Raw genomic sequence first — 55,187 nt, 5'->3', positions numbered from 1 at the left:
GCATCTCGTCGAGACTCGGTGGCGGCGGGGCGTCGTCGGAGACATCCTGCAGCTCGGGCGGCGCGCGGTGGGCGCCCGGGTCGTAGAAGCGTTCGCGGAGGTGCGGGGCGTCGAGGGTTCCCGGCATGAGTTCGGCGGTGACCGTGGAGCGGGGCCCGGCGGTCTGCATCCAGGTCGCGAGTTCCTTGTTGATCTCGCGCAGCAGGCGTTCGAGTTCGCGGTCCTTGACCACGTCGTGGTTGACGATGTGCTCGCGCAGGGTGGTCGTCAGCCCGTTGCGCTGGGTGAGCACGTCGTCGATGCCCTTGCGGATCAGGCGCACGGTGCCCATGAAGCTGCGGCGGTCGGTGGCGCTGAGTTCGAGGGCGAACGGATGCAGCAGGATCGTCTCCAGGTCGTCCCCCAGCTCCCGCAGCAGGTCGTCGTTGCGCAGCAGGGTGAAGGCCCCCTCGAAGGCGCGACCTTCCGGGGTCGAGGTCATCAGGGCATCCGTTTTGGCGAGGTACTCGTCGAGTACCTCGCTGATCGGGCGTTCCTCACCGCGGAAATCGTTGACGATCTGCCGGTGCATGGCGGCGACGGATTCCTCGACGCGTTTGAAATCGCTGGGCAGCTGGCCGATCAGGTCGACCAGGTCGGCGTAGCCCTCACGCATCTGCTCGTTCGAGACGGGCGCGATCTCGCCGCCGGCTGCGAGGCGGTCGCGCTCGGCGGCGTTCTCGGCGATCGCCCGGTCGAGGCGACGGATGCGCTCCTCCCGATCAGGGTTGGCCTGCGTGGCGCGGTGACGCACCGTGTCGACGATCGTGGTGAGACGGGATTCGCTGATCAAAGCCCGATCGCGGGACAGACTCTCGACCAGGAGCAGCGCCTCGAGTGCGTGCGAGGTGAGCGAGTAGTGTTCTTCGTCGCCCTCCCCCGTTTCGCGGTAGAGCCACTGGTCGTTCATCCACTGCACGCAGAGGGCCCGACCGGTCTTGCCCGGCACATCGCTGCCGACCGAGCGCAGGTCGGCAAGGTAGGCGTCGACCTGAATGTGCAGCAGATCGGCCCGCACGCTGCGCCGGTCGCGGCTGAAGGAGGACTTGAACACGAAGAGCACGAACGGCGCCCACTTGCGGTCCAGCAGGCGCAGGGTGGGTTTGTCGAAGGCTTCGCGCACCCGCGCCAGTTCACCCGCAAGCTCGCTCATATAGAAGTTCCTTCCCGGGCCTCCTCAAGGGTAACGGTCCTCGCGTGCGGGCCGACACGCGGGCAGGCGCTCGTGGCGCGTGTGAGACTGTCAGGACAAGCTGAAGGAGCGACACGTGACCGACCCGCGCGCGAATATGGAGGGCAACAACCTGCTCAATCTCGGTGCGCCCCACCTGGACTGGTCGAAGACGCCCGGCCGGGTGCCGGGTTTCTGGATGTCGGTCGTCAGCGTCGTCCTCGCGGTGCTGCTGCCGTTTCCCGCGCTGTTCGTTGCCCTGATCGGGCTTTCCCTTTCATTGCGGGCTTTCAGTGTGATCCCGGCCGGCGCCCGAGGGCGAGGGCTGGTGCTCGCGTCGCTGGCCCTGTCGGGAGTCGCGATTCTGGCTGTCGTCGTGCGGCTGGTTCTGGTCTTCGTCTAGCCGTCGTGTTTCAGCCGTCGTGTTCCAGCCGTCGTGTTCCTCTCCGCGTCCTGAACGAATTCGACGGAGAATCTGGCCGAAATGTCTCAAAACCCGGCCGAAAAGCACTTGTGCTCCAAAATCTCCGTCGAATTGGTTCACCACGTCACGGCTTCAGCCGGCCCATCCCGGGGAGGAAGCGGCCGGCGCGGGCGCCGTAAGCGGCGTAGTCCGGGTGCTCGGCCACGAGCATCCGCTCTTCCCAGCGTGCCTTGCCCGCCAGCAGCAGAACGAGGGCGAGCCAGGCTACGAGATGCCAGACCGATGCACCGAGCAGCACGAGCCCAAGGCCGCAGATCATCAGACCGGTGTAGATGGGGCTGCGCACAAGACCGTAGACACCAGTGGTGACCAGAGGCGCGTGTTCCCGCGGAATCGGGCTCGCGGTGAGGGCCGGTCCGAGGCCGAGCATGCCGAGCACGGCGAAGACCGCGCCGGCGACAGCAAGCACGATCGCGCCAAAGACAACGGCGAGGTGCACCGGCCACAGTGTGCCGTGGGGCAGGAGGGACAGGACCAGGAGCAGCAGGAACTGGGCCGACACCAGGGCAATTGCGAGCGCACGCTTCATGGCTTGAGGCTACGCCCTGACCTGCCTCGGCTTGCACGTATTCGCGACCCCGGAGGAGATCGCGGATGTCACGAACACTGCGGCCGTTACGATCCCGGCCAGCTTCTTGTCCTCCTCGTAGCCGGCCAATGCCCAGCCGCCCTTGTCGGTCTGGGCTCCCGCGAGCACGAGAGGGAGCTTCAGCAGACATTGTGACCCTGGACGCCGGCCCTAGAAGGGCGGTGGGTCGTCGACGGCGCCCGGAGGCTCGAAGGGTATTGCCGGATCGGACCTGTAGTGGAGACCGCTGGGCGCGGTCCAGTGGAGCTCGCCGCGCGGCGACTGGGTCACCGTCCAGTTGGTTTGGGTCTTCAACCGGTGGTCGGGCGCGCAGAGGCTGGCGAGGTTGTCGTACCGAGTGATGCCGTCTTCTTGCCATTCGTGGCTGTGGTCCATCTCGGCGCGGGCCGCCGGTCGGTTGCAGCCGGCGAATCGACAGGTTTCGTCTCGAATCACAAGGAGCCGCCGGAGGTCCTTCGGCACCCGGTACTGATCTCGGCCGACCGACAGCATCACGCCGGTCTCGGGATGGACCAGGATGCGAGTAAAGCTCGGCGCTCCGGCCGCCAGTTCCCGGGCCGTCTCGGGGTCGATCGGCCCGCACCCCTCAAGGTGACCCGGCTCGTCGCTGCGGCCGAGGAGGGTGAGCACCGGCACCGTCACGTTCACGGTGGCGCGGATGCCCCGGCCGAGCCCCGCGGGGGTGACGCCGTCGACCACCAGTGCCGCGAAGGCATCCGCTCGGAGCTGGGCCAGGGTGCGGTGCTCGTCGGGGCCCTGCAGACTGGCCGCCATGTCGTTGACTCGGTGGAAAATCGCCTGGGCAACCGGCAGCTGCTGGTAGCTGTGCAGCCACCCCATGCCGTCTGCGGCCGGCTCGAACATGAGGGTGCGGTCGGCCTGGCTCTTGCTGCGGCGCACGGTAATCGACTCCGGATGCGACTTCTCCCGCAGGCGGCGGGCCGTGCGGTCGAACTGGGGCACGGTGAGCCGTTTCGCCTGGGGCAGCATCTCGGCCTCGAAGGCGGCGCGGGCCGCCGTCGGAAGAGAATTGGCGTGCTCGATCAGGACCCGCACGTGCGCGTAACTGATCTGGCCGGCCGCGAGGGCATTGCGGCTGGCGGTGAACGTGCCGGTGAGCGCCTCGCTCTGCGCCATCAGATTGGAGGCCGAAGCCTGGGAGATGTGCAACGCACAGGCGAGTTCGGAGATCGCGGTGCGGTAGGCGATCTCAAGGGCGTTCCACCGGGAACCGGCCACGCCGGCCGAAACCGAACCGCTGTCGACCGCGCTGTCGGCCGCGCTGTCGGCAGGCGGCGTGAGCCCCTGTTCGACGGCCTCGGCCCGAGCCGTCCGGCGGGCGCGATCACGTTCGACGGCAAGCTCATTGGACAGGCACCAGGCCCGCACCTCGTCGACCGCCTCGGCCCGCGCCGCCGACGCCGCGGCGAGCAGTCGGTCGGCGGCCGCGGCCGCGGAGACCAGCTCGGCCAGGACACTCATTCTGCGATCGAGGGAAGCCGCATCACCGGACGTTTCGGCCGTCACGACGCCGAGCGCGCCGCCGTCGTCAAGCTCTTCGATGTCGAAGTTCTCGATGTCGCTGAGATCGGCCAGGTTTTCCATACCCTGATTTTAGCACTGATGGAATCTCAGTTCTAGAAATACGCAGAAAATCTACATGACTTTTCGAAGATGTTGACCATCAGTACCAGCCCGAGGCCACCGACTTGTACCACGCTCCACAGGGATCGCCGTAGCGCTCCGCGATGTAGTTCAGACCCCAGGAGATCTGGGTGGCCGGGTTGGTCGCCCAGTCGGCGCCGGCCGAGGCCATCTTGCTGCCGGGCAGGGCCTGCGGGATGCCGGTGGCACCGCTCGAGGCGTTGTAGGCGTTGACGTTCCAGCCGGACTCCTTGTTCCAGAGACTGACCAGGCATCCGAGCTGGTCGGCGCCCCAGCCGTACTTGGACGCCATCATGTCCCGGGCGATCGCCTGGGCTCCGCTGGGGTTCGTGGGGGCGGCGGGGCGGGGCGGTGCCGGGGCGGGCGCGACCGGCTTGGGTGCTGCCGGCTTCGGAGCCGCCGCCTGGGCCGCGGCCTGCGCCTGGGCATCCGCGGCAGCCTGAGCAGCTGCGGCGGCCTGAGCAGCTGCGGCAGCCTGACCAGCAGCCGCGGCCTGCTCCGCGGCGATGCGATCGGCCTCGGCGGTCGAGGCCTTCACGACCTCGGCTTCGGCAGTGACCTGCTCCACAAGATCGAAAACTCGTTCGGGAGCCAGAAGCGAGTACTCGCTGAGCGAGGCGACGGTGCTCAGAGCGCCGAGACATCCGTCTTGCCCTGGGCCGCCGCGATCACGCCGGTGGCACCGGCAAGGGCGGTGCGGGCGCTCGCGGAGGCGTGGGCCGGGACGACTCCGTCGAGACTGCCTGCCTGCTCGGGATGAGGGCCGGTGGCGGCTGCCAGAGCTGCGGTGGCAATGATGCGTTTCTTTTGCTCGTCCGCGGCAGCCTGCGACGCAGACTTGGCGGAGAATCCACTGCCCACGATGGCGCCAACGGCGATGACGGCGCCGGCCACGAGTAGGCGGCTTCGTCCACGCCGGCGACGCGTTTCCTGATGGCGGGTGAGTCCGACGTCGGTGCCGATCGCAGCTGCCGCACGGACCGGAGTGGCGTCTGATTCAGGGTTTGAACTGGGGAAAAGGACGGACAAAGGGGAAGACGAGTCTGAGTTTGGCATAACTTTCACTGGGCGGATCGCGCGCGGCTGCGCTCACGCTTCTTTTTCGACGTTCCTCGGTCGGGGACCCGGCCGGGCGAACCTTCAAGACTGCCCGGGATTTCTGGACATATCCTCATTTTTAGCTGGCAAAGCACTGGCAAAGCAGGGTGGCGGGATTGCCCAAAAGTCGACCTGGTGGGCCGAAATCCGGATGGTCGTGATGCAATGGTCCGTGATGTCACAACGCACCGCCCCACCGCACCGCTTCGTCTATTCGGCCGATGGAGTCAACCTGGCCACCTACGAATTCGGAGATTCGAGCGCCCCCACCGTGCTCGCCGTGCACGGCTTCGCCTCCAGCGCCGTCGCCAATTGGCACGTCACCGGCTGGACGCGCGATCTCATCCGCGCCGGCTTCCACCTGATCGCGATCGACCAGCGCGGGCACGGCCTGAGCGACAAGCCCCGCTCCCCCGCCGACTACACGATGGAGGCGTTGGTCGACGACGTGTTGCAGGTACTCGACGCCTACCTGCTCGACGAGGTCGCCTACGCGGGATACTCCCTCGGCGCCCGCGTGGGCTGGCAGGCCGCCCGCGAACTGGAGGGACGCATCTCGCGGGCCGTGCTCGGCGGCATACCCGACGGCGACCCCCTCAGACGCTTCAAGGTCATGGATGCCCGCTCTCATATCGAGCACGGCACCGAGGTCGCCGACCGCCTTACCGGGGCATACCTGACCATGGCCCGCGCGCTGCCCGGCAACGACCTCAAAGCCCTCGTGGCCCTCGTCGAGGGAATGCGCGGCGGCCCCCAACCCGGCGCCGACAACGCGCCGACTCAGCCCGTGCTCTTCGCCACCGGGACCAAAGACAGCATCCTCGAGGCCTCCAAGGTACTTGCCGCGGCCACGCCGAGCGGAGGATTCTTCGAGATCCCCGGGCGCAATCACTTCAACGCCCCGACGTCACGCGCGTTCCGGGAGGCGGCGATCGAGTTCTTCCGGAGCGGGAGCAGCAGCGGGAGGGTCGAGGTCCCCCTGCTCTGCTGATCTGCGCTCATCGGGGCAAAGACTTTCGATCGCGGCGTCGGCGTCGTCATCGGGCTTGTGGCTGGAGGTGCAGCGGCCCTCCTCTGGTTTGTTGGTTTGTCGTCGCCGCAGGAATTGCGATCCTCGAACGAGGAACGTCGAGCAAGGCCCGTCGGTCTTTGAACCAGCGCACCACTCCCCTCTCGGCGGGAATCGCGATGGCAAGAACGCGCGGAGTCTTCGCCGGCGCCGTGACCGTGACCGTTCTGGTGCCCGCGCACAACGAAGAGACATCGATCTTCGCGACACTGTCATCGCTGCTCGCCCAGTCGCACCGCCCGGAACGCGTCGTGGTCGTGGCGGATAACTGCACCGACGGGACCGTCGACATTGCCCGATCGCTGGGGGTGGAGATCTTCGAATCTCGCCGGAACACATTCAAGAAAGCCGGGGCGCTCAATCAAATCCTGAAGGTGCTCTTACCGGGCCAGGGCGACAACGACCTCATCATGGTCCTGGATGCCGACACACGTCTCGACGACGGCTTTCTGGAAGCCGCCGTTGGTCGCTTCACCAGCGATCGTGCGCTGATGGCGGTCGGTGGGTTGTTCTCCGGAGAGGAAGGTTTGGGGCTTCTCGGTCAGTTCCAGCGCAACGAGTACATTCGGTACTCCCGTGACAGTCGCCGTCGCCGGGGCCAGCGGGGATGTCTATGACACCGCCGCGCTCACGGAAGACAACGAACTCACCATTGCCCTGAAGTCGCTGGGAGCGCTCATCATCTCTCCCTCAAAGTGCACGGTGGTCACCGAGGTAATGCCAACCGTTCGCACTCTGTGGGTACAACGCCTGCGCTGGCAACGGGGCGCGTTGGAGAACATCGGGGCATGCGGCGTCTCACCCTTCACCTTCCGGTACTGGGCCCAGCAGTTGGGCCTGGGCTACAGCTTCATCGCGCTCAGCGCGTTCCTGCTGCTCATGCTTGTGACGCTTCTGGCGATCGATTCGTGGGTCTGGTTTCCGTTCGGGCTGGCCTCGGTCTTGTTTTCATCGCCGAACGTGTCGTGTCGGTCTGGGCGGGCGGTCTACGGGCACGCCTGCAGGCGCTCACGCTTTTCCCCGAGCTGATCTTCGATGTGTTCCTAGACCTCGTCTTTGTCAAGGGGATCATCGACATCACCCTGGGCCGGCAGGCACAGTGGGGCCGGCAGGCACAGTGGGGCCATGTCACCCGCTCCGCACCCAACGACGAACTGCAAAGGGTGGCCTGATCCATCATGGTTGATGCTCTCCACGCCCTGGTTCCGGTCGGAATCCTCCTTCCGTCAACGGTGCTCCAATCGGACGAATTCGCCATCCTTGCGGCGTTCGTCGCCATCAATACGGTCATGTTCGCCGCACTCGCGGTCGCGAAGATCCTCCCGAAGCCACACCCCACGGATTGGTTTCGCGTACGCAACCGCCGGGCTTCAACCAGGAGCATCCATCCGGACGAATGCCTCTAGCGTCGAACGCCTGAGCCCTCAGGCGGCCGCGGCCGCCTGACTGGTGAACGCAGCACGACGGTCGAGGTGGATCCCGGCGAGCATGCACCGCACTGAGCCGCCGGCGAGTTCGATCGTGGGCACGTCAAGCGGCAGGATCGTGCAGCTCTGCTCGATGATCCGGCGCTGCTCGGCAGTCAGACTGCCGAGGGCGCGGCGGGAGAGCGCCAGCATTCGTCCGTTCCGTCCGTGCAGTTCGATCGCGTTGCCGGCGTAGTTGCGGATCTGATCGCGGTCGAGGGCGAGCACCTGCCGATCCTGCGCCGCCAGGCGCTCCACGACGTGGCTGCGCCGGGCCGGCGACTCGATCAGGTCGAGACCGACCAGGGCGAAGTCCGTGGCGATGCACATCATGACGTTGGTGTGGTAGATCGGCGTGCCGTTCTCGTCAGACGCGTCGAAGACGATGGGCTCGTAGCCGAAGTTGGTGCAGAACCGTTCGAGCGCGATCGGGTCGGCCCGCCGCGACCGGGCCACATAGGCGATGCGCGCCGCATGGTCGAGAACCATGGCGCCGGTTCCCTCGAGGAAGACGTCGTCGAGTTCGAGACCGGAGTAGTCGACGACATCCTGCACGCGGTAGCGCTGCTTGAGCATCTCGACGATGTCACCCCGGCGCTCGGTGCGCCGGTTCGGCGCGTGCATCGGATAGAGCGCCACGTGACCCCCGGCGTGGGTCGAGATCCAGTTGTTGGGGAACACGCTGTCGGGGCGGCCCGGCCCGTCGTCATCGAACAGGTGCACCGCGATGCCCTGCGCCTCCAGGGTGCCTGCTACCTGGGTCACCTCGGCGTAGGCGGCCTCGGCCACCAGGGCGGCGTCGTGCCCGGCGTCCCGTGACTGGAAAGCGTTGTCATGGGCCGTCTCGGGGTTCGGCGAGAAGAAATGTGGCCGGATGAGCACCACGGCCGATGGGGCCTGCACGGACACCGGGGTCAGACGAGGACGGGCGCGCCCGCGGTGACCAGACCGAAGAGGTCTTTCGGGTCATCGGGGTCGGCGACGAGGTCGATATCGGTGTAGAACGAGGTCTGGTCGACGGCATCCTGCAGGAAGCGGAGCGCCGAGAAGTCCTCGATGGCGAAGCCCACGGAGTCGAAGACCGTGATCTGCTCTGCCGAGGTGCGGCCGGCGGCCTCGCCGAGGAGCACCTGCCAGATCTCGGTGACCGGGAATTCGGGGTGCATCTGCTGGATTTCGCCCTCGATACGGGTCTGCGCGGTGAATTCCACGAAGACGTCGGCGCGGTGCAGGATGCCCGCGTCGAGCTCCGTTTTGCCCGGGCAGTCGCCGCCGATGGCGTTGATGTGCACGCCGGGGCCGACCATGGCGTCGGTGAGTACGGTGGCATTCGCCTTGTCCGCGGTGCAGGTCGTGATGATGTCGGCGCCGGTCACGGCATCCGTCGCCCCGGTGGCGACCATGATCTCGAAACCGAGCGGAGCCAGGTTGCGCACGAATTTGGCGATGGCATCGGGATCGGTGTCCCAGACGCGGAGCCGGTTGATGCCGAGGAGCCCACGGAAGGCGAGCGCCTGGAACTCCGACTGGGTGCCCGTGCCGATCATGGCCATGGTGTGGGCGTCGGGGCGGGCGAGCGCGCGCGCGACCATGGCCGAGGTCGCGGCGGTGCGGAAGGCCGTGAGCACGGTCATCTCGGACCAGAAGGTGGGGTAGCCGCTCTGCACGTCGGCGAGGACGCCGAACGCGGTGACGGTCTGCAGGCCCCGCGACGGGTTCGACGGATGACCGTTGACGTACTTGAAGCCGTAGGTGACGCCGTCGCTCGTGGGCATGAGTTCGATCACGCCGAGCGGTGAGTGGCTGGCCACGCGCGGCGCCTTGTCGAAGGTAGGCCAGCGGCGGAAGTCCCGTTCGAGGTACTCGACCATGTCCGTGAGGATGCGTTCCACACCCGTCGCGGCGGCCCAGCGGTTGATGTTTCCTACGTCTACAAAGCGCACCACGTGCGTCTCCCCTCGTTCAGGTTTACAACCATATGCATGGGCGATGTGCAGCCGCCATTTGATTATTGCCGCATTCTGTCCAGATGACTATGCATTGTGCGCTCAATATACATACACTATGTGCAATGTATCCCCTCGATGACCTCGACCGCCGCCTGCTCTCCGTCCTCCGCGTGAATGGCCGCGAGCCCGTGGCCAGCCTCGCCCGCGACCTCGGTGTCACCCGGTCCACGGTCAACAGCAGGCTCAAGAGGCTGACCGATTCGGGAACCGTCGTGGGTTTCGGCGTGCGGATCAGGGAGGACCGCGACCCGAACTCGATTCGGGCCATCACCCTGATCGAAGTGGAGGGGCGCGCAATCACGAAGGTGATCCACGCCCTTCGCGGCTTTCCGGAGGTGAAGGCCCTGCACTCGACCAACGGCGGTTGGGACCTCGTCGCCGAGCTGCGCACCGACACCCTGGCCGACTTCGACCGGCTGCTCGGGCAGGTGCGCTCGATCGAGGGCGTGCTCAACAGCGAGACCAGCCTGTTGCTCAGTTCGGTGTCGAGCGAGGAACTGCCGGGCACCCGCGGGTTGTCGCAGAACTGAGGCTGCCAGCACCTCCGCGCCTCACCCGCGCTACATTCATGCCGGCTTCTTGACGACGCGGCACTTCGATACTTCCCTGATGGTGCGTGGGCGCACGTTCGTTGACCGGATGCGGGAGGTGGAGGCAGGCTACCGGAAGGTGAGCCGGGAGCTGACGCTGTCGGACTGGAACAACGAGCCCCACAGCAAGACCGTGCTCGACGGCCTCGCGCAGCTGACCTCGGCGCTGCAGTAGCCTGCCTCCGGGGTGAGGCTAGTCGCGCGTGATCTTCCAGATGCCGTCGGCGAGGTCCTTGTCGGGGTGCTGCACCGTAGCGAACAGCTCCTTCGGGTTCTTGCCGAAGTAGATCCCGGTGGTCTCGGCGCCTTCATCCGTCAGCGAGGCGAAGAGCTCGACGCTGTCGGACGCTCCGTCGTGGTCTCGGTCCTTTTCGGCCCGGAAGATGTCGCTGAAGCTGTTGTCTTCCGTGATCCAGAGGGCGCCGTCGGGGCCCTCGGCAAGGTTGTCCGGGTTGTTGAACCCGGTGACCCCGGCGGCCTTGTCCTCGACCGGCACGTTCACGCCGGCCTCGACGAAGCTGCTGACGGTGAGCTTCGACAGGTCGATCGCGACCACACGCTCCTCGGAAGTGTTGGCCACGTAAAGGGTCTGGCCGATGATCTCGACGTCTTCCGGGCGACCGAATTCGGTGGCGCTCACCGCGTTGGCCGCGGCATCCGCGTCGACGCGCACCTGCGCCTGGTCGAGGGCCACCCATTCGAAGGCGCCGACCTTCTCGGTGAAGGTGGCCTGGTTCCACTTTTGCGCGGCATCCGTCAGCCCGGTGATCTTGAGGGCGTGCAGCCGGCCCTGGGAGAGGTCGCCGCGAACGGTCGGCACGAACTTGAAGATTGAGCCGCCGTTGAGTTCGTCGATGACGATGACGGAGCCGTCGGCCGTGACGTCGATGCCCTCGTGACGTTGCGCTCCGAGCTCGGTGCGCTCCTCGATACGCTCGACCGTGGTCGGGTCGTTCTTCGCGAAGAACAGTTCGAAGACCTTGCCGCCGGTGGTCTCTTCCGTGACGAGGAGGCTGCCCCAGGGGGTCCAGCGGATGCCATCGAGACGGTTCCAGTCCGCGCGTTGCGCGATGACGCTGACCGCACCGGTCTTCAGGTCGGTCACAGAGACGGCGCCGTTCGAGCCGACCTCGTAAGTGTTGTAGAGGAAGCGGCCGGCCTGAGCACCGGTCTCGTTCTGGGTGTTCATGTCATGCAGGTCGTCGACGCCGGGGTAGACGTCGAGCACGGTTTCGTCGTGCACGAGGGTCTGGGTGAAGCCCTCCGGTAGCAGGTACGGCTGGGTCCAGTCGGTGCTGCCCATGCCGTAGGCGGAACCGGCGAGAGGCACGAAATCGAACGGGCCGGTCGCGGCGAGCGCGGCAGGGGCGATGCCGACGACTGCGGTGGCAGTGGCGGTGGCGGTGAGGGCAAAGACAGCGATCTTTTTGCGCAAGGCGCGACTCCTTCATAGGGGGTAGGTACAACGCCATCGAATCTATGAGCCTCATGCTGACGCCCGGAGGTCTCCCGGTCTCCAGCCGGTGTCGGCCCGGTGAACACTCGGTGCCCCCGTCTCAGCGCGTGACAAGAACCAGACTTCACCCGCCGCTGGGTATTCTGGAGCACATGAAGCTGACAGCACTGGCCACCCTGACCCTGGTGGGGGCGCTGGCCTTGAGCGGATGCACCACCGGCGCGCCCGAGACCGACACCACCCCTGCCGCCGCCTCCGCCACCGCCGCTCCGGCCGACGGGGCCTGTGCCGGCGTGAGCGTCGTCGTCGACTTCGGCGCGCTCGACGCCCCCGAGATCACGGACTGCGTCGACACCGCCACCGCCACCGCCGGGACGATCACGGCCAGCACGGTTCTGGCGACCGCCGGTGTGGAAACCGAGGGCACCGTGGAGTGGGGCGACCAGGTGGTCTGCCGCGTGGGCGGCCGCCCGGCCGCCGACGAAACCATCAAGGTGGCCGGCGAAACCCCGTTCACCGAAACCTGCGCGTCCATGCCCGCCGCTGCCGCTTACTGGGCGCTCTGGGTCAAGCCCACCGCCGACGCGGAGTGGGAGTACGCCCAGGAGGGCCTCGGCAGCCTCGAGCTGGAACCGGGCCAGTCCGTCGGCCTCATCTTCACGACCGGCACCGAGACGCCCACCCCCGGAAGCTAATGCTGCGCTTCCGGTTTCCCCCCCTGCGCTCGGCGGCGCTGCTTGCCGGAGCGTTCGTGGGCATCCGGGTGCTCTACCGGGTGGCCTTCAGCGGGGCATCCGGCGGCGGCCTGTTGCTGCTCGACCTCCCGCGCCTGCCGCTCGATGGGCCGTTCAACCACATCGCGTTGTTCGGGCCCGTCACGACCGGAGGCCTCGGCAATGCCGCCCTGAGCGCGCTGCCCTTCGCTCTGGTGATCCTCGGGTTCGGAGTGCTCAACGCGCTCGTCGACGTGCGCCGCTTCTTCGCCCGGGGCGCTAACCGGGGCCCGCTGCGCGCCCTGTCGCGGTCGCTCGTGATCGCCTGGGCGACGTTCCCGGCACTGATCGACGCGGTGCGCCGGGTGCGCACGGCCAGTGCGTTGCGCGGCGAACGGTCGGCACCGGCCCTGCTGGTGCCGGTCTTCGAGCAGACCGTGGAACGGGCGCTCGGCCTGGCTGCGTCCATGGAGTCCCGCGGGTTCGCCGCCACGCGGGCGGCAGCCGGCGAGTGTGAGAAGCCGGTCGTGATGACGGATGCCGCACTCGGCTTCGAGGGTGAGCGCTGGCACCTCGAGGGACTCACCCTCGACCTCGCTCCCGGCACGCTGACCGTGATCGCCGGTTCGACCGGATCGGGAAAGACCAGCCTGCTGCACAGCATGAGCGGTCTCTTCCAGCACTTCGCCGAAGGCACCCAGCACGGTTCGATCGAGGTGGGCGGCGCCGACCGCGCCGCCACTCCCCCGCGCGAAACGGCCGGCTTCGTCGGACTTGTCACCCAGAACGTGCGGCTCTCCTTCGTGGCCGAAACCGTGCCGGACGAGATCGGCTTCGCCCTCGCGGTGCGCGGCATCGCACCGGTCCTCGTGGAGCAGCGGGTGCGCGACGTGGCCGAGCGGCTGGGGATCGAGCATCTGCTCGGCCGCGGCACCTCGGAGCTCTCGGCGGGCGAGGCCAGTCTCGTCGCCATCGGCGCCGCCCTGGTCAACCAGCCGATCCTGCTGCTCGTGGACGAACCTCTGGCCGATCTCGACACCCCGGCCCGGGAGCGCGTGGTGCAGGTGCTCGACCGCCTGGCCCACGAGACCCAGGTCTGCGTCGTGGTCGCCGAGCACAACACCCGGGAGTGGTCGAATTCGGCGGATGCCTGGCTCGAGCTCCGCGGTGCGCGCGTGCATGCGCTCGGCCCGGGCGAGCGGCCGAGTGCGCTGGTCGCGGCGGAGCAGGCGGCGGAGCAGGCGGCGGAGCAGGCGGCACAGCAGGGTCAGAGCACCCTGACCACCCCCGCCACCGGGCCTGCGGGGCCGCTCGCGAGTATCCGTCACCTCACGGTTCTGCACGGGAGCGAGCGGGCGGTCGACGATGTGTCGCTGGACCTCTACGCGGGCGACCTGGTGGCGCTCGAGGGTCGGAACGGCGCGGGCAAGAGCAGCCTGCTGCGCGCGATCGCCCTTTCGGCGACGCGAGGCAGCGTGCTCGTGGCCGGGCGGGACGTGGCGCAGCTGCGCCCCCGATACCGCCCCACGGCTGTGGCCCTGGTGCCGGAGAATTTCGACGATCTGCTCTTCGCCGTCACGGTGGCCGAGGAGTGCCGCCGGGCCGACCGCCGGCTGAAGCCCCCGGCCGGGAAGGGAACCGGGATCGGAACCGCGCTCCGGTTCGCGAACCTGCTCGGGCTTGGCACCATGGCGGAGGCGGCGCACCTGATGCGGCGGCATCCGCGGGACCTCTCGGCCGGCGAACGCCTCTGCCTCGTGATGGCCATCCAGCTGGCCGCCGAGCCGCGGGTGCTGCTGGTGGACGAACCGACGCGCGGCCTCGATCCACAGGCCCGGGCGATCGTCGCCGCCGCGCTAGTGCGCGCCTCGAGTGACACGTCGGCGGTCCTGTTCGCCACCCACGACCGCGACTTCGCCCGGTCCCTGGCGACGAAGACGGTCATCATGGCCGCCGGCCTGCTCACCGAACCGGAACCGGTGCGGTCATGAGGCGCACCGGCTGGACGGGCTGGACCGCCTGGGTGCTCGGCGGCGGGAGTATCCTCGCCGCCGCCGGCTTCGCCTGGCCGTTCTTCGTCTCGGCGCTGCCGGAGAACGCCCAGTCGGCCGCGCCGGTCGTGGCCTTCGCGCTCGTGCCGGCCCTGATCGTGGCCCTCGCTCTCACCCTCGACGGGGAGATGTACACGGCCAAGACCGTGGCCCTGCTGGGGGTGCTCTCCGCGGTCGGCGCCGCCGTGCGCATCGCGGGCACCGGCGTCGGCGGCGTCGAGGCCGTGTTCATCCTGCTGATCCTGGCCGGTCGCGCCTACGGGGCCCGCTTCGGGTTCCTGCTCGGCCTGCTCACCATCGCGGTGTCCTCGGCCCTGTGGGGTGGGTTCGGCCCGTGGACCCCGTTCCAGATGTTCGCGTGCGGCTGGGTGGGAGCCGGGGCGGCGCTGCTGCCGCGCATCCGTTCCGCACATATCGGCGCGGCCCGCCTCGAGATCGCGATGCTCGTGGCCTACGGCATCGTGGCGTCCTACCTCTTCGGACTGGTGATGAACCTCTGGTTCTGGCCGTTCGCGGTGGGCTCGGGCACCGACATCTCCTATGCGGCCGACGCCACGCTCGGCGAGAACCTCGCCTCCTTCGCCCTGTACACGCTCGTGACGTCGACCCTCACCTGGGACACCGTGCGCGCCATCACCACCACGGTCGGGATCGTGCTGGTAGGCCCGGCCGCACTGGCCGCTCTCCGCCGAGCGAAGCTGGGCCGGCCAGGCAGGGCTGCCCGACCACCCCAGGCCGAACCGGCTACACCGGCTACACCGGCTACACCGGCTACACCGAGAAGTACTTCCCTTCCGGGTGGTGGAACACGAACGCATCCGTCGACTGCTCCGGGTGCAGCTGCAGCTCCTTAGACAGCACCACACCCATCCGCTCGGGCCTGAGTAGTTCGACGACCGTGCGGCGGTCCTCCATCTCGGGACAGGCCGGGTAGCCCAGCGAGAACCGGGTGCCGCGGTACTCGAGCTTGAACATGCCGGCCAGTTCGACCGGGTCTTCGGCACCCAGGCCGAGCTCCTCCCGCACCCGGGAGTGCCAGTATTCGGCCAGCGCCTCGGTGAGCTGCATGGTCAGCCCGTTGAGCTCCATGTAGTCGCGGTATCTGTTCTCGGCGAAGAGCTTTGCCGTGACCGTGTCGACGTTCGCTCCGGCCGTGACCAGTTGGAGGGCGACGACATCCGTCTGGCCGGATTCGCGTGGGCGAACGAAGTCCGCCAGGCACAGGTGCCGGTCGCGCCGCTGCCGGGGGAAAACGAATCGCAGGCGTTCGGAATCCACGGTGCCGCCGGAGCCGCCGTCGGGGGCGGGCAGGCCGGCGACCCCCAGCACGCCCGACGGGTCGTCGCCGTGGTGCAGCACGACGAGGTCGTTGCCCTCGCTTGAGGCCGGGAAGTAGCCGTAGGCGACGGAGGCGTCGAGTATGCCCTCGGCGAGGATGCGGTCGAGCCAGTAGCGCAGCCGGGGTCGGCCCTCGGTGTCCACCAGATGCTGGTAGCTCTTGCCGTCGTCGCCGCGGCTGGGCTTCAGACCCCACTTCCCCATGAACGTGGCCCGCTCGTCGAGGAACGTGGAGTACTCGGCCAGCGCGATCCCCTTGACGATGCGGGTGCCCCAGAACGGCGGAACGGGCACGGGGTTGTCGGCGACCACATCGGAGCGGGCCGGCATGGCGTCCGGCTCCGTGACGGTGAGCAGACTGCGCTTGTGGATGCGCTTTTTGAGCGGCGGCAGACCCACGGATTCCGGGTCGGCGCCCCGCGCGACGGCGACCAGCGGCTCCATCACCGCCAACCCCTCGAAGGCATCCCGCGCGTAGCGCACCGCGCCGTCGAACAATTCGGCACGGTCCTCCTCGACGTAGGCCCGTCCTACAGCATGGTGCCCATGGCGCCGTCGGCGATGACGACCCGGACGTTCAACGCATCCAGCAGAGCCTGGGCCCGCATCGGTCGCACGGCGTCGGTGTGCAGGGCATCGTGTGCACGGGGTTCGCTCATCGACCCAGCTCGACCGGGCCGCCCGCCGCGCAGCTCCGTGTAACCCGCCGTGGCCTCGGGCACCGCAGGGGACGCGACTGCGTCAGGCCGGCGAGCCGCCGGCGATCTCGTAGGACCACAGCTCACTGCTGATGCCCATGGGCCGGGCCGGTGCTTCGCCCTCCGTCGGGGCGTCGCCGCGGTGACCCTGCGCGAAAGACGGCGAGGTCAGCCAAGCCTGGAAGGACTCCTCGTCGGCCCAGCGGGTGACGACCAGCCAGGTGCTGCGACCATCCGTCGGCTTGAGTAGTTCGAAACCCTCGAAACCCGGTCGGTCGTCGACCGCACCGGCTCGGGCGGCAAACCGGAGGGCCAGCTCGTCGCCGTTGTCGCCGGGCACCGTGATGGCGTTGATTTTGATGATCGTCATGGGGTTTCTCCCTCTCGTGGATGCACTGTTTACTCCTCCCATGCTGTCACCCTCGGCGGCGACGATCTCACCCTGCGGGCTCTCGCCAGGCCCGATGCCTATGCTGGTGTCACAATGCGACTCTTTCTGATCCGTCACGGCCAGACGCCCGCCAATGTGCTCGGTCAGCTCGACACCGCTCACCCTGGCCCCGGCCTGACCGAGCTCGGGTTCCGGCAGGCCTCAGTGATTCCGGATGCCCTGCGCCTCGAGTCCATCGACGCCATCTTCGCGTCGACGCTCGTACGCACCCGGCTCACGGCCGAGCCGCTGGCGACCGCGTTGCAGCTCGACGTTCAGGTGGCCACCGGGCTGCACGAGATCGAAGCGGGCGCGCTCGAGGGACTTAGCGACCGGGCATCCATTCGCACCTATTTTGAAACCGTGCTGACCTGGGTCACCGGGGACCTCGCGGCCAGGATGCCCGAAGGCCTGGACGGGAACAGCTTCTTCTCCCGGTTCGACGCCGATATCGCTTCTGCCGCCGCCGGTGCCGACACGGCGGCGGTGTTCAGCCACGGCGCGGCGATCCGCGTGTGGACCGCGGCCCGCGCCAGCAATGTGTCGCCCCTGTTCGCGGGCACGACCGACCTCGAGAACACGGGGATGGTCGAGTTGTCCGGCTCTCCCGAAGACGGTTGGACCCTCGTTTCGTGGGCCGGCCTCAGCGTGGGCTCACCGGGCGGACCGCAGCTGCTGTCGCTCAAGGTGCACTGAGTCCTCCGCCATTGGTTGTCTCGCGCGGTTGTATCGCGCGGTTGTATTACGCCCGGAGGGCCGAACCAATTCGACGGAGATTTTAAGGAAAAATCCGGTTTTCGGGCTGTTTTGGGGCAATTTGGGCAGAATCTCCGAATTCGTTCGGGACGAGACGCTACACCGGCCTGACCGACGCCCAGCGCCTGTCCATGATCGGCATCACGCCGATGATCGGGCTGAACGACACGGGAGAGGTCTGCTCGCTCACCGACACGACCAAGGTCGGCAAGTTCGCCAAGGCGAACGCGCTGAACTACCTCGGCTGGTGGGAAATGACCCGGGACCAGCCGTGCACCGGCGGGATCGCCGCGTACATGTGCTCCGGGGTGAGCAACCCGCAGTGGTCGTTCTCCCGGGCGTTCGTGGCGGCCACCAACTAGCCGCACGCCATTCAGCACCGAAAAGACGCATGCCCCTGCCCGGCCGGGTGGGGGCATCCGTTGCTTCATCGGCTGAAACGGCTACACGTGGTCGCGCCAGCTGTGCTGCGGTGCGTAGCCGAGCATCCGTCGGGCCTTGTCGATGGAGAGCAAGGTGTCGTTCTCGCCGACCTCCCGGAGTTCGACGTCGGGGAAGACCTCGGCGGCCAGCTCGGCGTTCGGCCGGCTCATCACCGTGTCGGCGGCGGCGATGATGAACGCCTCGAAGCCCGGCTTCGCGTTCTGCAATGCCCGCAGCACGGCCTGGGCGCCGTCACGGCCGTCGATGTAGCCCCACAGGTTCCACTTGCGCAGGGTGGCGTCGGCGTCGAAGGCGGGGAAGGCCGCGTAGTCCTCCGGGTCCTTCACGTTGGAGAAGCGCAGAGCCGTGATGCTGAGTTCGGGATCCCAGCGGGTGAGCTGGATCGCCAGCTGCTCCTCGAGGTGCTTCACCAGCGAGTAGGTGCTCTCGGGCCGGGCCGGGTACTCCTCGTCTACGGGAATATAGGGCGGGTCGATGTCGAACGGGAGACCGAGCACAGTCTCGCTGGACGCGTAGACCAGCTTCTTGATGCCCGCCCGCCGGGCCGCCTGGAACACGTTGTAGGTGGAGAGGATGTTGTTGTGGAACGTGGCCACGTCGGGAACCAGGCCGGGAGCCGGGATCGCGCCCAGGTGCACGATGGCGTCGAACCCGCTATGCCGGTCATCGACACCGAGGACCGCGTCGACGACCTGGCCGTAGTCTGTGAGGTCCACGACCACCAGATCGTGGCTGCGGGCACCGTCGCGGTCGAGGTTCAGTACCTCGTGACCCTCGGCGACGAGGTACGTCACGACGGTCCGGCCGAGCTTTCCGCTTCCACCAGTGACAACGATCTTCATGCGGGACTCCTTTGTGTGGGCGGTGCTGCGGATGCAGCGCTGCGGATGCAGCGCTGCGGCATCCGTGCCGGGTCTCGGCAGCTAGGACGACACGAACAAGCGTACGACTGCACGGTGGGCGCGCTGTGCGTGCAATGCGCGTGCAACGCGCGTGCACTAGCCTCCAGACATGGAAACGTGGGACGTCATCGTGGTCGGTGCGGGCGTCTGCGGTCTGACCATCGCCCGGAACCTGCAGGAGCGCGGTCGTGCGGTCCTCCTCCTCGACAAGGGATCGCGGCCGGGCGGGCGGCTCGCGAGCCGCCCGCTCGGCGGCCGGTTGTTGAACCCGTCCGTCGACGCGGTTCACAGTCACGACGCCGAGGTCACCCGCGAGATCACCCGCCGAACGGGAGCCCGGTTCGTGCCCGACACCGAGGGCTACGCGAAGTGGATGTTCGACGAGCCCGCGGGCGATATCGCCAAGCGGTGGGCGGGCGGCACGACGCTCCGGCGCACCTTCGTCACCCACCTCGCCGTGCAGAATTCCGGTCTCATCCACGTCGTGCCGCACAACTCGGGGGAACCGTTCGGAGGCCGGGCGGTGGTTCTCACAGCGCCGGTTCCACAGAACCTGCAGATGCTGCGCGGCAGCGGGATCGCTGTCGCGCCCGGCCTGCTCGAGGCTGCCTACGACAGGCGGGCCGTTCTGCTGTGCATCGTCGACGGCGCCGACGTCGTGAATGACGTCGTGGGCTGGTCCGCTCCCGACGGAGTCATCGAGACGATTAGAGTCAGGCACCGGGACGATGCCCGACAGGTGTGGCTCGAGGTCATTGCAAGCCCGCTCTGGAGCGAGGCGACCTGGGACGCGGACGCCACATTCTCGCAGGCGGAGCTGCTGGCCGAGCTGATCCGGCTGCTGCCCGGCGTGCGCGTTCTGGACTCAGCGTTGAAGCGCTGGCGGTATGCGAATGCTGTGGTGCCTGCAGATTCGGGGTCGGATTCCACGTTCTTCCGCAGCGCGGACCAGCCCGGCATCTTCGTGGCGGGAGACGGTTTCGGGCGGCTGCACGGGCATCCGTCGGGCATCTCTCGGGCCGTGCGCTCCGGACTGGACGTGGCCCGCGCGCTCGCCTAGCCCGTTTGAGCCCGGCGGTCGAGCTCGTCTTCCGGCGGTCGAGCCCGTCGAGACCCGGCGCGCCGTCGCTAACTTCGGAGATTTTGGCGACATGCCGCCCAGGCGCCCAAACCGGCGTTTCCTAAGATTCTCCGTATTAACGTGACGAAAGATGCGGGTGGCAGACCCGGTGACGGATGCCCGAAGCAGGCCTGGTCGCTCCCCGCCGAGGCACTGGCCGGGTTCGAGCAGGCCCTGCTGGAGTCGGCCCCGCACCTGACGGTGTCGAACCTCGCCTAGAGCAGCACGCCCCACACCACGTGCGCGGCCAGCAGCGTGGTGCCGAGCGTGACGAGGGTGATCTGCACGATCTCCACTCGGTGCGGATGCGCCCATGCGCCGTGGGCTCGCCGGCCGAGCCAGGCGTTGGTCCAGACCAAGGCCGCCACCGCGAGCAGCGAGAGGGTGACGGTGCGCACGAAGAGTTCGGGCACGTCATGGAGAACCCCGGCGCCGACCTGGTAGAAGGCGATGATGCCCCACGGCACGATGCCGACCATGGCTCCGAAGACGAAGGACCGGAGCGAGCCGCCGGCCGGTTCACGCTCCTGCAGTGCGAGGAATAGCGCGGCACCCGCCGTGATGGCGTAGAGCGCCACCAGCGTGCCGACCTCCGTGACGCCGTTGAACTGGGCGATGAGGAACACCGTGACCGCGGAGACCTGCGAGTACTCGACCCAGCGCAGCGGATTGCGCGCGGCGGCCAGGCCGCGCCGGTAGCTGCCGGCGACCGTCGGGGTCACGGCGGCGAGGCGTAGGAGCGCGGAGAAGGCGAGCAGGACGACGACGGCCACCCCGAGGTTCACGGCGGCCAGGTCGACGACCTGCGCTTCGGCCTGGGAACCCACCGGCCCGCCGGGGAAGCCGGCCGTGACCGGCAGCAGCACCGGGGCGCTCTGGGCCAGGACGACCACGGAGACCAGAACGGCCTGTGCGATCAGGAGGAGTGCGGCGGCGAGGTTGACGCTGCTCAGGCGGGTGGATCGGGCGTCCGTCACGGTGTTCTCCGATGCCGTCGTCATGCGCTCAGCGTAACGGCCGGGGTGCGCCGGCAGCCTCCGGAAACGCGAGAATGAAGGGGTGAGTGACGCCGGCAGCTTCGTAGACGCGACGCTGCAGGCCGAGGGGGATCCGTACCGGGCGGCGGCGGCGCAGGAGCGGCTGGGCAGCGACCTGCGGTTCTACGGTGCCTCGGTCGGCGCGGTGCGCGGAACGATCCGGGACGCCGGCCGCCGGTATCCCGGCCTGACGCACGACGACATCACAGCATTGAGTTCCGAGCTGTGGGCGGTGCCGGTGTTCGAGCGCCGTCTCGCGGCCGTCGTGCTGCTGCAATCGAATGTGCGGGTGCTGGACAACTCCGACCTGAGCCGGATCGAGGGATTTGTGCGAAGTGCCCGCCTGCGCGAGTTGGTCGACCCGCTCGCCGTCGACGTGGTGGGTCCGCTGGTGGAGCGGTTGGATGCGCCGGGCCGGGCCCGGGCAGACGGGGTGCTCAATCGCTGGGCCGGCGACGGCGATCCGTGGTTGCGCCGGGCCTACCTGCTCACGAGGCGTCGGCTCGAGCAGCACCTCTGATCAGTCTCAGAGCCCCGGCAGAACCTGCTCGCGCACCTGCTTGCGCAGGATCTTGCCGAGCATGGAGCGGGGCATGTCCTCGATCGTGACGATCCGGCGCGGGATCTTGTAGGCGGCGAGGTGCTCGCGGCAGTGCTCCCGCAGTGCATCCTCATCGAGCGGCACTCCGGGCTTCAGCTCGACTGCCGCGACGACCATTTCCCCGCCGCGTTCGAGAGCCTTGCCGACGACGGCCGCGTCGACGACATCCGCGTGCAGTCGCAGCACCGCCTCGACCTCCGAGGGCGAGACGTTGAAGCCGCCGGTGATGACGAGTTCCTTGGCGCGGTCCACGATCGTGGTGAAGCCGTCTGCGTCGACGGTCACGATGTCCCCCGTGCGCATCCAGCCGCCGGGGAGGAGGGCCTTCGCGGTCTCCTCGGGGTTGTTCCAGTAGCCCTGGAAAACCTGGGGGCCCTTCAGGAGCAGCTCGCCGGGCCGGCCCTGCACTACCTCCACGGTGGGGTCGTCCAGGTCGACCACCTTCATCAGCGTGGAGGGAAAGGGCACGCCGACCGTGCCGGGCCGGCGGGTGGGGTGGAACGGGTTGCCGAGGGCCACCGGCGACGTCTCCGTCATGCCATAGCCCTCCACCAGCAGCCCGCCCGACACCGATTCCCACAGTTCCACGACATGGTCGGGCAGGTTCATCGCACCCGAGATGCAGTACTTGCAGGAGCGCAGCGAGATTCCGCGCTCCTTCGCCACCACGGCCGTGCGCTCGTAGATCGGCGGCACCGCGCAATACACCGTGGCGGGCGACTTCTTCATGGCGTCGAGAATCAAGTTGGGGTCGAACTTGGGGAACAAGACGAGCAGACCTTGCTTACGGATGCCGTAGGTCAGGTAGAGGGTCATGCCGAACGCGTGGAACATCGGCAGGATCGCGTAGAAGACCTCCTTGCGGTACTCGGCCCCGTGCATCCATGCCTCGCCCTGCAGAGCGTTGGAGTACAGGTTGAAGTGGGTGAGCATGGCGCCCTTGGGCTGGCCCGTGGTGCCCGAGGTGTACTGGAGGGCCGCGAGGTCGTCGACCGACGGGCGCGGATGCGCGGGATCGATCGGGAGATGGCTGAGCAGCTCCTTCCACGGGATCGTGCCCGGCGCGGCAATCGTGAGGGCCTCGCGGGATTCGCGCAATTTCTTCACCGGCAGGTGCAGGGCGAGGCGCTTGAGGGTCGGGAACGCCAGGAGCAGGTTCACGGACACGATGTGGTCGATCTCGATGTCGCGCGGGAAGGCGCGAACGGAGGCCACGGACTTGTCCCAGGCGATCACGATGCGCGCCTGGTGGTCCTCGAACTGGTGGCGGAGTTCCCGCGAGGTGTACAGCGGATTGTGCTCGACCACCACGGCACCCAGGCGCAGCACCGCGTAGAAGGCGACGACGTGCTGGGGGCAGTTCGGCAGGATCAGGGCCACCCGGTCTCCCGCTCGCACCCCGAGGTGCCGCAGACCCTCCGCAACCCGGTCGACCTGGTCGCCGAGCTCGGTGTACGTCGTGCGGCGCCCGAAGAACTCGAGTGCGGGGTGGTCACCGGCCTCGGCCACGGCCCGCTCGAGCATCGCGACGAGCGACTCCGTGGGGAGCTCGATCTCGGCCGGGACGCCCGGCTGATAGTTCTTTACCCAGGGTTGCTGCTGCGTTGTCGACATGGTCTTATCCTCCCGCACGAACGGGGCGCACTCTCCGATGGATTACCGTTGTAGTATGCACACCCCTGACACGACCCCCACGCAGAGCGAGGCAGATACTGCCCGCGACACGAAAACCTTCGCCGACCTTGGGCTCAATGATTCGATGCTCAAGGCGCTCAAGGACGTCGGGTACGAAACTCCCTCCGCCATTCAGGCCGCCACCATCCCCCCGCTTCTCGCCGGGCGCGACGTCGTCGGCCTCGCCCAGACCGGAACCGGCAAGACTGCCGCGTTCGCGCTGCCGATTCTTTCGCGCCTCGACCTGGCGCAGAAGACCCCGCAGGCACTCGTGCTCTCCCCGACCCGTGAGCTTGCCCTACAGGTCTGTGAGGCATTCGAGAAGTACGCCGGTCATATGCGCGGCGTGCACGTGCTCCCCGTCTACGGCGGCCAGGGCTATGGCGTGCAGCTCTCCGCGCTGCGTCGTGGGGTGCACATCGTCGTCGGTACGCCCGGCCGCATCATGGACCACCTCGAAAAGGGCACGCTCGACCTGTCGCAGCTGAAGTACCTGGTGCTCGACGAGGCCGATGAGATGCTCAAGATGGGCTTCGCCGAGGACGTCGAGACGATCCTCGCCGACACCCCGAACGACAAGCAGGTCGCCCTGTTCTCGGCGACCATGCCGCCGCAGATCAGGCGGATTTCGAAGAAGTACCTGAACGACCCCGAAGAGATCACGATCAAGAACAAGACCACGACCTCCGCGAACACGACCCAGCGCTACCTGATGGTGTCGTACCCGCAGAAGGTCGACGCGCTCACCCGCATCCTCGAAGTGGAGAACTTCGAGGGCATGATCGTCTTCACCCGCACCAAGAACGAGACCGAACTGCTCGCCGAGAAGCTGCGCGCGCGCGGCTACTCCGCCGCTGCCATCAACGGCGATGTGGCCCAAGTGCAGCGCGAGCGCACCGTCAACCAGCTCAAGTCCGGCAAGCTGGACATCCTGGTCGCAACGGATGTCGCCGCGCGCGGCCTCGACGTCGACCGCATCAGCCACGTCGTCAACTACGACATCCCGATCGACACCGAGTCGTACGTGCACCGCATCGGCCGCACCGGCCGAGCCGGCCGCAGCGGCGCAGCGATCAGCTTCGTCACGCCGCGCGAGCGACACCTGCTCAACGCCATCGAGCGGGCGACCCGCCAGCCGCTGACGCAGATGCAGCTGCCCAGCTTCGAAGACGTCAATGTCACCCGCCTGGCACGCTTCGACGACGCCATCACCGAGGCCCTCGGCCAGTCCGAACGGATCGGCGCCTTCCGCGACATCATCGGTCACTACGTCGCACATCACGACGTGCCCGAAGCGGATGTCGCGGCGGCCCTGGCGGTCGTCGCCCAGGGAGAGACTCCCCTGCTGCTCACCCAGGCGGATGCCCGCGCGCAGCGGCCCGAGCGTGCCGACCGCGGCGACCGGGCAGAGCGCGCCCGCGCCGACGCCGGTCGCGGCGACCGCCGTGACGAACGCGCAGAGCGCGGCGAACGCGTGGAGCGGGTGGAACGCCGCCCCCGCGACAACAACCGCGCGATGGCCTCGTACCGCATCGAGGTCGGCAAGCGCCACAAGGTGGAACCGCGCCAGATCGTCGGCGCTCTCGCCAACGAGGGTGGCCTGAGCCGCGAAGACTTCGGTCACATCCAGATCAACCCGGAATACTCGCTCGTCGAGCTGCCGGCCGACATGCCGGGCGACGTGCTGGGTCGACTGGAGAACACCCGCATCAGCGGCAAGCTCATCGAAATCCGTGCCGACGGCGGCGGACCGGTTCGTCGCGAGGGCCGCACCGAGCGCCCGCCGCGCCAGCCGCGCAGCTACTAGGCACCTGCCTCGGCAGGGCACGGGGTATCCGCGATCCGCTACCCTGCCGGGGGCTATCCAACTCTGGTGCAGAGTGCAATCGTCGTCGGCGAATCACATGGTTCCTGACGAAGGAGATTGACATGTTCACCAGTTCCGAGGCCTTCAGTTCGTTCTCCGTTGACGACATCGACAAGGCAAAACGCTTCTACGGTGAGACCCTCGGTCTCTCCGTCACGGAGGGCATGATGGGCAACCTCGAGGTTCGGCTCGGCAACGGCGCGCAGCTGTTCATTTACGTCAAGCCCGATCATGTGCCGGCGTCCTTCACCGTTCTCAACTTCATGACCGACGACGTCGAGAAGACGGTCGACGAGCTCAACGCCCGCGGCGTGACCACGAAGATCTACGGCGATGCGGATCTGGCCGACATGCCGCCCAACGACGAGAAGGGCATCATGCGCGACGAGGAAGACCGGGCCCAAATCGCCTGGTTCACGGACCCGGCCGCCAACGTGCTGGCCGTGGTCGCGGAATCCATGTAGCGGTGTACCCGGTGATCTGGAACGGGGAGACCAGCCAAAACATCATCGGCCGTTGGAGACCTTCGTCGGGAGCAGACCGGAACTCGGCGGTCTCAGCGCGCAGGAACGTGACCTCCTGAGCACCACGGTCTTCCGGGCAGTGGAGCGTCGGTGCGACTGTTGGGGGTTTGACTTCCTGTGGTTGCCGGTCGGCTCGACCCTCTGGCCCCCTGACGGTGTCAGCGGCTCCGCGTCGCCGGGAACAGCGGCTTGCAGGTCGTGCAGACCTCGCCGTCCTCACCGTTTACACTCCGATCGTCGACGGCACGGTGCTCGATGCCCAGACGCTCGAGCAGCGCCCACGCCAGCAGCGCGATCGCGGCGACGGCGACGACCGGGCGAACGGCGGCCGCGATAAGTGGAACGGCCTCCCGCAGTTCGGTGGTGAGATAAACCGCGATCAGGCCGAGCACGGGCCAGCGCACGTCACACCGGGTGGCTTCCCCGCCGATCGGGGCATCGAAGTAGCTGGCGACGACCAGGCCGATCAGCCCGGCCCCGACGACCGTGACCGCATAGGCCCAGACGGCACCGGGGAACATCAGTGATCCGCCGGCCACGGCAACGGAGCCCGAGGCGAGTGTCAGCGCGGTTAACGCCGCCGCCGCGATGCCGGCTGCGACCATCCGTCTTCGGCGAGGCCAGATGCGGAGGTCGGTGAACGTTCTAGAGATTCTCATGGTGTGGCTGATTCCTCGATTGTCAAGAGGGTTGATACCCCACGGGGTATTTTATACACATGTAGTCAGACCCGACAAGGCCAGATGATCTGCGCAAGACCATGAGCCGGCTCAAGCGCGCCCAGGGGCAACTCGTCGCGGTGATCGCCGCCGTCGAAGCAGGCACCGACTGCCGGGCGGTCGTCACCCAGCTCGCCGCCGTCTCCAGCGCCATCGACCGCGCCGGCTTCACGATCATCACCTCCGCGATGAAGGAGTGTCTCCCCGACCAGGGCGACACCGTTGACAAGAAGCCCCTCCACGTGGAGGAACTCGAGAAGCTGTTCCTAGCGCTGTCCTAGTCGACAAGCGCCACCACGGCCTGCACGGCCACATAGACCGCGACGATCAGAACCAGAACGGCGAATCCGCGTTTCAGCACAGTGTCGGACAGTCCGCGGGCGAGCCGGCCGGCGATCAGCGACGCAGCCATGGCCGTCACGGCGAACGCACCGGTCACGGCCCAGTCGATCTGCACGTCACCCAGGTGCGCGGTGAACCCGGCCAACGAGTTGATGACGATGATGACCAGCGAGGTTCCCACGGTCACGCTCATGGGCAGGCCGAGCACGAGGGTGAGCGCGGGCACGATGAGGAAGCCTCCACCGACTCCGAGCAGCCCGGTCAGGAAACCGACCACCGCGCCGGTGGCGAGCGCGCGGGGCAGGCAGCTGCGCCACCTGATCTCCCCGCCCGGGAGCGCACAGGGGCCGCCGCCAGGTCGGGGCGGCATGAACATGCGGATGCCGGCGATCACCATGATCACGGCGAAAATCAGCAACAGAACTCCCGGGTTAAGCAGCCGGTTGACCATGGTGCCCAGGTAGGCGGTCGCCACCCCGGCCGACCCGACGATGGTGGCCAGCCGCCAGTTGACGCCGCGACGCAGCCGCGGGAGCACGGCGACGGCGGAGGCCGCTCCGACAACGATCAGGGAGGTGGGGATCGCCTCCTCCAACGGCAGCCCGACCCCGTAGACGAGGGCCGGCACGGCGATGATCGCCCCGCCCCCGCCGACCAGGCCCAGCAGGGACCCGACGATGAGCCCGAGGACGAGGGCCGCGATGATCACGGGCGCTGAGGCAGAACAGTGGGCAGCCGCTCAGCAGTCCACTCGAGCATTCCGCCCGTCATCGTATTCGCGTCGAATCCCGCGGCAGCCACGTAGTCGGCGGCGCTGGCGCTGCGACTCCCGCTGCGACAGCCCAGGATCACGGGTCGCTTCGGGTCCAGAGCTGCGGTGTTCTCCGGAATCGTACTGAGCGGAATGTGCCGGGCTCCGGCGATCATGCCGTCGAGAAGCTCGGGGGTTTCCCGCACTTCGACGATCTGCGCCTCGGCCAGGCGGCTGAAGACCTGCTGCGGGGTGAGTTCCATTATGAGTGCCTTTCCAGGGACAGATTGGGGCGGAACGGTGCCCACAGAACCAGGAGGACTCCGGTCAGCGCGACGACGCCGAACAGGACCGCTCCCAGAAGACGATGGGGAGCACCAGGGCCGCGTACCAAAACAGGCCCGGCGTGAGCACCCCGGGCAAAAACGGAGAGACTGATCGAGACGACAGTGTCGAGGCCAGAACCGAAGAGCACACCGATCGGCAGCATCTTCCAGGGACGGTCCACGAGCCGGGACTGCGCTTCTCGGCCGGGTGGATCGCCGTTCGCTTTCCCGGCATGGGGTTAGACGGTCAGCTCGGCCAGGGTGAGTCCGGCAGCCGTGGCCTCGTCGAAGTTCCCGTCGACGTGCACGACCTCACGGCCGGCGCGCTGCAGAAGGCTGGCGGCGACCCCGGCACGGTAGCCGGAACCGCAGTGCACCCAGATTGTGCCGGCCGGGATCTCCTCCATCCGGGAGAGCAACTCGTGCAGCGGAACATTCACCGCACCGAGCAGGTGGGAACCGGCGAACTCGTCGGCGCGACGGGTGTCCAGGAGGACATCCTGTTCGGCGCGGCCCTGCAGCATCCCGACCCAGCCCACACGCGGGTAGGTGGCGACCGGGGCATCCGGGGCCAGGGCGTGCGGCTCGGTGCCGATGGCGGCATCCGGCGAGTCGATGCCGATGCGCGACAGGTCACGGATGGCGTCCTCGACGTCTGCGCGGTCGCCGACCAGGGTGAGCTGCTCCTTCCAGGGCAGAACCCAGCCCAGGTAGGTGGTGAAGTTCGAGCCGTTGCCGTATTCGAAGCTCACGGCACCCTGCAGGTGGTTACTCGAGAACGCGACCCGGTTGCGCAGGTCGACGACCCACTCCCCCTCGGCCAGGCGCCGGGTGAGCTCGACGGCGTCGAGGGACTCGGGCACCTGCAGGTTCGGCGCGCCGGGACCCTGCGTATTCGCGGGGGCCATGTGCGCGTAGTAGGAGGGGTAGGCGGTGAGGTTGGTGATCAGGTCGCGCACGAAGTGCTCCTCATCGGAGTCGGTCAGGGCGTGGTTCGCCGTGAGCTGTTCGCCGATGGTGGATGCTCCGGCGCCGGTGGCCGGGCCGCTGGAGCAGAAGGAGCCGAACCCGTGGGTCGGGAAGAGCGCGGCGTCATGCTCGGCCTTGTGCACGAGCCGGCGCACCGAGGCATACTGGTCGTGGGTGAGCGCGACCGTGTCGGTCGTGGCTACCAGGTCGGTGCGTCCGACCGAGCCGAACAGCAGGCTGCCGCCGGAGAAGACCGCCTCTTCGCTGCCGTCGCTGACAATGTAGGACACGTGGGTGTGGGTGTGCCCCGGCGTGGCCACCACGGTGACGGTCAGGCCGCCGACTGGGAAGACCTGGCCGTCGGTGACCGGCTCCCGCTCGAAAGTGACGGAGTCGGCGGCGTTGACCAGGTACTTCGCGCCGTGCACCCGGGCGAGCGCGAAGCCGCCGGTCACGTAGTCGTTGTGCAGGTGGGTCTCGGCGACGTGGGTGATGGAGACTCCGGCCTCGCGTGCCGCGCTCTCCACCCGGTCGGTGTCGCGCTGCGGGTCGATGACCAGCGCGACCGCGCCGTCGTGCACCAGGTAGCTGCGGTCTCCCAGCTGCGGGGTTTCGATAACGATAACGTCCATGGTTCGAAGTCCTCCAAGTCTTGCGTGCGTCGTGCTGACGTCTTGCCTGCGTTGTGCGTGCGATCGGATCGCACATTGGATACGATACCCCCAGGGGTATCTGAAAAGCAACCTGTCGGGCCGCTCCGGGCGTCGCCCGACGCTTGACCAAAATACCCCATGGGGTATATTCTGGAGTCATGGCAACCATTGACACCACCGAGAAAACCTTCGACCAGACCATCACCGACAACTCCATCGTGCTGGTGGACTTCTGGGCGGCCTGGTGCGGCCCGTGCCGCATGTTCGCGCCCACCTTCACCGCCGCGTCCGAGAAGCACCCCGACATCGTGTTCGCCAAGGTCGACACCGAGGCCGAGCAGAGCCTGGCCGCCGCCGCGGGCATCCGTTCGATCCCGACGCTGATGGCCTTCCGCGATAAAGTGCTGGTGTTCTCCCAGCCCGGCGCCCTGAACGCCTCCTCACTGGAAGAGGTCATCACCGCCGTGCGGAGCCTCGACATGGACGAGGTGCACGCCAGCATCGCGGCACGCCAGGCCGCCGACAAGGCGTCTGCCTGACCGGCCTCTCCGCCTTACCGACTCCCGGCGACGCCCCCCAGGCCGGCCAGTCGAACCCGAGCGGCATGGTCATGGGCACGCTGACCGAGGACCAGAAGTCAGAGCTCGCGGCGATGAGCGAAGAAGAGAAGCTCGCGTACGACCTGTACGCCGCATTCGACGCCCAGTACGACCCGGCGCTCTCTACCCGCATCGCCAAGTCGGAATCCAAGCACCTGGATGCCGTGTGCACCCTCCTGGAGCGGTATGAGCTCACCGACCCGACCGTCGGACTGGAGGCCGACGAGTTCCTGACCGACGACACCCAGGACCTCTACGACACTCTCCTCGCCGAGGGCTCGGTCAGCGTGGACACCGCTATGGAGGCCGGACGCGCGGTCGAGGAGACCGACATCGCCGATCTGACCATCGCGGTCGAGGGCGTCACCGCCCCCGACGTGCTGAAGGTCTACGAGCGACTGCTGGCCGCTTTCGAAAGCACCTCGTCGCTTTCGGCGGCTAAGCACCGGCAACACCGCGAAGGGCACCCACGCTCGTGGGTGCCCTTCGCGGTGTTGTGGGTGGTGCCGGTGTTGCGGGCACTACGGGGTCGTGACGATCGGGAGACCGGTGGAGACGGTGGCGGCAGACATGGCGCCGGCATCCGTCACCGAGGTGAACCCGAGATCGGCCAGACGGGCCGCCGCGGCGGCCGAACGGCTGCCCGAGCGGCAGTACACGACGTAGTCGCCGTCGGTCGGCAACGCCGCAACCTGGCTGTCGAAGTCGGATGACTGCACATCGATGTTCAGCGCGTCTTCGAGGTGACCGGCGGCGTACTCCCCGGGGGTGCGCACGTCGATCACGACGGTGCCGGCCGCCATGGCGGACTCAGCCGCCGGGGCGACCGGAGCGGAGCACGCGGTGAGGCCGAACAGGGCGGCACCGGCCAGGACGAGTGCTGCGACGAGGTTCTTCATGCCTAGTTGCAGGTGCAGCGCTGAGCGGGCGGGATGTCGGCCATGACGCTGTCGACGTGCTCACCGCAACCGGTCCAGGTGATCTTGCCGCAACGGTTACAACGAATGGGGCTGCACATAGCTGACTCCTTCTCGATTCACTGAAAGTATCAGTATACCCCCTAGGGTATCCAGAGCGCCACCATCGGCCTCGGTCTCTTTCCCGACAGCCCTTGCCCCCAGACCACGGCCCGCCCGAACGAATTCGACGGAGATTTTCCGATTTTCGACCTGTGTGGGCCACAAACCGGGCTCCAGAGCCAAAATCTCCGTCGAATTCGTTAGGGGCGATGGGCGGGGTGCGAGTCGCGGGCGAGCTGGGTGGCCAGTTCGCCGAGGGCGGTGATGGTGTGGTCCGGTGCCGCGAAGAAGCTGGGGTAGATCTCATCGGCGCGGTTCAGCCACGCAGTGCGGAGGCCTGCCTGCGCGGCCCCGTGGATGTCCCAGGGGTGCACGGCCACCAGGAGCAGCTCGCCCGGCTTCACTCCGCAGACATCCGCGGCGTAGTCGTAGGCGGCCCGAACCGGCTTCCAGGCCGGGGCGTCCTCCACCGTGAGCAGAGCCTCGAACTCCCCTCGGAGACCCGCGCGGGTCAGGAGGGACTCGGCCACCTGCGCGGATCCGTTGGAGAAGGTCACCAGGCGCAACCCTGCACTTTTCAGATCACGGATGCCGTCGGCAATGTCCGGATGCAGGCTCAACGTCTCGAAGCCGTCCATCACGTGGCGCACCGAGTCGTCGAGGCTACGGGTCAGGTCGACGTCGCGGAGGACCCCGCGCAGGATCTCGGATCCGATCATGGAGAATTGCGCGGTTCCTCCCGCGGCGGCGAGGGCGAAGCCGTCCCGCAGCAGCGAGGCGAACCAGACCCGGGCCAGGTGGGCCGGGGCTCCGATCTCCACGAACCGGGCGCTCAGCGGGGACATATCGGAGAGGGTTTCGTTGACGTCGAAAACGATTACTGAAGGTGTGCTGTTCATAGTGATTTCCTTTGATTGGTGCGGTTCTGCCGCCGTGCCTTTCCCGCGAGGAACACCCCAGCCACGGTCAGGGCTCAGGTGGTCCTCCGGTCAAAGCTTTCTTCCGCGCAACACCCTAGTCGCGCGGGGAGGGATCCACCGGGGTGGCCTCCCCTCCGATCCCACCTGGGTCGTCGATCTCGGCATATTCCCGGTCACGATCCGGCTCGCTCAGGGAATTCTTCTCAAACGAAGAAGAATCCCAAAAGTTCTGCCGGGAATCGTGAAGAAGACCGCTTGTTATTGCAGCAGTCTTCAATTAGCAGCCGATAACGGGCCGCCGGAAGCCGTCCAACGCTCTGCACAATTCAACGTCGAAGGAATGCACATGACCATCTATCAAGACGACACCCAGGCTGTCGAAGCTCTCAAGAACGCGGCCGGAAGCAGCTGGGACGCGATCAACCCTGAGTCGGTCGCCCGCATGCGTGCACAGAACCGCTTCAAGACCGGCCTCGAAATCGCCCAGTACACCGCCGACATCATGCGCAAGGACATGGCGGAGTACGACGCGGACTCCTCCGTCTACACGCAGTCCCTCGGAGTCTGGCACGGCTTCATCGGCCAGCAGAAGATGATCTCGATCAAGAAGCACCTGAAGACCACGAACAAGCGCTACCTGTACCTGTCCGGCTGGATGGTCGCTGCTCTGCGAAGCGACTTCGGCCCGCTGCCCGACCAGTCCATGCACGAGAAGACGGCCGTTCCCGCGCTGGTCGAGGAGCTCTACACCTTCCTCCGCCAGGCCGACGCCCGCGAGCTGGACCTGCTATTCACCGCCCTGGACGGGGCCCATACCGCCGGCAACGACGCCAAGGCCGCGGACATCCAGGAACAGATCGACAACTACGAGACCCACGTCGTGCCGATCATCGCGGACATCGACGCCGGTTTCGGTAACCCCGAGGCGACGTACCTTCTGGCCAAGAAGATGATCGAGGCAGGCGCCTGCGCCATCCAGATCGAGAATCAGGTCTCGGACGAGAAGCAGTGCGGCCACCAGGACGGCAAGGTCACCGTTCCCCACGAGGACTTCATCGCGAAGATCAACGCCGTGCGGTACGCGTTCCTCGAGCTCGGCATCGACAACGGCATCATCGTCTCGCGCACCGACTCGCTCGGTGCCGGCCTGACGCAGAAGCTCGCCGTGACCTACCAGCCCGGGGACCTGGGCGACCAGTACAACTCCTTCCTCGACGTCGACGAGATCACCGAGGCCGAGTTGGGTAACGGGGATGTTGTCATCAAGCGCGACGGCAAGCTGCTGCGCCCCAAGCGCCTGGCAAGCAACCTGTTCCAGTTCCGTCAGGGCACCGGTGAGGCCCGTTGCGTTCTCGACAGCATCACCTCGCTGCAGAACGGCGCGGACCTGCTCTGGATTGAGACGGAGAAGCCGCACGTCGCCCAGATCGCCGGAATGATGAACGAGGTCCGCAAGGTCATCCCGAACGCCAAGTTGGTCTACAACAACAGCCCGTCGTTCAACTGGACGCTCAACTTCCGTCAGCAGGCGTACGACAACCTGCTCGCCGAGGGCAGGGACGTGTCGGCCTACGACCGCGCGAAGCTGATGAGCGTCGCCTACGACGAGACCGAGCTCGCTCAAATCGCCGACGAGAGCATCCGCACCTTCCAGCGCGACGGCTCGGCCGAGGCCGGCATCTTCCACCACCTCATCACTTTGCCGACCTACCACACGGCCGCGCTGTCCACCGATGACCTGGCCAAGGGCTACTTCGCCGACCAAGGCATGCTCGCCTACGTCAAGGGTGTGCAGCGTCGAGAGATCCGTGAGGGGATCGCCACGGTCAAGCACCAGAACATGTCCGGCTCCGACATCGGTGACAACCACAAGGAGTACTTCGCCGGCGAGGCCGCCCTGAAGGCCGGCGGCACCAACAACACGATGAACCAGTTCGAGGAACCGGCACTGAGCCACTAGCCCGAGTTCTGCAGAGGTCGCAATGAAGAAGCCCCAGTCGCAGAACTGGGGTTTCTTCGTTGGCCCTCCACCTTGGCCGGCAGGCTGAGGTTGTGCCAATCCTTGCCCGCAAAGGCTTCCACCTGCTCGTCGCCCCCTCGGGGCTGGCCAGACGCCTGCCGATGCCGATGCCGATCGAGCGTCGGTCACCGAGGCCCCGTTCTTCGCCGCGAGCAACCACCTCACGACGCACGAGCCAAACCCGCGGCGAGCGGGGTCGGCGGCTTGCCGGTGAGGCACGCGAGGTCACCGGTGGTCTCACCGAGCAGGCCGTCACGGATGTCGGTGTCGAGCCCCACAACAAAGCCCACCAGGCCCGCGTCGAGTCCGAATCCCGTCAGCATGTCCGCGTGCGCGGCCGGGGTGAGGTTGCGGAAGGTGACGTCGCTCCCGATGAGGGTGCCGATGGTCGCCGCCAGCTCGTCGAAGTCTCAGGCGTGGTCGCCCGGGAGCCCGAGGCCTGATCGGCCAGTACGTCGTCCAGCAAGGCATCCGCATATTCGGGGCGGCTGGCCGTGTGCTCGGGAGCCAGCAACCGGGCGGAGGTCGTGGCCTTGGGGCACTCGTGTCGACACGGAGTTGGGCCACGCGCTCGCCATGCGACTCCTGCCGTTCTTGACTGAATCGCCGGCAACGCCGTGTAACACGTGCACGCGAAATCGCGGATCCCGAGTCAGAACGGCGCAGGCTCGTCGCGGTCCGCCTGCCGTACGGTCTTCTCCGGGGAGGGCAACTTCTCCGCCCGACGCATGCCCGAGAACGCGACCGCGACCGCGACCGCGACCGCGACCGCGACCGCGACCGCCCAACGATGCTGGCGCGGCGTGGTTGCTGATGCAGGGTCATACGCAGCTCGCCCGACTATGCTGACCGCGGCGGCAGCGAGTTGCCAATGCGGAAACGGCGGTGGCGGTGAAGCCTTCGGGGTTCGACCTGGATGCCCGGTTGCGGCGCTACCCGTGGGTGTCGCGGGCCATGAACGCGGAGGCCGTCTACGGCACTGTGCTGACCGCGGGTCTCATTTCCGCGTTCTCCCTGTACAACCCCGGCCTGCCGGCCCTCATCGCCCGTACCGTGGGAACCGTCCTGGTGTTCTGGGGCGCGCATGTGTACGCCGAGATCGTCGGCAATCGGGACCTGAGCTGGCGGGAGGCGGTCCGTGAGGCGCTGCAACGCTCAGCCGGGCTGTTATGGGCGCTCATCGTGCCGGTAGCCTGCCTGATCCTCGCCGCACTCCTCGGGTGGTCGATAGATGCGGCCGTAGACCTTTCACTGTGGGCTGCTGTGGTCACCCTCGCGGTGCTGGGTTGGTGGGCTGCCCGGCAACGGCAGGCCGGTTCACGCGCGAAGCTCGCCACCGCGGCGGGAACGGCGGGCATGGGCTTGGCACTGATCGCACTCAAGGCGCTCGTGCACTGAGCGAGGCGCGACCGCCGGCGACGGCGCTCCGGTCAGGCGCTGTCGTCTTCAGCGAGAAGCCTGTCGATCTGCCCCATGGCCTGGCGCATACCCTCCTCCATACCCAGCTCGGAAATCTGTTGCATTTGCTCGAGGCTCGCAAACGTCGACACCGTGGTCATGCGGGTACGACCGTCGGCCTCCTCCAGAGTCACCACGGCCCGCACCGAGCCCATCTCGAGAATCGGGTCACCGTTCTCGTCGGCGAAGCCGTCCTCGAATTCCAACCGGCGCGGCGGCTGGATCAGCGTGGTCACCCACCAGCCGGGCCCCTTCTCGCCGTCCGGGCCGGTCATGTAGTAGTTCGACCGGCCGCCGGGCACGAAGTCGTGCCGCTCGAAGGTGGCCGGCCAGGTCGGCGGGCCCCACCAGCGCTCGAGCTGACGCGGGTCCTCCCAGAGCTGCCACACCCGCTCCGGGCTCGCGTCGAAATCCGCCACGAAGGTGAGCGTCAGCGCCTCGGTGTCGATGTTCGAACTGATGACGGTCATGATTTCTCCTTCGGGGTTTTCGCTTTCTGGTCTCAGAACAGGATGTCGCTTATGTCTTCCGTGGTGAATACCCCGTGGGTATGAAGACAGGGACAGATCGACGGCACGGAGGGCACCTGGCCGTTCGAGAAGTGCACCGGCATGCCGTCGGGTGCGATGGGCAAGGTCGTGGCGGCGACCGGTCCGGCTCGAGCACCGGGCCTAAAAACCGACCACGCGCAAGCGCTGCGCGACCGCCGCCTCACCGTAGGGATAGTCGGAAACGACCGGTGAACTGAGTGCGCCTAACAGTTCCAGGTGCTCTGGGCTCAGTTGCACGTCGGCCGCGGACAGGTTTTCCGCGAGCTGCTTCACACTCCGCGCCCCGAGGATGACCGAGGTCACCGCCGGTTGCACCTCAAGCCAGGCAAGGGACACCTGCGCGCTCGTGGCACCGATCTCGGCTGCAACCTCAGCGACGGCGTCGATGATACGCCAGGTGCGTTCCTGCTTGTTGCGCGGACCCCAGGCTTCCATCCCGCGCGCGGGATCCTCACCGAGGCGCGTTGCTCCGGTGGGGTCCGTGTCGCGCCGGTACTTACCCGACAACCAGCCTCCGCCGAGGGGCGACCAAGGGAGAAGCCCCAGGCCCGCGTCGAGTGCGGCCGGCACGATCTCCGATTCGATTTCGCGCACGAGGAGGCTGTACTGCGGTTGCAGGGTGACCGGCGGCGTGAAACCGAGCGCCCGCGCCACGTACACGGCCTTCGTCAGCTGCCAACCCAGAAAGTTGGAGAAGCCGTAGTAGCCGATTTTCCCGCTCCGGATGGCGTCGTCGAGAAAGCGCAGGGTCTCCTCCAGCGGCGTCAACGCGTCCCAGGCGTGCAGTTGATATAGGTCGACGTGATCCGTGCCCAGCCGGCGCAGCGAATCGTCAAGTGCCCGGTTCAGATGCCGGCGGCTGGTTCCCCGATCGTTGGGGCCGGTGCCCATCGGAAACCTGCCCTTGGTCGCGAGAACGATCTGCTCACGCTCGGTCGGGTGCGAAGCCAGCCAGGACCCGATCATTTCCTCCGAGACCCCGGAGCTGTAGACATCCGCGGTGTCGACGAAGTTGCCGCCTGCCTCTACATATGTGTCCAGAAGTGTGTGTGCCATCTCCTGATCGGCCTCCGCGCCGAAAGTCATGGTGCCGAGGGCGTAGGTCGAAACGACCGCGCCGCTGTTGCCGAGTGAGCGATATTCCATGTGCGATTCCTGTTCTTTTTCGAGGCGGAGTGCCCGAGACCCTGCCATCAGTCTCACACGCTCGACTACGTCGATACCGCCCGTCCGTTGACCTGAGGGCCACCCCGGGCGACCCTGTTCGACACCCATCGATTCCATGCCTTCTTCACCACCAGCACCGTCGACACCGTCGCCGCCGACACAACCCACCGCACTCACGCCACGATAGCGCTCGTGAATGCCGACCTTAGAGCAGTTCCTTGGCGCACCTGCCCGAGCACTGGCCCTCGGAGAAACCCAGGACGGCCCTGTTCGACCAGAACTTTCGACCGCGACAACCCGACCCCACCTGACCAAGCAGCGGACACCGGCATCAACAGGAACACCAGCGGAACACCCCGGGCCGCGAGACCCGGACCGCATCCGCGCCTGAAACTCTCAAAGCCCCCCACAAAACCGATATCAGAATTCCCTCACAAGCCAGCCGGTGGACTCCGGCTAAGCAGCCGTGCTCGTCGGCCGTGCGGCGCGAGTCCTCACGGTCGAGCCAGTCTCCCAAAAGCTGTCTCTCGGTCGCGGTGAGCACGGTTGTGTCGGCTAAAGACGCTCGAAGCCGCACAGCAGCAGTGACCGCAGCGGACCCGACTGTCGGTCCGGCGTCGTTCAGTACAGATGCGAGTACCGCTTCACGAGTGCGATGGGATACCTGGAAGGTCGGAAGCGTCGAGCATCCCGGCTTTGGCTGCGCGGTGGAGAGGACCGGCGAGAGTGGTTGCTGCCGCCACAGAAGCGGGAGTGGTTTGACCTGGCCGCGATCCGCTATATGGCGGGTGGCTGCACACCGGCCGCGCGGCTGACGGCACGCGTGGACACTCCATCACGCCCGACGTTGACAAGGAGGGTCGTCGCGGCAGCGATGAGCCGAGCGCGGGTCTTGCGCCCGGTGTGAGTCAATTCCTTTTGCACATTCCGACGGTGACAGACGGCAGTTGGCGGCAGCCAGGGTCGTGATAATGTGCCAGTGGAATCAGTGTACGTAACTACTGAAATCTGAATCTCCCAGACCCAGCTGAAGGATCCCTGAATGGATTTTAGCAGACGTCATTTCTTGATCGGCTCCGGAGCGGTGTCATTACCCCTGCTCCTGTCAGGATGCGGTTTCGCGCCGCAGCAGTCAACCTCTACGGCCACGGGGTCAAAAACGTTGACATTCACTACGTGGGGAACAGACGCGGAGCTCGCAAGTTTCGCTCGTGCCATCGCGTCGTTCGAGGAGGCTAACGCGGGAACGAAGATCGAGCTGAACTCGGTTCCCTACGGACAGATGTTCACCAACATTGATGCCCAGCTGCAGGCGGGGAATCCGCCGGACATCTTCCGCGTGCCGTATTACACGTTTGGCAGTTACGCCGGTCGGGACCAGCTTTTGGACTTGAGCCCGTACCTGGAATCCGGATTTTCCGATCGCTTCACCGACGCGGCCTGGGCGGCCGTGCAGGGTAACGATAAGCCGTTCGGGGTGCCTCACCACACCGATACCTCAGTGATCCTGTACAACAAAGCCATTCTGGAACTGGCCGGGATCACGTCGGTTCCCACCTCTCTCGACAGCGCCTGGACGTGGGACGAGCTGTCCGAGGTCGCCGCGACCCTGCGTGCCGCCCAACCCGCAGAGGCCTACCCCATGGCCTACAACTGGCAGGGTAATGGCGTCACCCGCTGGCTTAGCCTGCTCTTCCAGGCGGACGGCCGGTTCCTGGACACGAACCTCACCGACCCTGCGATCGACTCGGCCGCAGGGTTGGCTGCCCTGGAATTCTCGTCAAGCTTTTTCACGAAGAACTTCGTCCCGCCGAACAACACCATCAAGTCGGCCACGTTCGCGAGCGACACCTGGTACTCGCAGACCTCGGCGATGGTTTGGTCCGGTGCGTTCGCTATCCCGGATGCCACGAACACACTCGACTTCGAGTGGGGCGCGACGTTCGCGCCACGTGGCAAGCGCGGTGGGGGCGACTTCGGGGGGAATGCGCTCGTCGCCACTGCGGGCACCGCCAACCCGGAGCTCGCCGCAGCCTTCCTTGACTTCGTCACGGGCGGCACGCAAATGCGCGACTTCTGCGAGACCGCCTCACTCCTGCCGACCCGTAAGGATCTCAGCGAATCGGGCATCGCTTTCGATGTACGTCCCGAGCTCGCCCCCATCTTCCTCAGCCAGGCTTCAACGGTGCGCGCCAAGGACTCAAGCCAGGTGGCGTCCCCCGACATGTCGAGAATCATCACCGTACTCCAGGACAACCTGGAATCGGCCTTCGCCGGTTCGACAAGTACCGGAGACACTCTGAAATCAATCGCAGAAGGGATCGCCCAAACCACGGGCAATTCGTGACAAAAGTCGCCATCGTGCAGGACCGCGTCGCGGGCACCGTCGCGCCGTCGCTTACGCTTCCAAGGCGCCCGGGGCGTCGTAATAGTAAAACCGTGCGCGAGGCACTCGCGGGGTGGCTGTTTCTGACCCCGAACATGCTGCTGCTTTGCCTATTCGTGCTCGTCCCGCTCGTGTGGACCGTGGTGATCAGCTTTCAGGAGACCAACGGGTTCGGGGTCGGTGAATACGTCGGTGTCGCCAATTATGAGCGCCTTCTTGGCGATCCGCTCTTTTGGAGATCCACGGCGAACACCCTGCTGTTCACAATCATCGTGACGCCTCTGTCGATGGTCCTTGGCCTCGGCGCAGCCGTGCTATTCAACTCGATCCTTCCCGCCCGAGGCGTGTTCCGTTCCATTCTCATCATCCCGATGGCTATCTCGGGCGTCGCCACCGCACTGATCGGTGTACTCGTTTTCAACGAGAACAACGGCATCCTCGACAATTTGATCCGATTTATCGGACTTCCGAGCGTTAACTGGCAGTCCGGTGGATTCGCCGCGTTCGTGTCTGTTGTTCTCGTGACGTTGTGGTGGAGGGTCGGATTCAACATGCTCATCTACCTGGCGGGCCTTCAGAGCATCGGCCCCGAACTCTATGAAGCGGCCGAACTGGATGGGGCGGGTTTCTGGGTCCGATTCCGGAATGTGACAGTGCCCCTGCTTGGCCCGTCGTCATTCTTTCTGCTCATTCTGAACGTCATCTATTCCTTCCAAGTCTTCGACATCGTGTTCGTGATGACCGGCGGCGGCCCACAGAATGCCACATCCGTGCTTGTCACCTACGCCTATGACACGGGTTTCGTGACTCGCGACCAGGGTTACGCCGCCGCTATCGGTGTCGTGCTTCTTCTCGTAACCTTTATCTTCACTGCGGTACGGTGGCGAACCAGCCGCAGCCGGGACCTGGTCGAATAAGGACACAATCGTGACAACATCCACCCTCTCGCCAGCGCCGGCGACCCGCAGGCAGAAGACGACAAGATTAGGGGCGCCGCGCTCGCGCAGAGGCTCGCGACGGGGGCTCGTCGCCCGCATCGTTGCGGCGATCCTCATCAGCATCGTTGTGCTGTTCCCGCTGTACTGGATGCTTGTAGTCGCGTTCTCATCGCGGTCCGAGCTGCTGGGTGGCACACTGCGTCTCTGGCCGCGTACCCTGACAGTCGGAAACTTTGAGCGCGTCCTCGCAGGGTTCCCGATTGCCACATGGTTTAGCAATTCCATGGCGATCTCGATCACGGTGGCAGTTCTCACGGTGCTCGTCAACCTGTTAGGCGGGTATGCCCTGTCGCAGCTCAAGTTCCGCGGTTCGAACGTCGTTTTTCTCATCGCCCTGACAACGTTGATGATCCCCGTGCAGGTGATTATGGTGCCGCTGTTTCGGCTCGTAACGAACCTCGGGCTTTACGGCAGCTACTGGGCGGTCATCCTGCCCACGGCCGCGAGCGCTTTCGGGTTGTTCCTCGCACGCCAATTCATTCTCTCCATCCCGCGCGACCTGATCGAGGCGGCGCTCATCGACGGGGCTAGCCACTTTAGAGTGTTCACGAGTATAGTTTTGCCGCTCTCAAAGCCGCTGATCGCTGTGCTGTTCTTCATGACGCTGCTGCAGTCCTGGAATGATTTCGCCTGGCCACTTATCGCCCTCAAGCAGAACGAACTCTTCACCCTGCCGATCGGCCTGCTCTACTTGCAGGGCCAATTCGGGTCGGATTTCGGTGCAACGATGGCGTTCGCCCTTATCAACGTGGTGCCCATGGTGGTGCTGTTTCTGGTGTTCCAGCGCTTCTTCGTGCAGGGATTCGCGCGCAGCGGCATCAAATAGGTGTGGCTTGTGAATTCGTCAAGTATCCGACCCGATGTGGCCGGGCTGGGACCGGGTCGAGGCGGCGATCCGCCCGACGTTGCGCGCATCGATGAATGCTGTTCGTGGCCGACCACGATGACGTCAGCGCTTCGGGTCCGGCTGCGGCATCCGCACGTGTCGAGCCGACCATTGTTTTTGGGTCGAGCACGCTGGGTAAGCAAGCGTGGCCGCGGCATCCGCGGGCCAGCACCAACCTGGCTGATCACCGTTCCGCGCTCGAACTGGTGGGCGCTGGTCTGCTCAACCCGGAGAACCGGTGGCAACCTGTGAAGATCCACAACAAGGCGACGGAGGTGGACGCATGATCGTGTTGCTCTCGCTGTTCGTCAACGATGGTCGAGCGAAAGTCGAACTCGCGGTCGCCCACGGAAAACGCGGGTTCGGCGGTCGCTAGGCGCTGCGTGAACGCCAGGACGACCACGAGGCGGCACGAGCAGTTTTCGCGTGCCGCAGACTCGGCGACTGAACGGCGTTCGCCTGGGTCTGCGATGGGTCTAGCCGATACGAATGAGTTTCTTGTTCACGAATTCGCTGGCACCGTAGCGTCCGAGTTCGCGACCGAAGCCGCTTCTTTTCACTCCGCCGAACGGTAGCTCCGCGCTGCCGGCGTTGACGAGGTTGACGTAGACCATGCCGGCCTCGATGCGGTCGGCAACCCGCAGTGCCTGCTCGGGATCGGTCGTGAACAGGTAGGAGCCGAGCCCGAACGGAGTGTCGTTCGCGAGGGCGATGGCTTCATCTTCTGAGCCTGCCCGGTAGACGAACGCTACGGGGCCGAAGAACTCCTCGTGGTATGTGTCGTTGTCTCGCGTGACATCGGTGAGCACGCCAGACGGGTAGAAGTTACCAGACCGTTTGCCAGTGCCCGCCAAGGTCGCTCCCTGTGCGACTGCACGCTCGACCTGCTCCGCGAGATGTTCGGCCGCGTCGAGGGACGAGAGGGGTCCGTAGTCTGCCCCGGGGACGGTCGGGTCGCTGGGAGAGCAAGCCAGGATGGCGGCGGTGAACTTCTCCGTGAACTCATCGTAAAGTTCATCGATCACGATAAATCGCTTGGCGGCGTCGCAGGCCTGCCCGCCATTGCGGAGGCGACCGGCAACGGCGGCATCCACTGCGGCGGCCATGTCGTCGGTGCTCAGCAGAATGAACGGGTCTGATCCGCCCAGCTCCAGCACGACCTTCTTGAGGTGACGACCGGCCACCTCGGCAACGGCCGCGCCGGCGCCCTCCGAACCGGTGAGGGAGACGCCCTGCACCCGCGGGTCGGCGATGATCGTGGCGACCTGCTCGCTGTCCGCGTACACATTGGTATAGGCACCAGCCGGAAAGCCTGCGTCGTGAAAGATTTGCTCAATCGCCGCGGACGACTCCGGGCACTGCGACGCATGCTTGAGGATGATCGTGTTGCCTGTCATGAGGTTCGGTGCGGCGAAGCGCGCAACCTGGTAGTACGGGAAATTCCACGGCATGACACCGATCAGCACACCGAGCGATTTGGAACGCATGAACGCGGAACCCTCGCCGCTCAGCAGGGTGATTGGTTCGTCCTTCAGAAATTCCTGCGCGTTGTCGGCGTAGTACCGGTAGATGTCGGCGGCGTAGTCGACCTCGCCGAGCGCTTGATCGACGGGCTTGCCCATCTCGCGCACGATCATGGCCGCCAGCTTGTCACGGCGCTCCTCATGCAAATCGCCGACCCTGCGCAGGAGTGTGGCCCGCTCGTTGGTTGAAGAGCTGCGTGACCAGCCGCGGTGGGCCTCATCCGCCGATGCGATAACCTGCTCGATTTCATCAGCAGAAAGCTGGGCGTAAGTTTTGATGGTTTCGCCTGTGGCGGGGTTGACAACGGCATGGTGGCTCACGAGCCACCTCCTTTCACGGTCGGACTATGTTCCGGAAATTGGCACTGATACGAGCCAACCATGTTCGCGGGATTTGTCAAGGCGAATGAGGCCAGCGGAAGTTGCGGCGGCTCGTTTCGTCTCGGTGTGGTCTTCTTAGCCTGAATCCACGGGTCGACGTGGGATTTTGACGGCGCGATATACCAAGAATACCCAGCTGATCAGGTAGATAGAACTTGTCTAGAGTTTGAATTTACCAAACAGATGAGCATCTTGTAGATGCAAGCTACCCACACCGACCGCACCGTTTCTGCATCATTTACCGACCCGAATCTTGTGTCGTGCGCTGAGTTGGTCCCGATCATGAAATTGGCCGCCAGAGCGGGGCTGGCGACCCTGGCCGATCAGTGGCTGACCGTCCCCGCCGACAAGGGTGCCAACGCCGGCTTGAAAGTCACCTCACTGGTCGGAGGGATGGTCGCCGGCGCAGACTCGATCGACGACCTCGCGATTCTTCATCACGGCGGCATGCGGAAGGTCTTCACCAACTGATACGCGCCGTCGACGTCGGGGTCGTTCCTGCGCGAGTTCGCGTTCGGTCACGTCCGGCAGCTCGACGCCGTCGCCTCACGCTTCATGCGGGGCCTCGCGCCCGAAACCCCACTGCTCGTGCACGACACCGACGGCTACATCTTCCTCGACATTGACGACACCATCATCGAAGTCCACGGGTACCAGAAGGAAGGCTCCGGCTACAGGTACTCCGGCGTGCGCGGCCTCAACGTGTTGCTCGACGCGCTGAAAACTGACGTGTCAGTGCCGATCATCATCAGCGCCGATCATCATCGGTCAACGGCTCCGCCGCGGTGCGTGCTAGTCACAGCGCGGCGCCGCCCGTTTGATCCGTGATGCCCTCGCCACTACCAAACGGCTCCACGGAGCCGAAAAAACGCGCGCGCTCCTCCGCGCCGACTCTGCCTGCTACGGTCACGCCTCAATCAGTGCGGCCCTCACAGCCGGTGCCGACGTCTCCGTCACCGCCCGCGTGAACCCCGCCATCAAACGAGCGATCGGAACGATCCCCGACAACGCCTGGACAGCGATTGCGTACACCAACGCGATCTATGACAACAGCACGAAAACGTGGATCACGTAGCACCGAAGTCGCCGAGGTCCCGTTCACCGCGTTCACGTCCCGCAAGAAGGCTGAGAACATCACCGGACGCCTGGCTGCCTCGTGTTCGCGGGGCGTGACACGGCCGGCAAGGGCGGCACTACCAACGCACCACCGCGCAGGTGAGCCCCCGGGTCTTCCGAGTCGCGGCACTTGCCGTTCCCACTGAACGCGAGAAGTCCCAGCTGTACATCCAGCGTTACCTGGAGCATTTCCCCGCAGCCGGCGAGCTGGTCCTCTTCGACCGCAGCTGGAACAACCGTGCGGGCGTGGAGCGGGTGATTGGTTTCTGCACTCCGGATCAGACCGAGCACTTCCTGCGGATGACGCCGCTGGGCGCTTTGGTATGTCGCGCATACCGACGACAAGAAGAGGGTTCGCCTCGACATCATCAGCCACCTCCTCAGCCTGGTGCCGTACGTGCCGTTCCCTGGGCTCGACGTCAGGCTCCCCCAGCGCCAGAAGCGCGGTGACTACCGGGGGCCGAAGCTGACGGTTCGACAGATTCCGACCCCGTTCATAGTCACGTCGCGATGCCCGTCGCGATGGGGAGCCGGTGATGCAAGCCACAACCGCAGCATCCACTGCCCCGGTGCCGGCCATCGCCTGAACCAGCTTTCCTGAACTAGCCTTGACCTGCACGGTCCAACGGCGGGTGGGGGTAGATGTGACATTGCTTGAAGGTGCGATCATCCTGATCGCCGGGCTGGCCGCGGGAGTCATCAACGTGGTCGCCGGCGCCGGAACACTCATCACCTTCCCCGTTCTCCTGGCGTTGGGCGTGCCGCCGATCACGGCGAACGTGTCCAATACCGTGGGTCTGATCCCTGCGTCCATTGCCGGCGCCCACGGCTACCGACGCGAGTTGCGGTCGCAGTGGCGCCCCGTAGCTGTGATGGCGATCTTCTCCGCCGTGGGCGGCATCGTCGGCGGTCTGCTCCTGCTCGCCCTGCCCGCACAGGCGTTCGCCGGCGTCGTGCCCTTCCTGCTGCTGCTGGCCGCGGTGCTCTCGGCGATCCAGCCTCGGGTGGCCGGCTTCGTGCGACGTAAGGCGCCGGCGGCACCCGCCGGCACACTGCTGACCAAAACGGATACGCGTCCCCTCACCCTCGGGCTTATTCTCGGGGTGCTCGCGACGGGCGTGTACGGCGGGTATTTCGGTGCCGCCCAGGGGGTCGTGCTGCTCGCACTGCTGGGCATACTCTGGTCCACCGACATACACCGGGCCAACGGGACCAAGAACGTGCTCGCCGGAGTCGCGAACATCGTTTCGGCGATCATCTTCATCTCCAGCGGGACCGTGGACTGGAGAATCGCTCTCCTCATCGGCATCGGCTCCGCGGCGGGCGGCTGGCTGGGTGCCCGTATCGGCCGCACGCTCTCCGCGCCGGTACTGCGCACCATCCTGGTCGTGGTCGCGGTGACCGCCGCAGTGGTGCTCTTCCTGAGCTAGGGGGCGGAGCCGCCCGGGCCCGGCGCCGAACCAATTCGACGGAGATTTTGAGGCAGCGCGCAGTTTTGGGCAGATTTGGAGCCGTTTCGGCCCAAATCTCCGTCGAATTCGTCAGGGAGACCGGATGCCGCAGTCTGGCGCGGGTGGGTGGCGCGCCACCGTCTGAGACGGGCGGCGCGCCACCGCGTGTCACCTGAGGATGCGAATGAGCTTCTTGTTGGCAAACTCCGCGATGCCGAAGCGTCCCAGTTCACGGCCGAAGCCAGATCTCTTCACTCCACCGAAGGGCAGCTCTGCTCCGTCGAGGAGCGAGCCGTTGATGAAGACCATCCCGGCGTCGATCTGGTCCGCCACCCGCAGGGCCTGTTCCGGGTCGGTGGTGAAGAGATACGAACCCAGGCCGTACGGGACGTCGTTGGCCACCTGCACAGCCTCGGCCTCGTTCGCCACGCGATAGACGGCGGCGACCGGGCCGAAGAACTCTTCCCGGTAAGCGTCACTCTGAGGGGACACGTCGGTCAGGACCGTCGGCGAGAAGAAGGCGCCCATGCGGTTTCCCCGCGCGGTGACGGTTGCGCCCTGGGCTTCGGCGCGCTGGAGCTGTTCCTCGAGGCCCTCGGCGGCACCGAGGGAGGACAGCGGGCCGAGCGTGGTGTCCGGCGACGTGGGGTCTCCGGGAACGTTGCCGGTGATCTTTGCTGTGAAGCTCGCCAGGAAGGCGTCGTACAGGCCGTCGATCACGATGAAGCGCTTGGCCGCGTTGCAGGACTGGCCGGAGTTGTCGAGGCGAGCGTCGACGGCGGCGTCGACCGCTTCGTCCATATTGTCCGTGCTGAGCAGGATGAACGGGTCGGATCCGCCCAGTTCGAGCACGACCTTCTTGAGGTTGCGGCCGGCGACCTCCGCGACCGCCGCACCCGCGCCTTCAGAACCGGTCAGCGACACACCGCAGACACGGGGGTCCGGAATGATGATGTCGGAGATCTGAGCACTGGAGGCGTAGACGTTGCGGTATGCGCCGTCGGGGAAACCGGCATCCGTGAAGATCGCCTCGATCGCGGCAGCGGACTCGGGGCACTGCGAGGCGTGCTTGAGCAGGATTGTGTTGCCGAGAACCAGGTTCGGACCGGCGAAGCGGGCGACCTGATAGTAGGGGAAGTTCCACGGCATGATCCCGACGAGCACTCCGAGGGAGGCGCTCCGAATGAACGCCGAGCCTTCACCACCGAGCAGCTCGATCGGTTCGTCGGCGAGGAAGGCCTCGCCGTGGGTCGCGTAGTACGAGTAGATGTCGGCCGCGAAGTCGACCTCGCCGAGGGCCTGCGCGACGGGCTTGCCCATCTCGCGCACGATGAGCTCGGCCAGATGCTCACGCCGCTCGGTGTGCAGGTGCGCGACACGCTGCATCAGGGCCGCGCGCTCGGCGACAGACGTGCGGCGAGAGAACTCACTGTGCGCACGGTCTGCGGCTCCGATGGCCTCGGTCACCTCAGCATCGGTTGCCAGAGTAAAACTCGGTCCGCTGTCCCCGGTGGCGGGGTTCGTGACTGTGTACTTGTTCATATTTTCTCCCCAAGCTTGCTTCGTTGACGCCGATCAAGACGGGACCGCTGCTGCCGGAGCCGGTCGCGCCCGTGTCGTTACAGTCTGCCGCTGTCAGGGGTTTTGGCCAGCCATTTTGGTGAACTTTTTCGGCCTTCCGGGTCTGTCACCGGATTCCGTTCAACTGTCAGGCGGCACAACCCGTCGGCGTTCCAGTCGAGGCCGCGAGCGCAGAGCGCCGCGACCTCGGCGCGGGGGTGCTCGGCGCGGGGGTGGTCAAGCACGTCGTGCACGCTACCAGCCGCCCTGCAGCACCTCGTCGAGCCGGTCGACGAAGAAGTCCGCGCTCTCCCGACTCAAGCACAGGGGCGGCTTGATCTTCAGCACGTTCTGCCTCTCCGAGGTGGGCTGCACGATCACGCCGAGCTCCAGCATCCGTTCGCAGATGGCGGCGGTCTCGCTGACCGCCGGCTCCAGGGTGTCCCGGTCGCGCACGAGTTCCACCCCCATGTACAGGCCCAGGCCGTGCACCATCCCGATCAACGGATGCCGTTCCGCGAGTTCTGCAAGCCGGCCTGCCAGGTGCCGGCCGACAGCATCCGCATTCTGCTGGAGGGATTCGTCCCGGATGACGTCGAGCACGGCCAGCCCCGCGACGCAGCTGACCGGACTGCCGCCGGCCGAGGAGAAGAAGTTGCCCTCCCTGGCCAGGGATTCGGCGATGTCCCGGCGGGTGAGCACCGCGCCGAGCGGGTATCCGTTGCCCATCGCCTTGGCCACCGTGAGGATGTCGGGCACGACGCCCTGCTGCTGCACGCCCCAGAAGTGGCTGCCCAGCCGGCCGTAGCCGACCTGCACCTCGTCGGCGATGCACAGCCCGCCGCGTGCACGGACCTGCTCGTAGACACGGGCGAGGTATCCCGCCGGGGGCACGACGCCGCCGGCATTGCCCAGCACGGGCTCGCAGATGAACGCGGCCAGGTCAGCCCCCGGGCCGTCCGGATCGGCCAACAGCCGGGCCAGGTCGGCCGCGTACTCCCCTGCCGCCCCGGCACCGCGATGCGTCCCGCGATAGGAGTTCGGAACATCCGCGATGTGCACCCAGCCGGGCCGGGAGGCCAAGGAGAAAGGGTTGTCGTAGGCCGAGGTCGACACCGCGTCGGAGGCCGACGTCCAGCCGTGGTAGCCCTCTCGTAAGGCGACGACGTTGCTGCGACCGGTGTGGATTCGGGCCAGGCGCAGGGCCAGGTCCACGGCCTCGCTGCCGCTGTTGACCAGAAGCACGGTGTCGAGGATGGGATCCGGTGATGTCGCCACGATGTGTTCGCAGAGGTCGGCCAACGCCGAGTAGAGGAACCGGGAGTTCGTGTTGAGCAACGCCAGCTGATCGCTCACGGCACGGGTGAACCGGGGGTGGCTGTGCCCGATCACGGCGACGTTGTTGACCATGTCAACGTAGGAGCGCCCGTGAGTGTCGATCAGCAGTTCCTGCCAGCCGCGTTCGATCTGCGGCGGCCGTTCGTAGTACTTCTCCTGCGCCGCGGCCATCATGGCACCGCGACGGGCCAGTTCGATCGCCGGGTCGACGACGGATGCCTGCGGCGCCAGCCCAAGCAGCCGCGCCGGGTCCGGTGCGAGGGTTGCCCACGCGGCGGCCCGAGAGGGCTGGGTGAAGTGCGGGACCGGCAGACCCGGGCGAGCGAGCTCCTGCACGGTCACCCGAGCAACCGGGCTCGCGACGCCCACGGGCTCCCCTGCGGCGATCGCGGCCCCCGGCACGAGGTTCGACACGATGCCGCCGATGCGCAGCCCGAAACCGGCCAGCGTCAGAACCAGAGTGTCGCCTCCGATCTCGGTGACCGAGGCAGCCGCGGGCGCGACGATCACCGAACCGGCAGGCAGGAAGACCTCGGTGAACAGCGCGAACGTGTCGGGTTCCCGGCGCGAGTGCGGCGGGGTTCGGGTGAGCCGGAACTGGCCGTAGGGGGCGACGGCGGCGCTGCGTCGGGCGAGGGCGGCCTGCGCGAGCCGCCACTCGGCATCCGTTGTCTGCCAGAGGCCGTCGGCCAGGGCCGGGCTGGTCACGGTGAAATCGAGCATTTCGTAGTCGCCGTCGGTGAGCGCGGGGATCATCGGCACGGTCGTGCGTTCGGGCACGGTCGTGTGTTCGGCACCAGTGTGCGGCCGCCGACCGAGCGCCTGCCGGATGGCCGCGTCCGCTTCCTCCCAGCCGATCGCGCTGGCTGCGGCGAAGACCTGCCACTCGGCGTCCATCCGGTGCCTCGCGTAGTCGTTGTCCGCGTCGATCTGCACCTGCTGCTCGCCGCTGGCCACCAGCACCGCCCCGCGGAGCACGATCAGCGGCCAGAGCGCGGTGATCTCGGCCTCGGTCAGGGGAACGACCTCGTCGAAGGCGACGATCGCCTCGAGGGCCGCCAGCGGATTGTCCGGCATGTGGTGCAGAACGGATGCCGCCGTGACCGCCAGCTCCGCGACCAGCCACCCGGTGGCCAGATCGCCGAAGTCGATGACCCCCTCGGGCACGTGGTGGCCGTTCGGCAGCACCCGGCAGATCACGTTGTCGTCGGTGATGTCCCCGTGGATGGTCTGCAGCCGCAGCACGGACGCCACAGCCGCCAGACGTGCGGCGGCGCTGTCGGCGATGGCACGGAGCTGATCCCTGGTCTCTTCCGCCGGCACCCAGCGCATCAGCAGGTCGATCACGGTCTTCGCATTGCGCAGGTCCCACTGCAGCGTGCGGTCGAGGCCGCCCGCCGCGAAGTCACGCAGGTGCAGCGACGTGGTGCCCGAGAGCCGGCCGAGCGCCCGGACCACCGGCGGGGCCAGATAGCCCCGCGCCTCGAGCGACGGCCCCTCGAGGAAGGTGAGCAGCCGCACCGGGAGGAGGGCGGCATCCGTTGCGTGCCAGTGCTGGCGGCTGAGGCCGTTCAGCCCCCGCACGGGCTGCGGCACGCGCATGCCGCGCTCGGTTAGGAACACCATCACCGCGTCCTGCGCGGCCAGCTCGGCGGCTGAGAAGGCCGGGTTGTCGACCTTGAGCACGTAGCGCTGCGTCGCTCCCCCCGCGGAGTCACCGGCGGAGTCACCCGCGGAGTCACCGGTGGCGGCACTGGTGGCGGCACCGGTGGCGGCACTGGTGGCGGCACCGGTGGCGGTGATCAAAAAGTTGCGGTCCTGTTGGCTGCCGAGCTCGCGGGCCGTGCCGGTGATCCCGAAGAGCGAGGACGCCATCGATTCGGCGTCGGCCGCGGTGATATCCGGGCGCACGAGCCCCTGGCCGCTGAAGAAATCAAAACCAGGCACGTCGACGCTCCTCGCAGATAGTGCAATGAATCCTGCCAGTTTGGCACCAGGGCCGCTCGTTCTGTGCGCCCAACGCTCAGTTCGCGCGCAACTCGGAGCCCGGCGGGCAGAGATGACATCATCGAGAGAGACAGCGTCGTCTTCAGAGACCAAGGGACGCGAGCGAACACTCGTGGATTCCGGGAACGAACAACGACCGAAAGCCGCCGCAGTGAACCACTTAGCAGAGCCCTCCGACATCCGACTCATCGTTTCAGACATGGATGGCACTCTTCTCGACGACGACGGCAAAGTGCCCGACGCGTTCTGGCCGCTCCTCGACGACCTCCGTCGGGCCGGGATCCTGTTCGTGCCGGCCAGCGGACGCCAGTATCAGACACTGCACGGCATCTTCGGCGAGCACGACGGACTCATCTACATCGCGGAAAACGGAACCAACGTGGTGCAGGACGGCATCAGCATCGACGTCGAACCCGTCATGTCCGAGATCATCGCCCCCATCGTGGACTGGGTGCGCGGCACCGCCGCCACGGGTGCCGACCTGGGGCTCGTCGTCTGCGGCGCCCGGAGCGCCTACATCGAGCGCAGCGACGAGCGCTTCGTCGACCAGGTTCGCCGGTACTATGCAGCGGTCGAGGTCGTAGCGGATGTGCATGCGGCCGCCCTCGACGATGTCATCTTGAAACTGGCGATCTACGACCCTGCCCGCGCCGAACAGCGAAGCGGACCGGCCTTGCGCGGCCTGGGGCTGCCCGCGGAGGTCGTGGTCTCGGGCGAGAACTGGGTCGATGTGATGCGCCAGGGAGCGAACAAGGGTCGAGCGTTGGAACGGCTCCAGCAGCAGCTCGGCATCAGCCGGGCCCAGACGATGGCGTTCGGCGACTACCTCAACGACGCCGAGATGCTCGATGCCGCCGGGCACTCCTATGCCATGGCCAACGGCCACTCGAGCATCCTGGCGCGCGCCGCGAACATCGCGCCGTCGAGCTCGGAGGCCGGCGTGGTCAGCAGTATCCTCGCCGCCCTACCGCACCTGCAAAGTGCGCACGTGACCGCCTGATCGCCCGGTAGCTCCCTGCCGCGCCTCCGTCCCGAACGAATTCGACGGAGATTTTGCCCATAGCGGGCCCGAACACGACGGAATGGCTGTTTTCGACGAGAATCTCCGTCGAATTGGTTCGCCGCCTCTCATCTAGTCCTGGCCGGCCGGATGATATATGATCCGAGAAGCGATAATAGAACTTTGTGTTCGATTATCGAACACGTCAGGACATGCACGCTACGACAGTGACGTCCGATTCACCCACGCAGAGCCCACAAAGAAGTGAGGAAGCCGTGCAGTTTCACCACCACGGATACGTGTCCACCGATCCCCGCATCCAGGATGCCGCCGGGGTCGGCCTCAATCGCCCGGGCGAGCTCCCCGAGAACGTCGACGTTCTCATCGTCGGAACAGGCCCAGCCGGCATGATCACAGCCGCGCAGCTCTCCCAGTTCCCCGGCATCACGACCCGCATCGTCGAGCGCCGCGGTGAGCGCCTCGCAATCGGGCAAGCCGACGGCATCCAAGCCCGCAGCGTCGAGACCTTCCACGCGTTCGGTTTCGCGGAACGCATCATCGCCGAGGCCTACCGCATCACCGAAATGGCCTTCTGGACACCGGACCCCGCCGACGTGACCCGCATCATCCGTTCGGCCCGTGCCGTGGACGACCCCACCGGCATCAGCGAATTCCCGCACCTGATCGTCAACCAGGCGCGTGTTCTCGACTACTTCGCCGAGGTGATGGCGCACTCCCCCACGCGAATGGAGCCGGATTTCGGCTTCGATTTCCGCAGCCTGGAGAACACCGACGAGGGCGAGTATCCCGTCACGGTGACGCTCGTGCACACCACCGGGGAGAAGCAGGGCCAGGAACGCGTCGTGCACGCCAAGTACGTGGTGGGCGCCGACGGTGCCCGCAGCGCTGTGCGCGACTCGATCGGCTGTACGCTCGCCGGCGACCAGGCATTCCACGCCTGGGGCGTTATGGACGTGCTCGCTGTCACCGACTTCCCGGACATCCGCATGAAGTGCGCGATCCAGTCCGAATCCGGCGGCAACATCCTGCTCATCCCGCGCGAGGGCGGATACCTATTCCGCATGTATGTGGATCTCGGCGAGGTGGCCGCTGACGACAACGGGGCAGTGCGCACGACGACGATCGAGGAGATCATCGCGAAGGCCAACGGCATCCTCCACCCGTATACCCTCGACGTGAAGAATGTCGCCTGGCACAGCGTGTACGAGGTCGCCCATCGTCTCACCGATCGGTTCGACGACCTCCTCCCCCACGAGATCGGCACACGCACCCCGCGGGTGTTCATCACCGGGGACGCCTGCCACACGCATAGCGCCAAGGCCGGCCAGGGCATGAACGTATCGATGCAGGACGGCTTCAACCTGGCCTGGAAACTCGGCTACGTGATCGAAGGCCGCAGCCCCGAATCCCTGCTCGGTACCTACTCTGCCGAGCGCCAGGTCATCGCGAAGAACCTGATCGATTTCGACAAGACCTGGTCGACCCTGATGGCGACAAAGTCGGAGGATCTGGAAGTTCCATTGGAGGAGTTCTATACGAAGACGGCCGAGTTCCCGTCGGGTTTCATGACGGAATACGCGCCGTCGATGCTGACCGGCGAGGCAACACACCAGAACCTCGCCACGGGATTCCCGCTCGGCAAGCGCTTTAAGTCCGCCCCGGTGGTGCGCGTCGGCGACGCCAACCCCGTGCAGCTCGGACACCACCACCGCGCCGATGGCCGGTGGCGCCTGTACGCGTTCGCGGATGCCGCTGTGTCCGGCGATGCCTCGGCGCTGACCGAGTGGGCCGAGTGGATCCGCACCTCACTCGAGTCGCCGCTGCTCGCGTACACCCCCACCGGGAGCGACATCGACAGTGTCTTCGACGTCAAGGTGGTCTACCAGCAAGAGTACACCGGGGTGGACATCGGCCGGGTTCCGGGCGTTTTCCTGCCGAAAAGAGGACCCTTTGAGCTGATCGACTACGAAAAGCTCTATGCAACCGACCCGGCGCACGACATCTTCGAGCTGCGCGGGATCGACCGCGGCGGTGCCGTCGTGGTGGTGCGCCCGGACATGTATGTGGCTAACGTGCTCCCGCTGACCGCGACCGCTGAGCTCGCGGCGTTCTTCCGACAGATGTTGCTGGTGCGGTAGCCGCTCCTGCGGTAGCCGCTCCTGCGTTAGCCGCTCCTGCGGACACCTCAGGCCGCGAGAGCGGGTGACTCGTCGCTTTGTGCTGCGCTGTTCGACGATTCACCCGCTCTCGCAGCTAGTCGGCGGACGGCCTCTGCCGCTGCTTCTTGGTGGCCGACCGCTGTTGCTTCGCGGCGAGGTGCCTTCGGCCCGAACCACGAGTGGGTTTGGTCGGCCGGCGGATGGGCGCATCGGGAGCCAGGCCCGTGGCCACGATGTCGGCGAGCTTCGCCAGAGCGAGCTCGCGGTTGCGCAGCTGGGAGCGCCGCTCGGACGCGGTCACGGTGATCGCCCCGTCGACGAGGCGTTTGGCGAGGCGGGCGAGCAGGCGCATCCGCTGGTCGTCGGAAAGCTTCTCCGACTCGGCAACGCTCCAGATGAGCTCGACGCGGCTGTCGGAGGTGTTCACGTGCTGGCCGCCCGGCCCTGACGACCGCGAGAACCGCCAGCCGAGTTCGCGCTCGGGAATAATCAGCGCGGGCGACACCTCCAGATCCATGTGACCAGCGTGACACGATCTTGGGGTTGGTGTCGGCTGGAGTGCTCCGGTGGCCAAGCAACACCGCGATCGCGCCTGTCGAACTGTGGGGGCACTGTGCGCCCGGGTGGTGGCGGACGAAGCCACGTTCCTAGGAGGCGGTGGTGACCCGATTTCGGGAACGCACGGTGACGCTGGTCGAGCCCGCCGAGACCGGTGAGCGGCTGGCCGGGTTCCCTCCCCCAGGCCGCCAGGTGCGGGTGGGGTCGTAGCAGTAGGGTGCCCGGACTTCGGGTTTGCCCCGGATCATGCGGATGTTCCAGCCGGAGGTGTCGATGCTGTGGTGGTGGTACCAGCAGAGGAGGACCCCGTTGGTGATCTTGGTTTTTCCGCCGCGGTACCAGGGGATCACGTGGTGTACTTCGCACCAGGCGGCGGGCACGGTGCAGCCGGGAATGATGCAGCCGCCGTCGCGGGCGCTGATGGCGCGGCGTTGGGCCCGGTTGAAGAAACGATTCTCGGTGCTGAGGCTGAGGACCTCGTTGTGCGGCCCGAACCGGATCTCCTGAAATCCGCCGGC

At 66.6% G+C, this 55,187-nt stretch carries 58 protein-coding genes and 2 pseudogenes (1 of these 60 running past the window's edge); 30 read left to right on the top strand and 30 right to left on the bottom strand.

The genetic code is table 11. The features are described 5' to 3' along the window. A protein-coding gene (locus E3O28_RS02820; RefSeq protein WP_104101447.1) for a DUF3375 domain-containing protein crosses the window boundary here: on the bottom strand, positions 1–1,192 show its 5' portion. The gene continues 311 nt to the left of window position 1, outside the view; the window shows 1,192 of its 1,503 coding nt (coding positions 1–1,192); it begins with the start codon at positions 1,190–1,192; the stop codon falls past the left edge of the window. A gap of 115 nt (positions 1,193–1,307) precedes the next feature. On the opposite strand from E3O28_RS02820, the gene E3O28_RS02815 reads away from it, so the two are divergent. Continuing rightward, complete coding sequence (locus E3O28_RS02815; RefSeq protein ID WP_134342372.1) at positions 1,308–1,613, top strand: hypothetical protein; 306 nt, start codon at positions 1,308–1,310, stop codon at positions 1,611–1,613. A gap of 145 nt (positions 1,614–1,758) precedes the next feature. On the opposite strand, the gene E3O28_RS02810 is transcribed toward E3O28_RS02815, so the two are convergent. The 5 genes from E3O28_RS02810 to E3O28_RS16835 all read right to left on the bottom strand — a co-directional run bounded on the left by E3O28_RS02810 (position 1,759) and on the right by E3O28_RS16835 (position 4,842). Then, positions 1,759–2,223: an isoprenylcysteine carboxylmethyltransferase family protein gene (locus E3O28_RS02810; RefSeq protein ID WP_134415140.1), complete on the bottom strand. Its 465-nt coding sequence runs from the start codon at positions 2,221–2,223 to the stop codon at positions 1,759–1,761. A gap of 9 nt (positions 2,224–2,232) precedes the next feature. Next, the gene (locus tag E3O28_RS16200; protein WP_166784718.1) at positions 2,233–2,391 is read right to left on the bottom strand and encodes a hypothetical protein; all 159 of its coding nucleotides are present in this window, start codon (positions 2,389–2,391) and stop codon (positions 2,233–2,235) included. A gap of 42 nt (positions 2,392–2,433) precedes the next feature. Further along, on the bottom strand, positions 2,434–3,888 hold the full coding sequence (locus tag E3O28_RS02805; RefSeq protein ID WP_134342374.1) for an HNH endonuclease signature motif containing protein: 1,455 nt from the start codon (positions 3,886–3,888) through the stop codon (positions 2,434–2,436). Positions 3,889–3,967: 79 nt separating this feature from the next. Beyond that, the gene (locus E3O28_RS16500) at positions 3,968–4,516 is read right to left on the bottom strand and encodes a transglycosylase SLT domain-containing protein (RefSeq protein ID WP_241972985.1); all 549 of its coding nucleotides are present in this window, start codon (positions 4,514–4,516) and stop codon (positions 3,968–3,970) included. Between the two features lie 59 nt (positions 4,517–4,575). Beyond that, positions 4,576–4,842, bottom strand: a complete 267-nt coding sequence (locus E3O28_RS16835; protein ID WP_134415138.1) for a hypothetical protein — start codon at positions 4,840–4,842, stop codon at positions 4,576–4,578. A gap of 379 nt (positions 4,843–5,221) precedes the next feature. On the opposite strand from E3O28_RS16835, the gene E3O28_RS02790 reads away from it, so the two are divergent. From E3O28_RS02790 to E3O28_RS02780, 4 genes are all read left to right on the top strand, one after another. Further along, positions 5,222–6,037 (top strand): alpha/beta fold hydrolase, encoded by an 816-nt coding sequence (locus E3O28_RS02790; protein WP_241972984.1) that lies wholly within the window; start codon positions 5,222–5,224, stop codon positions 6,035–6,037. A gap of 158 nt (positions 6,038–6,195) precedes the next feature. Continuing rightward, complete coding sequence (locus tag E3O28_RS16830) at positions 6,196–6,732, top strand: glycosyltransferase family 2 protein (protein ID WP_241972983.1); 537 nt, start codon at positions 6,196–6,198, stop codon at positions 6,730–6,732. After that, on the top strand, positions 6,692–7,144 hold the full coding sequence (locus E3O28_RS16825) for a glycosyltransferase family 2 protein (protein ID WP_241972982.1): 453 nt from the start codon (positions 6,692–6,694) through the stop codon (positions 7,142–7,144). The genes E3O28_RS16830 and E3O28_RS16825 overlap by 41 nt, the downstream gene beginning before the upstream one ends. Positions 7,145–7,293: 149 nt before the next feature. Beyond that, a complete protein-coding gene (locus E3O28_RS02780; RefSeq protein WP_134342376.1) occupies positions 7,294–7,521 on the top strand; it encodes a hypothetical protein in 228 nt (75 codons plus the stop codon). 18 nt (positions 7,522–7,539) lie between these two features. Here E3O28_RS02780 and E3O28_RS02775 read toward each other — a convergent pair whose 3' ends face one another. Together E3O28_RS02775 and E3O28_RS02770 are read right to left on the bottom strand one after the other, a co-directional pair. After that, positions 7,540–8,490: an arginine deiminase-related protein gene (locus E3O28_RS02775; protein WP_198411465.1), complete on the bottom strand. Its 951-nt coding sequence runs from the start codon at positions 8,488–8,490 to the stop codon at positions 7,540–7,542. A 5-nt stretch (positions 8,491–8,495) separates the two neighbouring features. Continuing rightward, a complete protein-coding gene (locus tag E3O28_RS02770; RefSeq protein ID WP_104171237.1) occupies positions 8,496–9,527 on the bottom strand; it encodes an ornithine cyclodeaminase in 1,032 nt (343 codons plus the stop codon). A gap of 125 nt (positions 9,528–9,652) precedes the next feature. Here E3O28_RS02770 and E3O28_RS02765 point away from each other — a divergent pair, with 125 nt between their 5' ends. Both E3O28_RS02765 and E3O28_RS16195 read left to right on the top strand, forming a co-directional pair. Continuing rightward, on the top strand, positions 9,653–10,120 hold the full coding sequence (locus E3O28_RS02765) for an Lrp/AsnC family transcriptional regulator (RefSeq protein WP_134342377.1): 468 nt from the start codon (positions 9,653–9,655) through the stop codon (positions 10,118–10,120). A 79-nt stretch (positions 10,121–10,199) separates the two neighbouring features. After that, on the top strand, positions 10,200–10,355 hold the full coding sequence (locus E3O28_RS16195) for a hypothetical protein (RefSeq protein WP_166784717.1): 156 nt from the start codon (positions 10,200–10,202) through the stop codon (positions 10,353–10,355). An 18-nt stretch (positions 10,356–10,373) separates the two neighbouring features. On the opposite strand, the gene E3O28_RS02760 is transcribed toward E3O28_RS16195, so the two are convergent. Next, the gene (locus tag E3O28_RS02760) at positions 10,374–11,615 is read right to left on the bottom strand and encodes an alkaline phosphatase PhoX (RefSeq protein WP_241972981.1); all 1,242 of its coding nucleotides are present in this window, start codon (positions 11,613–11,615) and stop codon (positions 10,374–10,376) included. 173 nt (positions 11,616–11,788) lie between these two features. On the opposite strand from E3O28_RS02760, the gene E3O28_RS16190 reads away from it, so the two are divergent. From E3O28_RS16190 to E3O28_RS16820, 3 genes are read left to right on the top strand one after another with little or no spacing between them, the layout of a single operon-like run. Then, positions 11,789–12,331 carry a hypothetical protein gene (locus E3O28_RS16190; protein ID WP_166784716.1) on the top strand — a complete coding sequence of 181 codons (543 nt, stop codon included), beginning with the start codon at positions 11,789–11,791 and terminating at the stop codon, positions 12,329–12,331. Beyond that, on the top strand, positions 12,331–14,340 hold the full coding sequence (locus tag E3O28_RS02750; RefSeq protein WP_241972980.1) for an ATP-binding cassette domain-containing protein: 2,010 nt from the start codon (positions 12,331–12,333) through the stop codon (positions 14,338–14,340). Before E3O28_RS16190 ends, E3O28_RS02750 begins: the two co-directional genes overlap by 1 nt. Beyond that, positions 14,337–15,254 (top strand): ECF transporter S component, encoded by a 918-nt coding sequence (locus tag E3O28_RS16820; RefSeq protein ID WP_241972979.1) that lies wholly within the window; start codon positions 14,337–14,339, stop codon positions 15,252–15,254. The genes E3O28_RS02750 and E3O28_RS16820 overlap by 4 nt, the downstream gene beginning before the upstream one ends. On the opposite strand, the pseudogene E3O28_RS02745 reads toward E3O28_RS16820, so the two are convergent. The 3 genes and pseudogenes from E3O28_RS02745 to E3O28_RS02740 form a co-directional block, all read right to left on the bottom strand. Then, positions 15,172–16,275, bottom strand: a pseudogene (locus E3O28_RS02745) (vitamin B12 dependent-methionine synthase activation domain-containing protein); the annotation flags it as partial. The gene E3O28_RS16820 and the pseudogene E3O28_RS02745 sit on opposite strands and share 83 nt — an antisense overlap. Beyond that, the gene (locus tag E3O28_RS17175) at positions 16,269–16,397 is read right to left on the bottom strand and encodes a hypothetical protein (RefSeq protein WP_255409034.1); all 129 of its coding nucleotides are present in this window, start codon (positions 16,395–16,397) and stop codon (positions 16,269–16,271) included. The pseudogene E3O28_RS02745 and the gene E3O28_RS17175, both read right to left, overlap by 7 nt. 82 nt (positions 16,398–16,479) lie before the next feature. Then, positions 16,480–16,806 (bottom strand): antibiotic biosynthesis monooxygenase, encoded by a 327-nt coding sequence (locus E3O28_RS02740; protein WP_134342381.1) that lies wholly within the window; start codon positions 16,804–16,806, stop codon positions 16,480–16,482. 114 nt (positions 16,807–16,920) lie between these two features. On the opposite strand from E3O28_RS02740, the gene E3O28_RS02735 reads away from it, so the two are divergent. Together E3O28_RS02735 and E3O28_RS02730 are read left to right on the top strand one after the other, a co-directional pair. Beyond that, on the top strand, positions 16,921–17,562 hold the full coding sequence (locus E3O28_RS02735; RefSeq protein WP_134342382.1) for a histidine phosphatase family protein: 642 nt from the start codon (positions 16,921–16,923) through the stop codon (positions 17,560–17,562). Positions 17,563–17,753: 191 nt separating this feature from the next. Beyond that, positions 17,754–17,984, top strand: coding sequence for a hypothetical protein (locus E3O28_RS02730; protein ID WP_134342383.1), 231 nt, complete (start codon positions 17,754–17,756; stop codon positions 17,982–17,984). 81 nt (positions 17,985–18,065) lie between these two features. On the opposite strand, the gene E3O28_RS02725 is transcribed toward E3O28_RS02730, so the two are convergent. Next, positions 18,066–18,908, bottom strand: coding sequence for an NAD(P)-dependent oxidoreductase (locus E3O28_RS02725; RefSeq protein WP_104101476.1), 843 nt, complete (start codon positions 18,906–18,908; stop codon positions 18,066–18,068). A gap of 169 nt (positions 18,909–19,077) precedes the next feature. Between E3O28_RS02725 and E3O28_RS02720 the strand changes: the two genes are divergently transcribed. Together E3O28_RS02720 and E3O28_RS16185 are read left to right on the top strand one after the other, a co-directional pair. Further along, entirely contained in the window at positions 19,078–20,028 is a 951-nt protein-coding gene (locus tag E3O28_RS02720) for an FAD-dependent oxidoreductase (RefSeq protein WP_104101479.1), read from the top strand. A 141-nt stretch (positions 20,029–20,169) separates the two neighbouring features. Further along, positions 20,170–20,307 (top strand): hypothetical protein, encoded by a 138-nt coding sequence (locus E3O28_RS16185; protein ID WP_166784715.1) that lies wholly within the window; start codon positions 20,170–20,172, stop codon positions 20,305–20,307. On the opposite strand, the gene heR is transcribed toward E3O28_RS16185, so the two are convergent. Continuing rightward, positions 20,304–21,089 (bottom strand): heliorhodopsin HeR, encoded by a 786-nt coding sequence (gene heR / locus E3O28_RS02715; protein ID WP_134342386.1) that lies wholly within the window; start codon positions 21,087–21,089, stop codon positions 20,304–20,306. The two genes, E3O28_RS16185 and heR, sit on opposite strands and share 4 nt — an antisense overlap. 58 nt (positions 21,090–21,147) lie before the next feature. Between heR and E3O28_RS02710 the strand changes: the two genes are divergently transcribed. Then, positions 21,148–21,645 carry a DNA alkylation repair protein gene (locus E3O28_RS02710; RefSeq protein WP_134415136.1) on the top strand — a complete coding sequence of 166 codons (498 nt, stop codon included), beginning with the start codon at positions 21,148–21,150 and terminating at the stop codon, positions 21,643–21,645. Between the two features lie 6 nt (positions 21,646–21,651). Here E3O28_RS02710 and E3O28_RS02705 read toward each other — a convergent pair whose 3' ends face one another. Further along, positions 21,652–23,340: a long-chain-fatty-acid--CoA ligase gene (locus tag E3O28_RS02705; RefSeq protein WP_134342388.1), complete on the bottom strand. Its 1,689-nt coding sequence runs from the start codon at positions 23,338–23,340 to the stop codon at positions 21,652–21,654. A gap of 55 nt (positions 23,341–23,395) precedes the next feature. Between E3O28_RS02705 and E3O28_RS02700 the strand changes: the two genes are divergently transcribed. Together E3O28_RS02700 and E3O28_RS02695 are read left to right on the top strand one after the other, a co-directional pair. Beyond that, on the top strand, positions 23,396–25,207 hold the full coding sequence (locus E3O28_RS02700) for a DEAD/DEAH box helicase (RefSeq protein ID WP_104101489.1): 1,812 nt from the start codon (positions 23,396–23,398) through the stop codon (positions 25,205–25,207). A 122-nt stretch (positions 25,208–25,329) separates the two neighbouring features. After that, positions 25,330–25,731, top strand: a complete 402-nt coding sequence (locus E3O28_RS02695) for a VOC family protein (protein WP_104101492.1) — start codon at positions 25,330–25,332, stop codon at positions 25,729–25,731. A gap of 218 nt (positions 25,732–25,949) precedes the next feature. Here E3O28_RS02695 and E3O28_RS02690 read toward each other — a convergent pair whose 3' ends face one another. Further along, positions 25,950–26,450: a hypothetical protein gene (locus E3O28_RS02690; RefSeq protein ID WP_134342389.1), complete on the bottom strand. Its 501-nt coding sequence runs from the start codon at positions 26,448–26,450 to the stop codon at positions 25,950–25,952. A 101-nt stretch (positions 26,451–26,551) separates the two neighbouring features. Here E3O28_RS02690 and E3O28_RS02685 point away from each other — a divergent pair, with 101 nt between their 5' ends. After that, entirely contained in the window at positions 26,552–26,791 is a 240-nt protein-coding gene (locus E3O28_RS02685; protein ID WP_134342390.1) for a metal-sensitive transcriptional regulator, read from the top strand. On the opposite strand, the gene E3O28_RS02680 is transcribed toward E3O28_RS02685, so the two are convergent. The 3 genes from E3O28_RS02680 to E3O28_RS02670 all read right to left on the bottom strand — a co-directional run bounded on the left by E3O28_RS02680 (position 26,788) and on the right by E3O28_RS02670 (position 29,530). Further along, positions 26,788–27,561 (bottom strand): sulfite exporter TauE/SafE family protein, encoded by a 774-nt coding sequence (locus E3O28_RS02680; protein WP_347232364.1) that lies wholly within the window; start codon positions 27,559–27,561, stop codon positions 26,788–26,790. The two genes, E3O28_RS02685 and E3O28_RS02680, sit on opposite strands and share 4 nt — an antisense overlap. Continuing rightward, on the bottom strand, positions 27,558–27,866 hold the full coding sequence (locus tag E3O28_RS02675; RefSeq protein WP_134342391.1) for a rhodanese-like domain-containing protein: 309 nt from the start codon (positions 27,864–27,866) through the stop codon (positions 27,558–27,560). Before E3O28_RS02675 ends, E3O28_RS02680 begins: the two co-directional genes overlap by 4 nt. A gap of 302 nt (positions 27,867–28,168) precedes the next feature. Next, entirely contained in the window at positions 28,169–29,530 is a 1,362-nt protein-coding gene (locus E3O28_RS02670; protein ID WP_134415135.1) for an MBL fold metallo-hydrolase, read from the bottom strand. A 179-nt stretch (positions 29,531–29,709) separates the two neighbouring features. Here E3O28_RS02670 and trxA point away from each other — a divergent pair, with 179 nt between their 5' ends. Further along, a complete protein-coding gene (gene trxA / locus E3O28_RS02665) occupies positions 29,710–30,090 on the top strand; it encodes a thioredoxin (protein WP_104101506.1) in 381 nt (126 codons plus the stop codon). 98 nt (positions 30,091–30,188) lie between these two features. Here the strand turns inward: trxA and E3O28_RS16180 are convergent, their stop codons facing one another. The 3 genes from E3O28_RS16180 to E3O28_RS02650 all read right to left on the bottom strand — a co-directional run bounded on the left by E3O28_RS16180 (position 30,189) and on the right by E3O28_RS02650 (position 32,068). Further along, complete coding sequence (locus tag E3O28_RS16180; protein ID WP_166784713.1) at positions 30,189–30,617, bottom strand: hypothetical protein; 429 nt, start codon at positions 30,615–30,617, stop codon at positions 30,189–30,191. Between the two features lie 54 nt (positions 30,618–30,671). Beyond that, entirely contained in the window at positions 30,672–31,049 is a 378-nt protein-coding gene (locus E3O28_RS02655) for a rhodanese-like domain-containing protein (protein ID WP_104101511.1), read from the bottom strand. 320 nt (positions 31,050–31,369) lie between these two features. Further along, complete coding sequence (locus E3O28_RS02650; protein ID WP_134415134.1) at positions 31,370–32,068, bottom strand: haloacid dehalogenase type II; 699 nt, start codon at positions 32,066–32,068, stop codon at positions 31,370–31,372. Positions 32,069–32,435: 367 nt separating this feature from the next. On the opposite strand from E3O28_RS02650, the gene E3O28_RS02645 reads away from it, so the two are divergent. After that, positions 32,436–34,049 (top strand): isocitrate lyase, encoded by a 1,614-nt coding sequence (locus E3O28_RS02645; RefSeq protein ID WP_134401455.1) that lies wholly within the window; start codon positions 32,436–32,438, stop codon positions 34,047–34,049. A gap of 221 nt (positions 34,050–34,270) precedes the next feature. Here the strand turns inward: E3O28_RS02645 and E3O28_RS16175 are convergent, their stop codons facing one another. After that, positions 34,271–34,432, bottom strand: coding sequence for a hypothetical protein (locus tag E3O28_RS16175; protein ID WP_158250278.1), 162 nt, complete (start codon positions 34,430–34,432; stop codon positions 34,271–34,273). Between the two features lie 568 nt (positions 34,433–35,000). On the opposite strand from E3O28_RS16175, the gene E3O28_RS02640 reads away from it, so the two are divergent. Then, on the top strand, positions 35,001–35,507 hold the full coding sequence (locus E3O28_RS02640) for a hypothetical protein (RefSeq protein WP_134401454.1): 507 nt from the start codon (positions 35,001–35,003) through the stop codon (positions 35,505–35,507). A gap of 32 nt (positions 35,508–35,539) precedes the next feature. Here E3O28_RS02640 and E3O28_RS02635 read toward each other — a convergent pair whose 3' ends face one another. Beyond that, positions 35,540–36,037 (bottom strand): SRPBCC domain-containing protein, encoded by a 498-nt coding sequence (locus E3O28_RS02635; protein WP_134415133.1) that lies wholly within the window; start codon positions 36,035–36,037, stop codon positions 35,540–35,542. Positions 36,038–36,238: 201 nt separating this feature from the next. Beyond that, positions 36,239–37,264: an aldo/keto reductase gene (locus E3O28_RS02630; RefSeq protein ID WP_104101524.1), complete on the bottom strand. Its 1,026-nt coding sequence runs from the start codon at positions 37,262–37,264 to the stop codon at positions 36,239–36,241. Between the two features lie 1,183 nt (positions 37,265–38,447). Between E3O28_RS02630 and E3O28_RS02620 the strand changes: the two genes are divergently transcribed. The 4 genes from E3O28_RS02620 to E3O28_RS02605 all read left to right on the top strand — a co-directional run bounded on the left by E3O28_RS02620 (position 38,448) and on the right by E3O28_RS02605 (position 41,842). Next, positions 38,448–39,632, top strand: a complete 1,185-nt coding sequence (locus tag E3O28_RS02620; protein WP_241972978.1) for a sugar ABC transporter substrate-binding protein — start codon at positions 38,448–38,450, stop codon at positions 39,630–39,632. Beyond that, positions 39,629–40,588, top strand: coding sequence for a sugar ABC transporter permease (locus E3O28_RS02615; protein WP_241972977.1), 960 nt, complete (start codon positions 39,629–39,631; stop codon positions 40,586–40,588). The genes E3O28_RS02620 and E3O28_RS02615 overlap by 4 nt, the downstream gene beginning before the upstream one ends. A gap of 10 nt (positions 40,589–40,598) precedes the next feature. Continuing rightward, the gene (locus tag E3O28_RS02610; protein ID WP_241972976.1) at positions 40,599–41,495 is read left to right on the top strand and encodes a carbohydrate ABC transporter permease; all 897 of its coding nucleotides are present in this window, start codon (positions 40,599–40,601) and stop codon (positions 41,493–41,495) included. Positions 41,496–41,590: 95 nt separating this feature from the next. Further along, positions 41,591–41,842, top strand: coding sequence for a hypothetical protein (locus E3O28_RS02605; protein WP_134415131.1), 252 nt, complete (start codon positions 41,591–41,593; stop codon positions 41,840–41,842). A 189-nt stretch (positions 41,843–42,031) separates the two neighbouring features. Here the strand turns inward: E3O28_RS02605 and E3O28_RS02600 are convergent, their stop codons facing one another. Continuing rightward, a complete protein-coding gene (locus E3O28_RS02600) occupies positions 42,032–43,399 on the bottom strand; it encodes an NAD-dependent succinate-semialdehyde dehydrogenase (protein WP_104101534.1) in 1,368 nt (455 codons plus the stop codon). A 258-nt stretch (positions 43,400–43,657) separates the two neighbouring features. On the opposite strand from E3O28_RS02600, the pseudogene E3O28_RS16815 reads away from it, so the two are divergent. From E3O28_RS16815 to E3O28_RS02575, 3 genes and pseudogenes are all read left to right on the top strand, one after another. After that, a pseudogene (locus tag E3O28_RS16815) lies at positions 43,658–44,607 on the top strand (IS1380 family transposase); the annotation flags it as partial. A gap of 67 nt (positions 44,608–44,674) precedes the next feature. Then, on the top strand, positions 44,675–45,025 hold the full coding sequence (locus E3O28_RS16810) for a hypothetical protein (RefSeq protein ID WP_241972975.1): 351 nt from the start codon (positions 44,675–44,677) through the stop codon (positions 45,023–45,025). Between the two features lie 194 nt (positions 45,026–45,219). Continuing rightward, the gene (locus E3O28_RS02575; protein ID WP_134342404.1) at positions 45,220–46,005 is read left to right on the top strand and encodes a sulfite exporter TauE/SafE family protein; all 786 of its coding nucleotides are present in this window, start codon (positions 45,220–45,222) and stop codon (positions 46,003–46,005) included. Between the two features lie 189 nt (positions 46,006–46,194). Here the strand turns inward: E3O28_RS02575 and E3O28_RS02570 are convergent, their stop codons facing one another. Continuing rightward, a complete protein-coding gene (locus E3O28_RS02570) occupies positions 46,195–47,568 on the bottom strand; it encodes an NAD-dependent succinate-semialdehyde dehydrogenase (RefSeq protein ID WP_104101543.1) in 1,374 nt (457 codons plus the stop codon). A 273-nt stretch (positions 47,569–47,841) separates the two neighbouring features. Further along, on the bottom strand, positions 47,842–50,871 hold the full coding sequence (locus E3O28_RS02565) for an aminotransferase (protein ID WP_166784714.1): 3,030 nt from the start codon (positions 50,869–50,871) through the stop codon (positions 47,842–47,844). Positions 50,872–51,043: 172 nt separating this feature from the next. Between E3O28_RS02565 and E3O28_RS02560 the strand changes: the two genes are divergently transcribed. Both E3O28_RS02560 and E3O28_RS02555 read left to right on the top strand, forming a co-directional pair. Beyond that, entirely contained in the window at positions 51,044–51,931 is an 888-nt protein-coding gene (locus tag E3O28_RS02560) for a Cof-type HAD-IIB family hydrolase (protein WP_347232363.1), read from the top strand. A 275-nt stretch (positions 51,932–52,206) separates the two neighbouring features. Continuing rightward, a complete protein-coding gene (locus E3O28_RS02555) occupies positions 52,207–54,090 on the top strand; it encodes an FAD-binding monooxygenase (RefSeq protein WP_134415128.1) in 1,884 nt (627 codons plus the stop codon). Positions 54,091–54,205: 115 nt separating this feature from the next. On the opposite strand, the gene arfB is transcribed toward E3O28_RS02555, so the two are convergent. Beyond that, the gene (gene arfB / locus E3O28_RS02550) at positions 54,206–54,628 is read right to left on the bottom strand and encodes an alternative ribosome rescue aminoacyl-tRNA hydrolase ArfB (RefSeq protein ID WP_134401448.1); all 423 of its coding nucleotides are present in this window, start codon (positions 54,626–54,628) and stop codon (positions 54,206–54,208) included. A gap of 130 nt (positions 54,629–54,758) precedes the next feature. Next, positions 54,759–55,187, bottom strand: a 429-nt coding sequence (locus tag E3O28_RS02545; RefSeq protein WP_134415127.1) for an HNH endonuclease signature motif containing protein, incomplete at its 5' end; no start/stop codon positions are given.

The organism is Cryobacterium sp. TMT2-14, from assembly GCF_004402465.1.
Taxonomy (GTDB): Bacteria; Actinomycetota; Actinomycetes; order Actinomycetales; family Microbacteriaceae; genus Cryobacterium; species Cryobacterium sandaracinum.
This window is presented reverse-complemented; position numbering and strand designations above follow the sequence as displayed.

Excerpts from the sequence above, each read along its gene's own strand:
- E3O28_RS02810 (WP_134415140.1), bottom strand. The coding sequence starts at position 2,223 with ATGAAGCGTGCGCTCGCAATTGCCCTGGTGTCGGCCCAGTTCCTGCTG.
- E3O28_RS02805 (WP_134342374.1), bottom strand. The coding sequence starts at position 3,888 with ATGGAAAACCTGGCCGATCTCAGCGACATCGAGAACTTCGACATCGAA.
- E3O28_RS02790 (WP_241972984.1), top strand. The coding sequence starts at position 5,222 with ATGTCACAACGCACCGCCCCACCGCACCGCTTCGTCTATTCGGCCGAT.
- E3O28_RS02780 (WP_134342376.1), top strand. The coding sequence starts at position 7,294 with ATGGTTGATGCTCTCCACGCCCTGGTTCCGGTCGGAATCCTCCTTCCG.
- E3O28_RS02765 (WP_134342377.1), top strand. The coding sequence starts at position 9,653 with ATGTATCCCCTCGATGACCTCGACCGCCGCCTGCTCTCCGTCCTCCGC.
- E3O28_RS16195 (WP_166784717.1), top strand. The coding sequence starts at position 10,200 with ATGGTGCGTGGGCGCACGTTCGTTGACCGGATGCGGGAGGTGGAGGCA.
- E3O28_RS16190 (WP_166784716.1), top strand. The coding sequence starts at position 11,789 with ATGAAGCTGACAGCACTGGCCACCCTGACCCTGGTGGGGGCGCTGGCC.
- E3O28_RS02750 (WP_241972980.1), top strand. The coding sequence starts at position 12,331 with ATGCTGCGCTTCCGGTTTCCCCCCCTGCGCTCGGCGGCGCTGCTTGCC.
- E3O28_RS16820 (WP_241972979.1), top strand. The coding sequence starts at position 14,337 with ATGAGGCGCACCGGCTGGACGGGCTGGACCGCCTGGGTGCTCGGCGGC.
- E3O28_RS17175 (WP_255409034.1), bottom strand. The coding sequence starts at position 16,397 with ATGAGCGAACCCCGTGCACACGATGCCCTGCACACCGACGCCGTGCGA.
- E3O28_RS02740 (WP_134342381.1), bottom strand. The coding sequence starts at position 16,806 with ATGACGATCATCAAAATCAACGCCATCACGGTGCCCGGCGACAACGGC.
- E3O28_RS02735 (WP_134342382.1), top strand. The coding sequence starts at position 16,921 with ATGCGACTCTTTCTGATCCGTCACGGCCAGACGCCCGCCAATGTGCTC.
- E3O28_RS02730 (WP_134342383.1), top strand. The coding sequence starts at position 17,754 with ATGATCGGCATCACGCCGATGATCGGGCTGAACGACACGGGAGAGGTC.
- E3O28_RS02725 (WP_104101476.1), bottom strand. The coding sequence starts at position 18,908 with ATGAAGATCGTTGTCACTGGTGGAAGCGGAAAGCTCGGCCGGACCGTC.
- E3O28_RS02720 (WP_104101479.1), top strand. The coding sequence starts at position 19,078 with ATGGAAACGTGGGACGTCATCGTGGTCGGTGCGGGCGTCTGCGGTCTG.
- heR (WP_134342386.1), bottom strand. The coding sequence starts at position 21,089 with ATGACGACGGCATCGGAGAACACCGTGACGGACGCCCGATCCACCCGC.
- E3O28_RS02705 (WP_134342388.1), bottom strand. The coding sequence starts at position 23,340 with ATGTCGACAACGCAGCAGCAACCCTGGGTAAAGAACTATCAGCCGGGC.
- E3O28_RS02700 (WP_104101489.1), top strand. The coding sequence starts at position 23,396 with ATGCACACCCCTGACACGACCCCCACGCAGAGCGAGGCAGATACTGCC.
- E3O28_RS02695 (WP_104101492.1), top strand. The coding sequence starts at position 25,330 with ATGTTCACCAGTTCCGAGGCCTTCAGTTCGTTCTCCGTTGACGACATC.
- E3O28_RS02690 (WP_134342389.1), bottom strand. The coding sequence starts at position 26,450 with ATGAGAATCTCTAGAACGTTCACCGACCTCCGCATCTGGCCTCGCCGA.
- E3O28_RS02685 (WP_134342390.1), top strand. The coding sequence starts at position 26,552 with ATGAGCCGGCTCAAGCGCGCCCAGGGGCAACTCGTCGCGGTGATCGCC.
- E3O28_RS02675 (WP_134342391.1), bottom strand. The coding sequence starts at position 27,866 with ATGGAACTCACCCCGCAGCAGGTCTTCAGCCGCCTGGCCGAGGCGCAG.
- E3O28_RS02670 (WP_134415135.1), bottom strand. The coding sequence starts at position 29,530 with ATGGACGTTATCGTTATCGAAACCCCGCAGCTGGGAGACCGCAGCTAC.
- trxA (WP_104101506.1), top strand. The coding sequence starts at position 29,710 with ATGGCAACCATTGACACCACCGAGAAAACCTTCGACCAGACCATCACC.
- E3O28_RS02655 (WP_104101511.1), bottom strand. The coding sequence starts at position 31,049 with ATGAAGAACCTCGTCGCAGCACTCGTCCTGGCCGGTGCCGCCCTGTTC.
- E3O28_RS02650 (WP_134415134.1), bottom strand. The coding sequence starts at position 32,068 with ATGAACAGCACACCTTCAGTAATCGTTTTCGACGTCAACGAAACCCTC.
- E3O28_RS02645 (WP_134401455.1), top strand. The coding sequence starts at position 32,436 with ATGACCATCTATCAAGACGACACCCAGGCTGTCGAAGCTCTCAAGAAC.
- E3O28_RS16175 (WP_158250278.1), bottom strand. The coding sequence starts at position 34,432 with ATGCTGACGGGATTCGGACTCGACGCGGGCCTGGTGGGCTTTGTTGTG.
- E3O28_RS02635 (WP_134415133.1), bottom strand. The coding sequence starts at position 36,037 with ATGACCGTCATCAGTTCGAACATCGACACCGAGGCGCTGACGCTCACC.
- E3O28_RS02630 (WP_104101524.1), bottom strand. The coding sequence starts at position 37,264 with ATGGAATATCGCTCACTCGGCAACAGCGGCGCGGTCGTTTCGACCTAC.
- E3O28_RS02605 (WP_134415131.1), top strand. The coding sequence starts at position 41,591 with ATGCTGTTCGTGGCCGACCACGATGACGTCAGCGCTTCGGGTCCGGCT.
- E3O28_RS02570 (WP_104101543.1), bottom strand. The coding sequence starts at position 47,568 with ATGAACAAGTACACAGTCACGAACCCCGCCACCGGGGACAGCGGACCG.
- arfB (WP_134401448.1), bottom strand. The coding sequence starts at position 54,628 with ATGGATCTGGAGGTGTCGCCCGCGCTGATTATTCCCGAGCGCGAACTC.